This window comes from Staphylococcus sp. GDY8P120P (assembly GCF_017892065.1).
In the GTDB taxonomy this organism is placed as follows: Bacteria; Bacillota; Bacilli; order Staphylococcales; family Staphylococcaceae; genus Staphylococcus; species Staphylococcus nepalensis.
On record NZ_JAESKI010000003.1, the window covers coordinates 57,672 to 115,342 of the forward strand.

The following is a 57,671-nucleotide window of genomic DNA, read 5'->3' on the forward strand; positions in this document are numbered from 1 at the left end:
ACCAGCTTTTTCACACGCATCAAAAAACGCATCTTCCCCATAATAATTTATAATATTAATATATGTCATTAACACATACTTACTAGATAATTTTTCACGATGAGCGGTTAACGCATCCAAGATGTATTGTATATTTACACCTTCTTGAATCGCTTTATTGCCAGCTTCCATAATCACAGGCCCATCAGCGACAGGGTCAGAAAAAGGGACGCCTACTTCTATAATATCAGCACCTGCATCGCTTAACGTTTTCATGTTTTCAATAAAACGTTTGTTACCCATAATATATGGAATAAATAATTTACGCATCTTTGTCACCATCCTGTTTCATGTAATTTCTTATTGTTTCCATATCTTTGTCGCCACGTCCAGATACAGTTACCACGATTATTTGATCTTTATCCATAGTTGGCGCTATTTCTTCAACAAAACTTAATGCATGTGCACTTTCAATAGCAGGAATAATACCTTCTGCTTTCGTAAATCTCACCAATGCATCCATCGCCTGTTTATCACTAGCTGTAGCATATTTTACTCTTCCAATATGATGATAATATGAATGTTCTGGCCCGACGCCTGGATAATCTAGCCCTGCAGATATGGAATGTGCTAATTCAATCTGACCGTGATCGTCTTGAATTAAATACATTTTAGTGCCATGTAAGATACCTTCTTTTCCTTTATTAATAGCAAGTGCATGTTTATCGCTATCAATACCTTCACCGGCTGCTTCAACGCCATACAATGCAACATCATCTTGTATAAATGGATAGAAAGTGCCAATCGCATTCGATCCACCACCTACGCAGGCAATAATCGCATCTGGTAATCGTCCTTCTTTGTCACTAATTTGTTCTTTAATCTCAGTACCTATTATTTTTTGAAAATCTCTAACTATAGTTGGAAACGGGTCTGGTCCTAGCGCCGATCCCAATAAATAATGCGTTTCATCCACATGACTGACCCAATATTGTAAAGCTTTATTTACAGCATCGGATAAGGTCCCCTGACCTTCAGTCACGGGTTCAACCGTTGCACCAAGTAATTCCATTCTAAATACATTTAACGATTGGCGTTTAATATCTTCTTCACCCATAAATACTACTAGTTCCATATCAAACAATGCTGCAGCTGTTGCGCTTGCCACACCATGTTGTCCAGCACCAGTTTCTGCTACTAATTTATTTTTCCCCATTCTTTTAGCCAAAAGCGCTTGCCCAAGTGCGTTATTAATTTTATGTGCACCTGTATGGTTCAAGTCTTCTCTTTTTAAATAAATTTTTGCTCCACCAAGTGATTCTGTATAGGAAGCTGCGTAAGTGAGTGGTGTTTCTCTGCCTACATAATCTTTTAAATAACCATTAAGTTCATTTTGGAATGAAGGATCATTTTTAGCTTCTGTATAAGCTTGTTTCAGTTCTTGAATTGCTGGCATTAATGTTTCAGGAACATATTGACCGCCAAAATTACCAAAGAACCCAAATGCATCCACTTCAGTTTGTATATGCTTAACCATAATTAATTAACTCCTTTTACAAGTTCTATAATTTCGTTCATTTTTTTACTATCTTTGGTGCCGTCGGTTTCAATACCACTTGCGATATCATAACCGCTATGTTTTAAGTCGCGCTCTTGCACACTTTGTATATTTTTATAATTCATACCACCCGCTATTAAAAAATCTACATCTTTAATTGCATTGAGCATATCCCAGTTGTATGATTTACCAGTACCGCCGTAAGAAGTTGACGGGGTGTCTATAATAAATTGATCTACAAAGTCTTTATAAAACTGGATAGCTTTTATCAATATTTCTGAATTTTTTGCTGGCAACGCTTTGATGATTTTAATACTTTTCTTTTTTTGACGAATAAATGCTATTGTCTCAAGTGATTCATTTCCATGTAATTGAATCGTTGTCATATCTGTACCATCAATAAGTTTTGATAAAGTTGGGTTGTTTGGATTTACTACAATTACTACTTTTTCTTTATCATTTGGTACAATCTTGGTAAGTGTTTGAATTTTTTCAATATCTACAAAACGTTTACTTTGTGGAAAATGGATAAACCCTATAGCATCGATATTTAAATCTTTAGCTTTGTTTACATCTTCGAGTGTTTTAAATCCACAAAATTTTAATTTCATACTTTCACCTTTTCTAATTTAAGTCCTGGTAAAAATTGGCTTAAGTCACCACACTTCATTAAAGATTCACCGATGAGCAAACCATCTATACCAGCATTCACAATATTCTCAACATCTTGCTGATTGCGTATACCACTTTCAGAAATATAATAATATCCATCTTTTTTATTTTCTAAAATTTCATTTGTATGCAAAACATCAGTTACAAATCTTTTTAAATCTCTATTATTAACGCCTATTAATTTAGGATTTAATTTATAAGCACGTTCTAGTTCTTCTTTATCGTGGACTTCTACTAATACTTCTAAATTTTGTGATGTCGCGTAGTTGTATAGCGTACTTAACTGTTCATCATCCAATACATTTACAATTAATAAAATGATTGAGGCACCAGCTTTTTTAGCAACATCAATTTGGATAGGGTCCACTACAAAATCTTTACATAACACTGGTAAATTCGTTAATTTTGTCAGCATTTGTAGACGTTCATAACTGCCACCAAAATAATGTTCATCGGTTAAAATTGAAACTGCGTTAGCACCATGAGCTTCATAATTTTTGACTTGCTGTGCTAAGTCTCTACCAGGAAGTTCATTTAATGTCGGACTTTTAGACTTAATTTCTGCAATAATGGCTAATTGATTCGATTGTTTTAATTGTGTTTCAAATGTTTGTTTATGAGATACATCTACCTCATTAAGTTCTGCTAATTTTGCTTTATAATACCCTTCACTTAATAAATCCTTTTTATATGCTACAATTTCATCCAATATAGTCATACGTTTTGCCTCCCATTTTATTATATTGTTTTAAAGCTTCGCCGTTTTCAATTAATACTCGAGCTTTATCAACACCTTTTTGAATTGTTGTCGCTTTATTTGCAACATACAAAGCAATACCTGTGTTTAATAAAACGACATCTCTTTTAGCACTGCGATCTTTGCCATTTAATATTTGTTTCGTAATTTCCAAATTGTCTTGTGGTGTGCCACCATACAAATCGCTATTAGGCGCATAATCTAAACCTAAATCTGTTGCATTCAATGTGTAAGATTGAATTGTTTTATCTTCTGTTACTTCATATATTATATTGTCTCCAGATAACGTGGCCTCATCCATACCATTTGCACCATGTAATACGATAGCTTTTTTTCTTCCTAAATCTGCTAATGTTTGAGCAATCTTACTTAAATTACTTGGTTCATATACACCCATAACTTGATAATCTAATTTAAATGGATTAATCAATGGACCAGTAATATTAAAAATAGTTGGATTGCTAATCGCTTTTCTCAGAGGTTGTATATTTTTCATTATTGGGTACGTTTCGGTTGCATTTAAAAATACTAATCCAACGTCTTTTAATTGTCCTTCTGTTTCCCTAACGCTGCGTGTCGCAATATTCATCTCATTTAATAAATCTGTGCTTCCTGATGAAGATGTCACGCTTTTATTACCATGCTTTATCACTGGTACACCTGCACTTGCTAACACAAATGAAACTGTGGTTGAAATATTAAAACTGTTTGATTTATCTCCGCCTGTTCCACAAACACACATGCTATCAGGACAATAGGGTTGTTCTGGGTACATAGAGCTAATGAGACTATGTGAAATATAAGTCAATTCATCTTGAGTTAGCTCTCTTTCTGAAAATGCTTCTAATAATTCTAATTTAACTGCTTCTTCTAAATCGTTCGCAATCAATAGTTCTATAAATTCATTCATTTGAGTTTGATTAAGTGGTTTATACTGTTTTATATGACTTTGTAGACTCATTATAATTGACCTCCTTAATGATATTTAAAAAGTTTTTTATAATTTCTTCACCATATTCCGTTGCAAATGATTCAGGGTGGTACTGAATTCCATAATGCAAGCCATTTCTGTGTTCAAATGATTGAACGCAATCATTTGTTTTAGCAGTTATTTTTAATGGTTTAGGTAACGTCTCAGGGTCACTGATTAATGAATGGTACCTCATTATTTCTGAATATTCAGTAATATCTCTATATAATTTAGAGTCACTTACAATTTGCATCGTATCTTTTTTACCATGTTTTATTTTTTTATTTTGTATTACATCGCCACCGTAATAACATGTTAATGCCTGTGACCCTAAGCAAACACCTAATATTGGTTTCTCTTTATAATGCTCAATAATATCCATTAAAAGATTTGTATCAAGAGGGTGGCCTGGACCAGGAGATATAATTAACCCATCAATTTCTAAACCAAATATTTCAGGGTCATCTGGATATTTAATCACCATATCTTCTGTTTTGCCTATAATATTCACTAAGTTATACGTAAAAGAATCATAATTATCAACGACTAAGATCATGGTGACACCTCCAGTAAACTTTTCGCTTTAAGTTTCGTTTCTTCTAATTCTTTCTCAGGTATTGAATCATATACAACACCACAACCTGCTTCTACATTAATATATGTTTCATCGATCATCATTGTGCGTATGGCTAATGCAAAGTCTAAATCATGATTGCAATTGATGTATCCTATACCTCCGCTATACACACCGCGTTTTTGAGGTTGTGCTTCATAAATTCGTTGAATTGCCCTTAATTTCGGCGCACCTGATACTGTACCTGTTGGCAATAAACTTGCAATAACTGTCATTGGTGAATAGTTAGATTTTAGTTTTCCAGTTATTTCACTCACAATATGCATTACATGCTCATAACGTTCAATTGCCATTAACTTTTCAATTTTAGAACTAGCTATTTCACTTACTCTGTGAATATCGTTTCGGCCTAAATCAACAAGCATGCTATGTTCACTGATTTCTTTTTCATCGTTGATTAATTGTTGTTCATTTTTATAATCTTCTGCTTCAGTAGCACCTCTTTTTATCGTTCCAGCTATGGGATTAGTAACAACAGTTTGTCCTTTTACCTTCACAAAACTTTCTGGTGAACTACCTACGATAATCGGTTCGTCTAAATTTAAATAATACATATAAGGGCTGGGATTCTGGCGTTTTAGGTTTTGATAAAGTTGGTAAGATAACAATTGTATATTTACACCAAACTGATGCTTATATTTATAAATAATTGAAGGGACAACTTGGAACATATCACCTTGTTGTATTAATGACTTCATATCGCTCACTGTTTTTATAAATTGTTCTGGTGCAATATTCGATTCAATTTGTTTTTCATTTATCTCATTCTTTATAGGAGAAGGGTAAATATTGATATCCTTTAATGCTTCAACACGATGATTTACACGTTGTGCTAACTGTTGTTCACTATCATTAGAAAATAAGTCTGTTGCTATGACATAGAGATGTTCTTTGTAATGGTCAAATACATAGACGTCTTCGACCATATAAAATTTTGCATCGTGCTGTGGATGGTCATCTAATGCAATCTGTTTCAATATTGGAAATTCATGTCTAACTAAGTCAAAACTACATGAGCCTACAAACCCTGAAACAAATGGTAATAAAGCTAAATCTTCATCTTCTACAACAGCTTTATATTGGTCTATAAATGCTTTTAATTTATCATAGGGTTGCTCAGTTTCTATTAGCGTCTCTTTATCACTGTAATGTATCATCATATTTTCATTATCCAATGTAAGTGATCCATATACGTCAAATATCACAATTGAATAACGTCCTTTAAGTTTAGATTGGTCTGTGCTTTCTAAAATAATTTTGTGTTGCTTCAATCTTGCTAGTGCTTCTGGAGTTACTTCAGCATTTATTTTTTGATATTGCACCTTCATTTTATATTCCTCCCCATAAAAAAATCAGCGTCCTTAAATATTAATTAAGGACGCTGACGCGCGGTACCACCTAAATTAGTAGACATATGTCATAAACTATCTACCCACTCATTTGAATCTTCACTTGTAATCCAACAAAACCCAATTTCAGTATATGTAGGTGTTAGTTTTCATCAGCCACTAACTTTCTGTACGCTACCTTTCATAACTTACTTCATTTTGTTTTCTTTTTTAAATATAAAAAACACCACACTAACGCATGCTGTAAGGACGCGTTACCGTGGTGCCACCTTAGTTAACAAATTTATTGTTCACTTTAAATATATTAATCTGTATCAACATTTAAAAGCCCAATTCACAATATATGTTGTGCTAATTTTCATCGACCATTAGCTTTCTAATTGCTACAAATCACATACGCTACTCTATCTTTCAAATGACAACTTGTGTTTGTTGTAAAATGAATTAATTTAAATAATACAAGTATCATTTTCATTTGTCAACTTATAATTTAAAAACGCTCTTATTTTTAAAATAATATGCTGAGTTAACATTGTAACTAAACTGGTGTAATTAAATTTGTAAGTTTAACTTTAAATGGCAACTTAATCCAAATTATATTATAAAAATCATTCTAAATAAGCAATACTTGGATGTCACTCATAGTTGCTTATACTACGATGATTTAAACCGTTATTGAATAATCATTAACATAAATTCTCATAAATTTTTACTTATTTTAATAAAAAGTATTGAAAATAGCACATATTATTTTAAAATGAGAGTGAACGTTCTCTTTTAAAGGTGGGATATAATGACAAAATTAACTAAAAAACAGGAGCAATTAATCTACAGTGCCAATCAACTTTTTGATAAGCAAGGTTTTAGCGCAACAGGCATTGATCAGATTATCCAAGCATCAAATGTTGCAACGATGACTCTATATAGAAATTATAAATCTAAAGATGATTTAATCGTCGCGGTTTTAAAATATAGAGAAGATGTGTATATGAACTTCTTAGAAAATAACAATGATAAAAGCTTAAACCATATGATCGAACAGCATTTAGAATGGTTAAAGCGCAAAAATACAAACGGGTGTTTATTTTTAAAAGCTATGGAAGAATTTAGACATTCCAATCAAGATATTGTAGATATAGTCAGTCACCATAAAATAAAGGTGGCAAAATTAATAGAAGAAAAGTTAGAAAACGAAAATTATCGTAACATAAAAGATTTAGCTAAAAAGTTACTATTCATATTGGAAGGCAGTACATCAATGATAGAACATATGGATTTTGCAGATGTTAAATCTATTACGATGAGTCTTTCAAAAGGAGTGCTAAACAATGAATAATAAAATAATTATTTCTGGGACTTTAATGATTGCCGTTACTTACGGTTTAGCAAGGTTCGCTTTCGGACTATTATTACCCAATATTTCAAATGACCTCAAATTAGGTAGTGGTACTATGGGTATGATAAGTTCCGCAACTTATATTGCTTATTGTCTCGCTATTGCGATTTCTACTTACTATTCAAACCAAAAAGACCCAAAGATGTTTGTTAGTTTAGCTGGTTTAACTTCTATTTTAGGTATTTTTATCATATCCGTATCTCATGAAGCAGTTCTATTGTTCTTAGGTGTTTTTATTGCTGGTATGAGTACAGGATTTGGTTCACCTGCTTACGGTGAGGTGGTTCAAAATAATTTGGATAAAAACACGCAAAACAAAGCTAATACGTGGATAAACGCCGGTACTGGTTTTGGTATCGTAATCTCTGGACCTATCGCTTATATATTGTCTGATAATTGGAGAGTTGTTTATTTAATATTTGGAATTATAGCAATTATCGTTTTATTAATAAATTATCTTTATATACCTAAACATATTTCTTCTATAAAAAAATTCAAAACTCAAACACAGCCTTACAGTTTGAAACCATTACTACAAAAAAGCATGTCTATCAACATCGCTTCTTTGATTTTAGGTTGTGCGTCTGCTATTTATTGGACTTTCTCTAAAGATTATATTGCAACCGTACCTTCTAATTCAGATTTCATTACATCTTCTTTTTGGATATTGGTTGGAGTATCAGGCATCATCGGAGGATTTTCAGGTGGTTTAATTTCTAAATTTTCAATTAAAACTTTATATATTATCGTAGTATTAATGATGGCAACCTCTATTTTATCTTTAAATATTGATAACACTAACTTATTTATTATATTCTTATCCGCGCTATTTTTCGGCAGTTCTTATGTGTTTCTAACAGGCATTTTAATGATATGGGGTATTAAAATTTTTGAAAAGGCGCCCTCTTTAGGTATAGGTGTCCCATTTTTCACACTAGCTTTTGGCCAAATCATAGGTGCCATGGTTTCAGGGAATGTAATTCAATTTTCTTCTTATACCTTGGCTTTTTCTATATTTGGTGCCTTCTCTTTAGTCTCAATTGTATTTAGACCTAAAATTTAATTATTTTCTTTTTTGTAAAGTTTGCAATTTAAAATAAATTGATATCTAAATTATTTAAAAAATATGGCTAGCTTTCTTTTTACAAGTTTTATTGATCATGGAAAGTAGTAGTTTTGCTGACATAGTCTGAAATTCATGTATGCTAGGCTTACACTTAATATAGTTATTATATCATTATACAGAATGGTAGTACAAAATCATATAAATGGTTTACTCCTGCTTTTGTTGCATAATTTCATTACTATAAATATCACAGCTTATTGTTATAAATTGACTGCATTCGAGATGATTAACTATGTGATTATAATAACTATTATATATGTTTCAATACCATAGATAATTAAACAGATAGTTTTGTTATCTATTTCATGTTTTAAAATCAAACACGTATTGCGAATTAGCTTTTCCTACTATACAATGTTACTATTCTGAAAATTTTGATAGAGGTGGTCAGCAAAATGCAACAAATACTTTTCGTAGGTTTAGGTTTAATCGGCGGTAGTCTTGCGAGTAATTTAAGATATTACCATAATGATATTGAAATCACTGCTTATGATGCAGATGCCTCCCAACTAGAAAAAGCGTTATCTATTGGGATTATTGATTATCAATCTACCGATTATAAAACTTGTGTGGAAAATGCAGATATTATTATTTATGCCACACCCGTACAACAAACAATTAAATATTTACAAGCACTACCAAACTATCAAACTAAAAGCAATGTGATTGTTACTGATACTGGCAGTACTAAATCAACTATATTACAATATGAGCAGTACCTTTTAAACCATGATATTCACTTGATTGGCGGTCATCCTATGGCTGGAAGTCATAAATCAGGCGTGCTTAACGCAAAAAAACATTTATTTGAAAATGCTTTTTACGTGTTAGTACATGATGAACCAGGCAATAACCAAGCATTTGACGAAATTAGATCATTACTGGATAAAACAAAAGCAAAATTTATTGCAACAAATGCAAAAGAACATGACTTTGTTACAGGCATCGTCAGTCATGTCCCCCATATTATTGCTTCGAGCCTTGTGCATTTAAACGCAAACCATGTCAATCATTCTTCATTGGTGAAAACTCTGGCTGCTGGAGGGTTTAGAGACATCACAAGAATTGCTAGTGGCAGTCCAATTATGTGGCGCGACATCACCATCGAAAATAAAAATACTATTGTTGATATCCTGAAAGAATGGAAAACACAAATGGAACATGTCATAAGCCTTGTGGAAGAAAATGACCCTGAAGACTTATATCATTTTTATAATGATGCGAAATTATACAGAGATGAACTTCCACTAAAATCACAAGGAGCGCTATCTATAGAGTATGATTTATATGTTGATATTCCGGATAAATCAGGTATGATTAGCCAAGTTACACATATCTTGAGTTTACATAATATTTCTATAAGCAACTTAAGGATTTTAGAAGTGCGCGAAGATATATATGGAGCTTTACGCGTTAGCTTTAAAAACCCTGAAGACCGTAAAAAAGGTGCTGAAGCGCTAAGTGATTTTGATACTTATATTGAATAGTTAATCAAAAATTTTCTGATTTTAATTTAAGACATAAACGTTATTCAACGATTGACCAAATCATGTCATTTGGCCAATCGTTTTTATATACCTCAGCCTATTTAATCTTATACAGCTTTATTCATTACGTGATAGTAAAATACCAAGGACGCTTCTATCTATATCATAATATTGCGCCATATCACATCATATTTTTTCCCTATGAAATGCTTAGTTATACCAATAGTCACTTGGTTATGGTACATTCTTATATTGCGCTCACTTTGGTACATCCGTATAGAATATGTTTTGCATAGTTTCAATCATTCACATTTTATGCCCTGCCATAAGACCTAATCGACCATGTTTGGTGCCCGCGTCTGTATAAGATATTGCCTTAGATACACTACCTTTACCAAATTTCTGATGTAAAGCGTCGATTGTTTTAGCTAATTTTTCAGTTCTTTTACTTTCATACTCATCTATAAATAAATTTAACTGTTTATCTTTTTCATCTATAAATTGAGTAAGTGAAATACTTACTGTTCTATACAATACTGTGGGATCACATAGTTTATCTGCTAAGCGTTCTACCGCTTCAAAAATAATACGCTCTAAATTTGTGGGTTCTTGTAATGTATATTGTTTCTCCACGCCGCCTTGGTTACTATAACCAAAAGAAAAGTGAATCGTCTTAACTAGTTTATTTCTTGCTCTAACACGGCTTGACACATCTTCAATTAATTCTTGCATCACAACTTTAACTTCATGATAATGGTAATCGCGCATTAATATTTGGCTTTTACAAATTGAAGGGTTCGTTACGTTATATTTATCTCTAATTTTACTTCGGTCAATTCCGTTTGCATGTAAATGTAAATCAACGCCAATAATACCAAAATCTCTTTTTAAATATTGATATGGATAATGTGCTAGATCTCCTATAGTAAAGATGCCTCGCTTATTCATTTTTGCTTCAGTCTTCTTACTAATTCCCCAAAAATCACTTAAAGGTGAAATAGGCCAAAGTTTATGAGGTATATCTTGATATCGCCACTCAGCAATTAAATGATCTGTATATTTGGCTTCTATGTCCATTGCTACTTTGCTCAGTAGCATATTCGACCCAATACCTATTGAACAATGTATACCCGTTTCTTCTAGAATTTCATATTGTAATTTTTGACAAAAAGAATGAACTGTACTGCTAAATCTACGATAACTTTCTGTGACATCCATAAAGAATTCATCAACACTATATTGATGCAAATCTTCTGGAGCGATATAACGTAATGCAATTTTAGATATTGCCACTGAAACTTCCAAATATTTTCTCATACTTGGATTAATAATATAAATATCGTTTCTATGCGGTATCTCGAATAACCTTGAACCTGTTTTAATACCTAACGCTTTTAATGGCCCTGTAGCAGCTAACACAACTGAACCTTGTTTCTTAGTATCTGCAACAACTGCCAACTTTTCTTTCATAGGGTCTAGCCCTTTTTGGATACAAGAAACGCTTGCAAAAAAACTTTTTTGATCAATACATAATATGACCCTTTCCTCTAACAGATTGTAATCATACATATGACACTCCCCCTTAGTCCTTTTTATTATATAAGAACACGTGTTCTATTTCAATATTTTTAAGAACAATTGTTCCTTTAACTATTTTTATAGTTTTGAGGATTTTCATGATATAATATAAAAAATAGACATATTAGGAGGAACTTAAATGCCGATTGTAAATGTAAAACTATTAGAAGGACGTTCAGATGAACAACTTAAAAATTTAGTATCAGAAGTGACTAAAGCTGTAGAAAAAACAACAGACGCCAATAAAGAAGCTATACATGTAGTCATTGAAGAAATGAAAGCTTCTCACTACGGCGTTGCTGGTGTTAGAAAATCAGATCAATAATTTCTTATAGTATAGAAAAACAGGACAAAAATCACATTTTCATCCCATTCCTTACTTCCCGCATACTAGAAGAGACCGAGACATGATTAATGTCTCGGTCTCTTCTTTTTTAAATTTTAAATATATTATTATTCATTTAAAAACTTTTGTACTTCTTCCTTATTTTTCGCTTTATCTATTTCTAAAGCACTTCCATCCATCGGTGTTTGAATATCTTGGTATGTGTTTTGTAATGGCAACGTAATAGAATCAACATTTTTATCTCCACGTATACCAAAATTCAAACCAGTTTGAATCAGCGCAGAATCTGGCATATTAGTATTTAAGTAACCTCTTAGTATACCTGCAACACGAGGTAATTTAGGCAATGTATCTAGACTCGCTAATTCTTGTTTAAGTGATTGCATGACTTGTTGCTGACGTCTTACACGACCAAAGTCACCTTCTTCATCGTGTCTAAACCGAGCATAACCTAATAATTCTTTACCATTTAATCTATGGTGGCCTTTTTTAAGGGAAACACCAATATTTTTGGACATATCTTTTTCAACGTCAATTGGTACACCATTAGGTTCCAATTCATCAATCATTTTTTCAAATCCAGTAAAATCAAGAATGGCATAATATTCTGGGTCAACACCTAAATTTTTCTTTAATGTCTGTCGTAATAACTCAGGACCTCCAATAGAATATGCTGAATTAATTTTATGTTGCCCATTACCTGGTATATCCGCATAAATATCACGCATCACAGACATCATCTTCATTTTTTTATGAATATAATCATACTGTGCAATCATGATAGAATCAGTTCTAGAAATACCACCTTGTTCTTTATCAGCACCTAAAACCATAATTGTAATCTTACCATCATTTTTTTTGGCACCGTTAAATTTGTGTTTTTTAAGTGTCTTACCGTGGTCTTCTGCATATTCAATCCCTGATTTATAACCATGAATAGAATATCCGACAATAATCGCTAAAATAATAATGATTATTAAAATAATAAATGGAAATTTTTTTAGCCGCTTCTTTTTGCTTCTACGCATTGTAGATTGTTTTTCTGTGTTTTCACTTTCTTTACTTCTTTGTTTATCCTCATTCATATGTAATCAACCTTATATCTTCAAAATTGCACTGCTATGTACTATAATTAACATATATTAAAGTTATATAAAAACTGCCTAAAAATCAAGTAATATCTTAATATTTGGTACTAAGGTCTAATATGGAAAGGATGTTAAGCATGAATATAAATAAAGCATACTTCGCTGGAGGTTGCTTTTGGTGTATGGTCAAACCTTTCGACACGTTTGAAGGCATTGAAAAGGTAACTTCTGGTTACATGGGAGGACATAAAGATAACCCCTCATATGAACAAGTTAAGACAGGTGACACCGGACATTATGAAACAGTCGAAATAGAATACGATGTTGCTCTGTTTTCATATAATAAATTATTAGAGATATTCTTTTCTGTAATAGATCCAACAGATGAAGGCGGTCAATTTCAAGATAGAGGTTCACAATACAAAACAGCTATCTTTTACACAAATGAAGACCAAAAAGCAGTAGCAGAAGATTATGTAGAAAAATTAAAACAAACAATAGATAAAGATAAAGCAATCGCTACAAAAATATTACCTGCTTCTACATTTTATGAAGCTGAAGCTAAGCATCAAGATTTTTACAAAAAAAATCCTGAGCGCTATGCGCAAGAGCAACAAGAACGCCAAAAATACAAATAAACAAATATTAAAAACCGGGTACATCTTAAATTTCAAAATGGCCCGGCTTTTATATATTTAAGATATAATTTACTGTTGACGTTTCATTTCTAAAGGGATTTTATGTTTTTTCTCTACCTTATTACCATTATATAAATCCATAATCGTCTTGATACTTTCTTCACCCATTAAATTAGGTTGTTGCGCAACTGTAGCAAATAATTTACCGCTTTCCACAGATTTAATAGCATCTTCATTACCATCAAAACCAATGACTTTGATATCTTTGTTTCCTATGGCTTCTACTGCACCTAAAGCCATTTCATCATTTTGTGCAAAAACGGCTTCCATATCAGGATGAGCTTGAATCATATTTTGTGTTACGTTTAACCCTTCAGTCCTGTTGAATTTAGCACTTTGTTTAGACACTACATTGAGTGATTTGTCAGCAATATTATGGAAACCTTTACCACGTTCTCGCGTAGCACTGGCGCCTGGAACACCTTCAAGTTCAGCTACTTTTGCGCCTTCGCCTAACTCATCCACAATCAACTCACCACCCATTTCACCCCCCTTGATGTTATCTGAAGCAATAAATGAAGCTACTTCGCCTTTTGCTACATCTCTATCTAATGTGATCACTGGTATGCTTTCATCATTCGCAATTTGAATACTACCAGATATTGCGTCTGAATCAGTTGGATTTACGATTAAATAATCAACTTTTTGTTGAATCAAATCATCTATATCATTAGCTTGCTTCGCCGCATCATCTTGTGCGTCAGCAAATTTAACTTTAACACCTTGTTTCTTAGCTTCTTTTTCAATACCGTCTTTAACTTTTACAAAAAAGGATTATTTAGTGTAGAGATACTCACCCCAATAATGATATCCGATTTTTTCTTATCTGATTTACCGTTATCATTTTTTTCCAATGGTGATTCTAGTGAACAACCAGCTAAAAATAATACTAAAGCTAACGCGCTTATAAATAGTCTTTTCAATATCAGCACCCCCCCCAATTACTTATTTTTTCTATCAATTAATACAGCAATAATAATAACGATACCTTTAACAACTTGTTGATAAAAAGAAGATACCCCTAACAAATTTAAACCGTTATTCAATACACCAATGATTAATACCCCTATTAACGTTCCAACAATACGACCTTTACCGCCTGTTAAAGAAGTACCACCTAGCACAACAGCTGCAATAGCATCCAATTCATAGGACATCCCTGCGGTTGGCTGCGCTGAATTTAAACGAGAAGTTAAAATAGCTCCCGCCATAGCTGACATTAACCCTGCTAAGCTATAAATCATTATTTTAATTTTGTTGACTTTGATACCGGAAATAAATGCAGCTTTTTCATTTCCTCCCATAGCATACGTTTGTCTACCAAATACTGTTTTATGTAACAATATATATAAGATAATAAAGGTGATAAACATGGTAACTGCTGGTACTGGTATACCTAGGAAATAGCCTCTACCAAACAATTGAAAAGCATAGCTGCCATTTAAATTCGTAACAGGATTACCATCTGTAATAACAAGGGTTAAACCTCTAAAGACAGTCATCGTCGCTAATGTTGCAATGAACGGCGCCATCTTGCCAATCGTTATTAATAATCCATTAATAGCACCTAATATAGCACCAAAAAGGCACCCGATTAACAGTGCTAAAATTGAGTCTATGCCAGTAACCATTAAAATCGCAACAACAGCACTAGATAATGCTAATGTTGAACCTACTGATAAATCAATACCTCCCGTTAAAATGACAAAGGTCATCCCAAACGCAATTAAACCATTGATTGAAACTTGTCTTAATAAATTAAATAGATTAGAAGGCTCTAAAAAAGCACTATTTAGTATACTTATAATAATAACCAATAAAATCAAACCAATAAAAGGTATGATTTTTTCTAAATACGAATAAGAAAATGATAATTTAGACTGTTTCATTATTTTCCCCTCCTGTAGCTAAAGTCATAATATGTTCTTCAGAGATAGACGCGCCCTCTAATATACCTGTAATTTTTCCTTCGTGTATCACTGCTACTCTATCGCTCATACCTATAATTTCTGGTAATTCTGATGAAATCATAATTATAGACATGCCACGGTCTGTTAGTTCGTTCATCAATTGATATATTTCGCGTTTAGCTCCTACGTCAATGCCTCGTGTTGGCTCATCTAAAATCAAAACATGTGGTGCTGTTGCAATCCATTTAGCTAAAACGACTTTTTGTTGATTACCACCTGATAAATTAACGCAAGCGTCCTCTTTTTTACCTTTAATATTCATGCGTGCAATCATTTGATCAGAATATTGTGCCATCGTACTTTTAGTTAAAAAACCTGTTTTTGAAAAACTTTTTAAAGCAGGTAACGTAATGTTTTCTAGAATTGAATCTTGTAGCACTAATCCTTCTTCTTTTCTATTCTCAGTGATAAAAGCAAGTCCTTGTGAAATAGATTGATTGGGGTTCTGAATTTGAATTTGTTTATCATTAAGTTTGACAGTCTTATTTCCCTTATCTAAGCCGAATAAGACACGCATAATTTCTGAACGACCAGCGCCCATCAAACCACTAAATCCGAGTATCTCTCCTTTGTGTAAATCAAAATGGATAGGCTTTAATTGATGCTCTACTGAACTTAAATCTTCTACAGAAAGGACAATATCTTCTTGGTGATAATGCCTATCAGGATACTGATTGTCTAGATCTCTTCCTATCATGGATTTTACGACTTCAGCATGAGTGGTGTCTTTTGTCTTTGTTGTTAAAATAGATTGGCCATCTCTCATAACAGTAATACGATCTGAAATACTAAATATTTCTTCCATTCTATGAGAAATATATATAAAAGAAACGCCTTCATTTTTCAAACGATTAATCTGTTCAAACAGAGTAGCTATTTCATTATTCGTTAAAGCAGCAGTAGGCTCATCCATAATGATAATTTTTGGCTTTTCCATCAACGCCTTACTAATTTCTAACATCTGTTGCATACCGACTGATAAAGTACCTGCCATTCTATTTAAATCAATATCAATATTTAATTTTTTGAAAACTGACAAAGCACGTTGTTTCATCTTTTTATTATCTACAACACCTAAAAATTTGGTTTCCTCTTTTCCTAAAAATAAATTTTCAAGCACAGTCAAATTTGGCCAAATATTTAATTCTTGTTGGATAAAGGATATACCATTTTGTTCAGCATCCATCGTATTTTTAAAATGAATCGGTTTCCCATCTTCTAATACGCTGCCACTATCAGCCTTATACACGCCGGTAAGTATTTTCATAAGCGTACTTTTACCAGCTCCATTTTCACCCATTAGTGCATGAATTTCAGCATCATTTATTTCAAAATCAACGCCGCTTAATACATTATTTTGCCCAAATGATTTGTATATTTGATTCATGTTTATCATAACTGCCCCCCCCCTTAAAATAAAACACCGCTTGTTAAAATTACATTGGCATAAGGTTTAGCTTCGCCCGTTCGGATAACTGCCTTAACCTCGTTACTTAACGTTTTTAAAGATGCATGCGATTCAGTTGTGATATCAATGTTCCAAGATAATAGCTTTACATATAATGCGCTGTTTTGTTTTATCATTTCATTAGCAATGATTAATTGTTCGATTTCCATGTGTTCTTTAATTAAATCGAATACTTCTTCGAATGAAGGTTTTCCAAATGTTAATGCTAAATCTATCTTTTTCACGCCTTCTGGCACCGGAAGACCACAATCAGCAATCATTATTTTGTCAGTATGTCCCAAATCACTCAATACTTTAGATATTTCACTGTTTAGAATACCTGTTTTATACATTTAATCTCCCCATTCGTTATATAATATATTATGTAACGGGTTACATAATTGCAGTTAAAACCTTATGCTCCCCCTTCGTTTAGGTGATAATACAAGTTGCTTATCATAATCATTCGTTTTTAAATTCAATAATTTTGATACAGCTTTTTGGCCTAAGACATATGCAGATTGATCAATTGTTGAAATGTTTGGAAATGTCATTGTCGAAAATGGTATATTATCATAACCTACAATTTGAATATCTTCAGGTACTTTAAACTTAAATTGTTGAATAATCGCCATCGTTTCAATCGCTAAAATATCATTGCTACATATGATACTATCAATTTTCAAATTTTTAATTAACGAAATAAATGCCTGCTCATTTGTTAGCTTTTCAGATTCATAATAAAAATACTTCACATTATATTGCTTCAATATTGATTCAATACCGTTGATTCTTGACTTAAAGGTATTAATTTTTAAATCCAAATGGATAATCAATATATTTTGTGGTTTGCCTTCTAAAATAAGTTGCGCTTGTAATTCTCCTCCTTCGAAATGGTTTGCAGAAACGCCACTAATGACATCATTAACGCGATCTACAAATACACATGGCATATTTTGAGATTTTAATAATTTTTCAACTTGCTTATCAGCAAATGCTGTAGTAATCACTCCAACACAATTATAAGAATTAAAAGTAGAAAGATAATCTCTAGCTTTATTAGCATTATTATCACTATTACCAATTAATACTTGAAAGCCTTGTGATAATGCTATATCTTCAACGCCTCTCGCTATTAATGTAAAAAAAGGATTGCTAATATCTGGCAATAATAGACCAATCATTTTTGACTTACGTTTATACAACGTGCGTGCCGCTTCATTAGGTTGATAGTTAAGTTCACTGATGGCACATTCAATGCGCTTTTTCGTTTGTTCTTTTACATATCCATTATTATTTATGACTCTAGACACCGTTGCTACAGAACAACCTGCTAAATTTGCTACTTCTTTAATTGTCGTTATAAAAATCACCTCTATTTGTGTAACCGCTTTCATATTATCACAAATTTTTCTGTTTTGATAGTTTATTCTAGTGATTAATTATTATATTAATAAGAGATGATTTAAGTCATTGGTTATGAAATAAAATAAAAAGTTATGTCTAACATAGCATTATTTATACGCTATTTAATAGGATAAAGAAACTTGATTCACATTTTCTATAGCCTTAATTTGTCCGTTTGGATCAAAATATACTTTGACAGAGAATTGGTTAAACGGATTATCATCATATATCATCGTACCATTATTATAGTTTTTGTCTCTATTTCCATGCACTTGAGTAAACGCTTGAATATAAACATTGTTAGGAATAACAAAAAATCGTTGCACTTTATCGTTTTGATAATAAATTGCTATATTCCCATATTTTTGTGTTTTAAGGTTATTAATTTTTAAATGTTCTTCACTATTTCCATAATATCGTTCCACTTTACTTTTACTCATGCCTTTAGATATGTGCATATATTGATTTCTAACATCACGATTCATAAAATTTTCACTAAATGCTTGTGATAGCACATCAATTTGAGGAGAAGGATATTGTGAATTGTGTTTATTTTTAGTTTCATTATTTTGAGATGGCTGATTAACGCTTTGATAATTTATCTGCTTTGTCTCATATAATGATTTAATTGAAAGTACTAACGCTACTAAGAGAACTATTAATACCAAGCTAATTAAAATTTTTTTCATTTTTTCACCCCACTGCACCCTTTGCAAATAATTAATATTTATATATTACTATATAACTTTAAAACCTTAAATGTATTTTCATAATTTTATAAATCATGGCTACAATAGTATGTTTTTAAATGTAAAAATACTATTTAAATTCAAAAAGAAATAAAGTAGATAAAATGTCAATTATTATTCAAATAATATCGAATCACACTGTTGAAAGCGTTTTCTGTTGATGCTATTATATATATATACCTTAAACAGAGGGTAAAGAGAAATTCATATATAGTTAGGATCAAATGATATTTAGAAAGTAATATAGTTAGTTTATTAAAGTAGTTAATAACTTCTCCGGCGTTAACTACCAAAACCATTAAAAACTATAACTCCTAAAAACAACCAACCATCATTAACGGGATGCGTTGGTTGTTTTTATTTTATTCTTTTTTTCTAATTACACGCATAACTTTTATCATACTGAGCCATAGTGAATGTCTTTTACGATAGACTAAAAATCTCGGTTGCCAGCTAGGATTAAATTTCTCTTTATAACGTCTTAATCCTTGAAATCTATATAAACCATTAAAATGTTCAAAAATTCTGCCAGCCAGTCTTTCACCAAAGAATGAAAACGGAACTTTACCTACATTAGATAATGTGGCCATACCCATATTAAAATATTTATAATTATTGTTTTTAGACCACAACAACATATGAATATATAAACTATCCATCAAAGGCAATGTTACATCTGATTTCCAACGTATTAAATCAACAGAAAGCGTTGCGTTATAATTTGTAGGCATAAAAGTACAGAAGCCAAGTATAGCACCGTCCATATCTTTAATCATTGCTATAGGTGCCTGTGAAAGATAATGCTCATCAAAATTACCAACAGAAAATTGCATTTCTGTTGATCCAACTAACCAATCGTCACTTATTTGTTTTAATTCATCTAAAAACGCTTGCGAAAATGGAGGATCTAGTATTTCAAATGTACAACCTGAGTCCTCTAACTTATTTAATGTAGCTCGTAAGCCACGCTTTTTTTTGCCTGAAATAGTAAAAGCTGATAAGTCTATGAGCGCTTCTTCACCTAATTTGAAAAATTGATTCCCAAAATCATGATAAATAGACATATATCTATCAGTAACTTGATAGAAAATGATATCATAGCCTAAATAGTGCGCTTCACTATATAATTTTTCAAGCAACTTATGAAACGATGTAGCATTTCCAATTGGGTCTCCTAAAACAATATATGTGTTGCGCTTACGCTGATACATCACGAACGCATCTTTAGTATCATTAAAGAAAAACTTTTTATCGCCGCTATATATGAGGTGACTTAAGTAATTACCGCCATAATTATCAATAATGGCTTTACATTGTGCTAAACCATCATCATTGCTTGAAGATTTAAACTTCGCTTCAAACCACCATACAATCACACTCACAATAATGACTACTGTGATAATCGTAAACCAAAAGTAATACCTTAATATTGATGAGTCCATTTCTAAGTGATAAATATCCAAAGTATAAAATGTACTTCTTATAATATTGTGATTCACAAATAAAACGAATGCCCCTATTAATAAACTGACCAATAACTTAGTATATCTAAATTGGCGTTTAATAACACGTGACCTTTTATAAAATACGACTAACATAATGAACATAGTTGTTAACCAACCTAGTAATATTAAAGAAGGATACGTATAAACCGTTACACAGAATATAATAATGATTGAAATAATAGAAAACAAAATGGCTCTTTTGGATAAATAGTAAACGCCTATAACGTTTAATAATAATAATAAACAAGCACATGTATGGATAGAGACAGTGATATAGTAAATGGCATGATAATCACTATATAGTCCATCATAAATAATTGTAATATTATTGAAGAAAAACAATAGACTTGTAAACGTAAGTAATATCGCAATCGAAAATGCTGGTATTCTTGCTAAAATATCTTTTTGATATGACGCTAATAATGAAGACATATCTTTAATAGGAACCATCAATTTAGAATCATCCCAATAACGTTTAGCTGTATCTCGGAATTCAAAAGTTGCTAAAATTAATGCAATTAATACTGGAAACAGATAATACACTAATCTATAAAGTAATAACGCTAAGACAATTTTCTCTTCTGGAACGTTTAAACTTTTTAATCCTAATAATACGACCAAATCAAACGTACCAAACCCTCCAGGTATAAAACTGATTAGCCCTGACAGTGCGCTAATGACAAATATACCTATAAACACAGATAAGTTCACTTGAACACCAACAGTATATAATGACATATATAATACTAATGCCGCGATAATCCATTCAATGCTAGAGACAATTGTACAATATAAACCTATCAATTTATGCTTTTTGTTTACTGGTCTTATAATTGTAGAAATTATAAATATAGGTAAAAACAAGGCAGCAATATACATTACCCATTTAATCCAAGGGAACGGATTAAATATGTGCTTCACATCAAACACATGAAATACTACTAATATTGAGAGCATACTTAAACCGGTCAACATAGATATTAAAACAACAGAAATAGAATGCAATAACTCTTTTTTATCTTCAGCAGTATCTTTATACAAAATAAATCTTACACTAGCCCCGATAACACCACCAAACCCTAATACAGCATTTAAAGCATTGACAATATAGCCAATGCGAATAGCCTTAGGTAATGAAACCTTCAGATTTAATGATCTAGCTAAAATCACATCATACATAGATAATATAAGTATAGCCGTACCGCCACTCAAAAATAGCACGATCAACCAAACACTATTAAGATCTCTAATAGCGTATATCGTTTCTTTCAAATTGATATGAGCTAACTCTCTATATAAAGTAAATACAACAAAAATAAATAGTGAAATTGCAAAGATTACTTTCAAAATAGACAATACTTTATTTCTTGATTGCTTTGACATGTGTTCACATCACTTTTCTATATTCATATATTATTTAAAATATAGCACGATTCTTATTTTTAATAAATAATTTATATAGCAAATACATATTACAATATTGTTAGTTTTAACATATATACTTATAGCAACACATCTTTAATAAAAGTACTTTGATACTGTGATTTAAAAACGACAAAACTGCATTGGAAATTGAGATTTCCAATGCAGTTCTTTTTCAAATATTTTCTTAATTTTAACTTAACGTATTTCTTCATCCGAAGTGATTTCGTACTCGCCTGCATCATCACCATAATATTTGTTATAGCGACGTTTATACATTGTATATAAATGAGATACAAGTACTTTTAATATTGCATACGCAGGTATACCTAAAATAACACCAACTATACCTAATAAATTACCTGCACTTAATAAGATAAAAATAATCGTAAGTGGATGAATTTTTAATGTTTTGCCCATAATATTTGGGGAAATAAAGTGACCTTCAATAAATTGAACTGCTGTCCATACAATTACTAATTTTAATAACATGAATGGTGACGTAATTAAAGCAATAATAATAGCTGGAGATATCGCAATCGTTGGGCCGATGTACGGTACTACACTTGTTACAGCAGCAATTGAAGCTAAAATTAAACTGTAATCTAAACCGATGATGCTATATCCAATAAATAATAAAATACCAATACAAAATGACACGATAATTTGACCTTGGATATAAGAACCAACTTGGATACTCATTTTATCTAATAAGTCATGAAAATCTTTTCTAAACTTAGGCGGCGTTAAATTTGTTGAAAATTCTTTAAAGCGGTGACCGTCTTTTAACATAAAGAATAAAACAAAAGGTGTTGTTGCAATAACAACGCCAACATTAACTAAAGCCTCAGCAAAATTTTTAACTTTAGAACCAAAACCGTTAAAGTAATCAGAAACCATCGAAGGTAGCTTTTTAGCTAATGAATCTAACTGATCTTGTATTTGAACATAAAAATTAGAAATTAAAGAATACTTCGTTACACTATCAATAAATTTATTTACTTTATCAACATAATACGGAAAATTATTCCCAAAACTTTTAAACTGTGCTCCGATTACTGGTATTAATAAATTAATAGCTAGTGCAATGACACCAACAATAACTAAAAATAATATAATAACTCCCCAAAGCCTTGAAATATTATAGCGTTCCATTAAATTCACTAAGGGATTAAATAAGTAATATAAAATAATAGATACTATGATTGGTGCGATAATCGTATTAAAAACAATAATAAATGGTTTGAAAATATAAGAAACTTGGTCAAAAATAAAAATTGCACAACCGATAAATATTAATATAAGTAAGGCAAAGGCTAAATCTTTTCCACCTATAAATTTCATAAAACGCGATTCAGGAAAACTTAAATTCAATTTTCTTTTTTTTGAATGATTATCTTGCTTTAATTGCTCTTCATTCGACATAAAATCACCATACCTTAAATTTTTTCAAAATATACAAATCATTTAGAACATAATGATGAAACTATGTATCTTTATACCTCTATACATGTAGTTCCATATTTAAAATAACTAATTTTAATCATAACACAATGTACATTTTTCAAACATATATATTTTGTCACATTTGATTTACAACTAATCATATTCTTAATAAGCGTAAAAACTATAAAGTATTTTATAAACGCATTGCTTTATTTTAAATGATTGAGAAAAATAAGCAAATATTTAAGTATTCAAAAAAGCAGTAATACGAAATCATAAAGTACTACGGATTTCATATTACTGCTCATATATGGATAAAATTTCACAAACATACAATAAATGCATTAAGAAAATAGTTTTACGCACATTCAAATATGATACATGAATTATTTCTTTTTCATGCCCCAACTCTCGATGCCGAATAAATTAATTTCCAACTCTTCAGGTTTAAACACAGGTTTTTTGCCTGCTTTACGTTGACGTTGATAGTCGTTCATTACTGCGAAAGCTATATTAGACAAACCAATAATAGCAACTAAGTTGACAATTGCCATTAGACCCATAAACACATCTGCTGTACCCCATACAGTTTCAGTTTTAACCACTGATCCTACAAATACAAGTACTACCACTAAACATCTAAAAATGAATAACACCGATTTATTTTTCCATAAGAATTCCATATTAGATTGGCCATAATAATAGTTACCAATAACAGAAGAAAAAGCAAATAAAGTAATTGCAATTGTTAAGAAAATACCCCCTGCATTACCTAAATGTTCATTTAGTGCTGATTGTGTTACTGCCACACCTTGTGCTGCATTTTCACCAAATTCTAATCCTGTATATAGTAAAATCATAATTGCCGTAGCGGTACACACTAGCATAGTATCAAAGAATACACCTAATGATTGAATTAACCCTTGTTTAACTGGGTGAGGCGCAGCAGCTGTGGCAGCGGCGTTAGGTGCCGAACCCATACCAGCTTCGTTTGAGAACAAACCACGTTTAATACCTTGAAGAATTGCTGCACCAACAGCGCCTCCAGTTACTTGTTCAAATCCAAATGCACTTTTAATGATTGTTCCAATCATCGGGATAATTTGATCATAGTTAAGTATTAAAATGACAGCAACTAAACCAATATAAACAATTGCCATAACTGGCACAATGATTGATGATAATGTCGCGATACTTCTAACACCGCCAAATATAATAATCGCTGTAACAATAGCTAATATAATACCCGTCACTATAGGACTTATATTATATTGCGTTTTTAATGACTCAGCAATGGTATTAGATTGCACTGTATTAAACACAAATGCAAACGTTACAGTAATTAATACTGCAAAGACGATACCTAACCATTTTTGGTTGAGTCCTTTAGTTATGTAATATGCAGGCCCACCACGAAACCCGCCATCTTCATCAGGTACTTTATATACTTGTGCTAAGGTTGCTTCGATAAAGGCACTCGCTGCCCCAATAAATGCAATGACCCACATCCAAAACACAGCACCAGGTCCACCTAACACAATCGCAGTGGCAACACCTGCAATATTACCAGTACCAACACGAGAACCAGCACTTATTGCAAACGCTTGAAATGGCGCAATACCTTTTTTTCCATTATCTAATGTTTCAGGTTTTTCTCCAATCGCTCGAAACATTTCTGGTATCCATCTTAATTGTACGAATTTAGAACCAATAGTAAAAAATATACCAGCTGTAATTAAAAGTCCAATTAAATATTGTGACCAGATTAAATCATTTCCGACTTGAACAAACGTTTTGAACCAATCCGGAATCAAACTATCAAAATTGCTCAATTTAATCCCTCTCATCTATCAAATAAATTTTTATAATAAAATCAAGAGATTTATAGCATATGTTCTGTGCACAGAAAACGATAAATTATTTATGTACACAGGAAAATGAATGAATAAGTTAAGTACAAATCGTAAAGCTTTGTGCAACACTATTTCACGTTACTATAAATCTCTTGTTTTATTTTTATGGCAACTTAATGGTATTTTATCATTATATTGTTGTATTTACTAACAGAAATTTTAAAATTACCTTATTTGATGATTAAGTTTTCCACTTCACCAAATTCTTTTACATCGACGATAAAACTACCATTTGTATATTGTTCTGATAAATGAATGTCTTTGATATTGCCACTTTCTTCGTGTCGTTTAGAAGTTATGGTATAAGTCGTATCATCAGGATGAATTATATGAGCTGCGACGATACGATGTGGTAATTTTTTAAGTTCTTTTAAAAGTGTAATACCACGTTGTGCACGTTTCGCTTGTTGTAATACTTTAAATCCTATACGTTTTAATGATCCACGTTGCGTCGCCATTAATATAGAACTACGTTCATTAATAACTTGCGTTAACACGACATAATCTTCATCTTTAAGGTTGATAGATTTCACCCCAGCTGCTCTAAGACCAGTGTCTGATAACTCATCGCTATTATAAGTTAATGACATACCTTTATATGTTATAGCAGTAAGTATTTGGGCGTCTTCTATTCTCATTACGTCTATGATTTCATCATCACCTTTTAATTTCATGGACACTAACGGCTTATTATAACGTGATGTTTTGAACATAGAAACATTACTTTTCTTAATCATGCCATTGCGTGTAGCTAAAATATAAAATGCTTCGGGCTTGAAATCACTTTCGCAGAAAGCATCAATGACATGTTCATCTTCGTCTATTGGGACGATTTGTGAAACGTGTTGCCCTAAATCTTTCCACTTAATTTCTGAAAGTTTATGCACTGGTATATAAAGGTATCTACCTTTATTAGTGAACACTAACGCGGTATCTAACGTGTTAGCTTCTTGATATTTAAGCATCATATCGCCATCTTTAACCCCAAGTTCTTCTACACCGCTTGCGTTAAAACTACGTAAAGAAGTTCGTTTAATATAACCATGTTTTGTAATGCTCACCATCACATTCTCACTTGGTACCATAACTTCTTTATCAATTTTAATTTCACTGATTTCTGCTTCAATTGAAGATAAGCGTTTTTGTTTATATTTATTCTTAATTTCATTTAATTCGTCTTTGATAACATTTAATAAAGCATCGTGATTATCTAATATATTTTTTAAATACGCTATTTTAGCCTTTAATTCATCATGTTCTTCTTGTAATTGCACGATATCCGTATTCGTCAAACGATATAATTGCAATGTTACAATTGCTTCAGCTTGTGCTTCTGTGAAATCAAATTCAGCTACTAAATTGTCTTTAGCGTCTTTTTTGTTTTTAGAATTTCTAATAAGTTTAATCACTTGGTCTAAAATAGATAGTGCTTTCATTAGACCTTCTACAATATGCATTCTACTTTCTGCATTATCTAACTCAAAACGCGTACGCTTCGTCACCACATCAATTTGATGATTAAGATAACTATCTATAAACTGACGTACACCCATAAGTACTGGTCTACCTTCACTAATTGCAACCATATTAAAGTTATATGAAACTTGTAAATCTGTATTTTTGTACAAATAATTCGCAACCGCTTCGCTGTTAACATCTTTCTTTAATTCAATAGCAATACGTAAACCAGTACGATCAGTTTCGTCACGGACTTCTACAATACCATCAACTTTTTTATCTGCACGTAACTCATCCATTTTTTTAACGAGCGCACTTTTATTAACTTCGTATGGTAACTCTGTGACAATTAATTCTTTTCTACCGTTTCGCAATTCTTCAACGTTTACTTTTGAACGAACTACAATTTTACCTTTTCCAGACTCATACGCTTTCTTGATACCATCTATCCCTTGAATAATACCACCTGTTGGAAAATCAGGGCCTTTAATATATTTCATTAATTGACTTACTGTGATATTAGGATTGTCAATAAATTTTAAAGTGGCTTGTATCACTTCAGCTAGGTTATGTGGCGGTATATCAGTAGCGTACCCTGAAGAAATACCTGTACTTCCATTGATTAACAAATGCGGCAAGCGTGCTGGTAAAACCATTGGTTCCATAGTTGTATCATCATAGTTCGGCATAAATGGCACTGTGTCTTTGTTGATATCCCTTAATAATTCTTCAGAAATCCTGCTTAATTTCGCTTCAGTATAACGCATCGCTGCTGCTGGATCGTTATCTATACTACCATTATTACCTTGCATTTCTATCAATACATGGCGTAATTTCCAATCTTGACTCAGACGGACCATTGCATCGTAAACTGACTTGTCACCATGAGGGTGATATTGTCCGATAACGTCACCAACCGTTTTCGCACTTTTACGGAAGTTTTTATCAAATGTATTACCGCTGGAATACATTGCGTATAAAATACGTCTTTGAACAGGTTTGAGACCATCACGAACGTCTGGCAGTGCACGCTCTTGAATGATATATTTACTATATCTACCAAATCGATCGCCAATAACATCTTCTAGCGACAAATCTTGAATTATTTCACTCAATTTATTTCCTCCTCATCGGAATAATCCTGTTCTAGTATTTGAATTTCATTATTATCTAAAATACTTTGATCTTCTTGAAGTCCAAATTCAACATGTTTTTCAATCCATTCACGTCTAGGAGCTACTTTATCTCCCATTAATGTTGTTACACGTTTAGATGAACGCAATTCATCATCAACTTGAACTCGAATAAGCGTTCTTGTCTCTGGGTTCATTGTCGTTTCCCATAATTGATCCGCGTTCATTTCTCCTAAACCTTTATAACGCTGTAAACTAAATCCTTTACCTAATTTCTTTTGAAGTTTTTCTAATTCTTCATCTGTCCAAGCATACTCTATTTTTTTAGAAGCCCCTTTACCTTTTTCTAGTTTATATAACGGTGGTAAAGCTATAAACACTTTCCCAGCTTCTACTAAAGGTTTCATATATTTAAAGAAAAAAGTTAATAGTAATACTTGGATATGAGCGCCATCTGTATCGGCATCTGTCATAATAATAACTCTATTATAATTGCTATCTTCTATTTTAAATTCATTACCGACACCAGCGCCAATAGTATGAATAATTGTATTGATTTCTTCATTTTTAAATATATCTTCTAAACGTGCTTTCTCAGTATTAATCACTTTACCTCTAAGTGGTAAAATTGCTTGATATTTACGGTCACGACCTAATTTAGCAGAGCCACCAGCTGAATCCCCCTCTACCAAATAAAGTTCTTTTTTCTCTGTATTTTTACTTTGTGCTGGCGTTAACTTTCCTGATAACAATGTATCTTTACGCTTATTTTTTTTACCCGAACGTGCATCTTCCCTTGCTTTACGAGCTGCTTCTCTTGCTTGTTGGGCTTTCAATGCTTTTTTAACGAGGGTTTTAGATAATTGCCCCTTTTCTTCAAGGTAATATGGCAATTTTTCAGATACAACAGAATCTACAGCACTTCTTGCTTCTGGTGTACCCAATTTAGATTTAGTTTGACCTTCGAATTGTAACAACTCTTCTGGAATACGAATTGAAATAATAGCTGTCAAACCTTCTCTAATATCATTTCCATCTAAGTTTTTATCTTTTTCTTTTAATTCATTTATACGTCTTGCGTAGTCATTAAAGACACGTGTCATTGCTGTTTTGAAACCAACTTCATGTGTACCACCATCTTTAGTACGTACATTGTTAACAAAACTTAAAAGACTTTCTGAATATTGGTCATTATATTGAAATGCTACTTCTACTTCTATGTCATTCGCATTTCCCGCAAAATTGGCCACATCATGTAATACTTCTTTACCTTCATTGACATAGCTTACAAACTCTTTAATCCCATCTTCATAATGGAATACATCTTCTCTTTCTTTGCCCGCTCTTAAATCTTTAAGCGTTATTCTTAAATTTTTAAGTAAAAATGCAGATTCTTGTAAACGTTCACTAAGGACATCGTAGTTAAAAGATGTGGCTGACTTGAAAATCTCAGCGTCTGGTTTAAAAGTTACTTTAGTACCAGTTTTTTTAGTTTTTCCTAGTTTTTCCAGGCCTGTAGCTGGTAAGCCACCATGGCTAAATTTCTGCTTATAGATAGCGCCATCTCTATAAATTTCTACTTCCAGCCATTCACTTAATGCGTTTACTACTGATGCACCCACACCATGTAGACCACCAGACGTTTTATATCCACCTTGTCCAAATTTTCCGCCTGCGTGAAGTATTGTAAATATAACTTGGACTGTAGGTTTCCCTGACGTATGAATACCTGTTGGCATACCACGTCCATCATCTTCTATAGTGATACTCTCATCTTTGTTTATCGTAACTAAAATTTCACTACCAAAGCCGTTTAATACTTCATCGACGGAATTATCGACAACTTCATATACTAAATGATGTAAACCACGTTTATCAGTAGACCCAATATACATACCGGGTCTCTTTCTTACGGCTTCTAACCCTTCAAGAACCTGAATGGAATCATCCGAATAATTATTTTGTTTATTCATTGCCAATCGTTTCGCCCTCCTACAAACGTACGTTCGTTTTTAAAACTATACATTAGTTATTCTTATATAAATCTTGATAAATTGCAAGTATCAAATTTATAATCGAACCGTGTTTTACTACTCTTATAAATTTTATTCGTCTAACTATGGTCTTATGTGGTAAAATAATTCTAATGTCATTAAAGGATGTGGATTATGTATGGTGATGATAATTATCATGTTAATACTAAGTTATCTCATTGGTGCTTTCCCAAGTGGCTATGTAATAGGTAAGTTATTTTTCAAAAAGGATATTAGACAATTCGGTAGTGGGAACACTGGAGCGACGAATAGCTTTAGAGTATTAGGTAAACCAGCAGGGTTCCTAGTTACTTTTTTAGATATATTTAAAGGGTTTATCGTTGTATTCTTCCCACTATGGCTTCCAGTTCATGCAGACGGTGCTATTAGTACATTTTTTACAAATGGACTCATCGTAGGGGCATTTGCGATTCTAGGTCATGTTTACCCGATTTATCTTGGGTTTAAAGGGGGAAAAGCAGTTGCAACCAGTGCCGGCGTTATACTTGGAATCAACCCTATCTTATTAATCATATTAGCAGCAATTTTCTTTGGTATATTATATTTAACGAAATATGTATCACTATCAAGTATTATCGCGTCAATCTGTTGCGTAATTGGTGCGTTACTTATTCGAGATTATATTCTCCTTGTGGTGAGTATGGCTGTGGGTGTGTTATTAATATTCAGACATCGCACAAATATTGTTAGAATTTTTAAAGGTGAAGAGCCTAAAATTAAATGGATGTAACTATTACACGTGTCACGAGCAATCAATAAGTAAATAGTAACAAAATATTACTTAGGCTGGGACATCAACCAATGTCTCAGTCTAAAAATATAATATTAATTAGAAACAACTCATTTGAAAATATGCTAATATCGCACTTTTTAAATTGAGAAGCCAATATCTGAGCGGAACAAGGAAGTCTTATGATGAGATTGGATTTTTGTTCCGCTCTTTTTTAAATCATCATTATAGCTGTAAATGCGTAATAATAAATCAATTTGTTTTAAAGAAAATTAAGATTAAATATGTTATACTACTTTTATTATTACTCAAAATTGGGTAATACAAATAATACTAATTTTTTAAATTAGTAACCAATTGTCACAAGCTATAACTTGTGAAATGAGAGGGGACTTTTATTATGGATATAAAACTTTCAGATAACGCTGTATCTTGGTTTAAAGATGAACTTGATTTACCTGAAGATAACAAAGTCTTACAATTTTTCGTTCGCTATGGTGGAGAATTCCAATTAAAACAAGGATTTAGCCCTGCATTCAGTGTTGATCAAAAAGACGATGTAGAAATTGGTTACGAAAATCATTTTGATGGTTTAGATGTAGTAATTGCAGAAAAGGATTTATGGTATTTTGAAGACCATGATTTATTCATAGACATCAGTGATAGCGTGGATGAAATTTCTTACAGTGCTAAATAATTTTAATAGCTAAAATAAACTCAACACAGTTTATTAATCATATATATGAATTATATACTTAAAAAAGAAGCGGAACAGAAATCATATTTGGGATTTCTGTTCCGCTTTTATATTTCAGCTCTAGTCGTCTACTGTCTATATAGTATGCGAGGTCAAGACGTTATCTATGTCCGGCCTCCTTTTTGTTGATTTGTATAAATTTTTTAGTGTTATAAGTATTAGTGTACATCCCCAAAATACACTCCCGTAAAATTTATGTATATTCATGCACAATTCATATACTTATTTTAACTATGATAAACCATTCACAACCTCTAAATCTTCTCCTGCTTTATTTCGCTTTTCTACTTCTGAATATACTGCATGCCATTCAGGAAAATACTTATCTAATCGAATAGGCTTAAAGTTATCTTTTCGTATACAAGTTAACACTGTAGAGCCAGTAGTAGCTAGTTCTCCATCATTATTATATACTTCATAATAATATATAGATCTTAAGCGTGTATATTTTTCGACCCACGTTTTAATCTTCACTGTTTCTGGATACTGAATTGTTTTAATGTACTTAATATTTAAATCTGTAACTGGTGAAATGATGCCTGAATCTTCCATATCTTTGTAACTAAAACCTAATTTTGAAATATAATCTGTTCGTGCTACTTCAAACCAAGTAGGATAATTACCGTGATATATCACACCCATTTGATCAGTTTCAGCATAGCGTGAAGGAATTTCTGTCATACTATAAATCATTATAAACGTCCTCTTTTCAATTGTTCATATCATACTATATAAATAATAACATAAAAAAGGGGTGGAACAGAAATCACATTTTCTAAAATGATTTCATTGCCCACCCGGTAAGAATGATTGGAAAAGAATATAAGCGCTTAGTCCTAGCATAAGAGCTACGCATCCTTATAAACGACCAAATATTAATTTAATTGTTTCTCATCCCAACCATTTACTATTCAGTCATCCGTGAAGCTAAACTATTTTATATACTAGCCTCACTTATTTATTTGAATCAATAGCAAATCATTTATTCGTTTGCTAATTTATTTCTTAATACCAGTTGTAAAATACCGCCGTGACGATAATAATCAATTTCTACATGTGAATCGAAACGCGCAATTGCTTCAAAATCAATGACTTCACCGTTTTCTTTTTTAGCAGTTACTTTTACTAAATCATGCGGTTTTACATTTTCATCGATATCTACAGAAATAATTTCTGTACCATCTAATCCTAAGCTCTCTGATGAATCACCATCTTTAAATTGTAATGGTAAGACACCCATCATAACTAAGTTCGAGCGGTGAATACGTTCATAGCTTTGAGCGATAACCGTTTTAACACCTAATAAATTTGTACCTTTAGCAGCCCAATCACGTGAAGAACCCATACCATAATCGTTACCAGCTAGCACTACTAATCCAGTACCATCTTCTTTATATTTCATAGCTGCATCATATATAGGCATTTGTTCACCAGTTGGCCAGTAAGTTGTAAAACCACCTTCAGTACCTGGTGCTAATTCGTTTTTAATACGAATATTCGCAAATGTACCACGTACCATTACTTCGTGGTTACCACGACGAGAACCGTATGAGTTAAATTGACGAATCGGTACGCCATGATCTAATAAATATTTACCTGCTGGCGTATCCTTACCGATAGCACCTGCTGGAGAAATGTGATCAGTCGTAACTGAGTCGCCAAATTTGCCCATAACACGTAAATTATTTAATGATTTAATCGCTTCTGGTTCTTTTGATAAATTTTGGAAGAATGACGGGTTCTGGATATATGTTGATTCTGGATCAAAGTCATATAACGGTTGATCTGTCACGTCAATTTCGTTCCACATTTCATTATTGTTGTAAACAGTTTCATACTCTTCTTTGAATAATTTAGGCGTAACGACACTATCTACAGTGTCAGCTACTTCTTTAATTGATGGCCAGATATCTTTTAAGTAGATATCTTCTCCGTCTTCACCTTTACCTAAAGGTTCATTTTGCAAATCAATATCAACCGTACCTGCAAGTGCGTAAGCAACTACTAATTGAGGAGAAGCAAGATAGTTCGCCTTAACTAGTGGATGAATACGTCCTTCAAAGTTACGGTTACCTGATAAAACAGAAGTTACAAGTAAGTCTTCTTCAGCAATCGCTTTTTCGATTTCTTCTAATAGCGGACCCGAGTTACCAATACACGTTGTACAACCATAACCTACTAAGTTAAACCCAAGTTCATCTAAATATGCTTGTAATCCAGAATCTCTTAAATACCCTGTAACAACTTTTGAACCAGGCGCTAATGAAGTCTTAACGTATTCAGGTACTTTCAAGCCTTTTTCAATTGCATTTTTCGCTACTAACCCAGCACCTAACATAACATATGGGTTTGATGTGTTCGTACAAGATGTAATCGCAGCAATTGCTAAATCACCAGTCGTCATTTGCGTTGTAGATCCATCTTTAAATTCAATGGTTGCTGTCTTATCAAATTCACTTTCGTCAAAACCATGCCCTTGGTTACCCGCTGGCGCAGTAACAGATTTTTCAAATTCTTCTTTCATATCACTTAAGAAGATTAAGTCTTGTGGACGTTTTGGACCTGATAGTGAAGCTTCAACTGTAGATAAATCTAATTCGACTACGTCAGAGTATTCTGGTTCATCTTTATCCGCAGTAAAGAACATGCTATTTTCTTCTAAATATTTTTTAACTAATTCAATTTGTTCTTCTGAACGACCAGTTAAGCGTAAATATTTTAAAGATTCTTCATCTACTGGGAAGAAACCGCAAGTTGCACCATACTCAGGGGCCATGTTTGCAATTGTTGCTCTATCAGCTAATGGTAAATGTTCTACACCTGGACCAAAGAATTCTACAAACTTGCCGACAACACCTTTTTTACGTAATTCTTGAGTAACACGTAATGCTAAATCAGTTGCAGTTGCCCCTTGTGGTAACGCATTAGATAATCTAACACCAATTACTTCAGGAATTGGGAAATAAGATGGTTGACCAAGCATTCCGGCTTCTGCTTCAATACCACCAACACCCCAACCTAATACGCCTAAGCCGTTAATCATAGTTGTGTGAGAGTCAGTTCCAACTAATGTATCAGGGAAAGCCACTATTTCACCGTCAACTTCACGTGCATGGACCACATTAGCAAGATACTCTAAGTTAACTTGGTGGACGATACCAGTTGCTGGTGGTACCGCACTGTAATTATCAAATGCTTTTGTAGCCCAATTTAAAAATTGATAACGTTCATAGTTTCTTTCAAATTCTAATTGCATGTTTCTTTCTAGTGCATCTGGATTTGCATAGCTATCGACTTGAACTGAATGGTCAATAACTAAATCTACTGGCACTTCTGGGTTAATCTTGTTTAAGTCTCCCCCAACATCATTCATAGCTTTACGTAATGACGCTAGGTCAACTACTGCAGGAACACCAGTGAAGTCTTGTAAAATAACACGTGATGGCTTAAAAGGTACTTCACCCTCTGTACCTTTATTGAATTCAGACAACGCTTTGATGTGTTCTTCAGAAATAACAAATCCATCTTCTTGTCTTAATTCAGATTCTAATAATACTCTAATCGAATATGGCAATTTTGATACTTTAGTTAACCCTTGTTCTTCTAAAGTATTTAAATCATAATATGTGTATGATTTTCCATTTAGCTCGAACGACTTTTTCGCTTGCTGTTTTAAATTAGAAGCCATATAAATCCCCCTTGAAATTTTTAGTAATTATATGCCGTTAATTAAATTGTATAATTATATGTAACTTAAAACAACTACCTACTATTATAAACATCTATAATTTAGATTTGAATTTACAATCAGTATGTATAAGTAAAACTTATCGTAAGTGTTTCGTGTAATAAGTTAATATTATTAAATGAGAATGATTATCATTGTTTTTAATAAGGACATTGTCTTGGTTTATAAACATATTTATAAAAGCAAAAAGTGGGACAGCAATCACATTTAAAAAAATGTTTTCTGTCCCACTTTCTTTAGATATAACTTTATTTCTTGGATTTTTCCGTATCTCTTAGAGGCGCTCTTCTATTAATCATTTCATCTTCAAAATCCTCTTGTTGATATTGTACATAGTCTTGAAGTCTATGCTTATTAGGCGTCAATGTTAAACCTAAGAATTTACGTTCTTTATTGGCATCTTTGTAGAATGAAGTCATCATCATTATTACTACAAAAGAGAATGGTAACGCACTAATAATGGCCGCACTTTGAATTGCATTTAATGCGTCAGCGCCATTGCCGCCACCTGCAAATAGTAATACAAATGCAATTAGTGATTGCGCAATACCCCAAGTTACTTTAACAACATTTGATGGTTCTAATGAACCAAACGAGGTTTGCATACCTAACACAAACGTTGCAGAGTCTGCAGAAGTAATAAAAAATGAAGCGATTAAAACAAGCGCAATTAATGATAAAACAATGCCAAATGGTATCTCATTAAATACACCAAATAGTTGTGTTTCAGCTGTCATATTGAATAATTCAGGATTCTTTTTACCTGTTTCAATACCTAGAACACCAAATACACTAAACCATACAAAACTTACTAAAGCAGGTACTAAAAGTACACCTGCGATAAATTCACGCACTGAACGTCCTTTAGAAACACGTGCGATAAATATACCAACGAACGGACTCCAGCTTAACCACCAACCCCAATAGTAAAGCGTCCAACTAGACATCCACTCACGTTTTTGAGGGTTTTGGGCAGCCGTGTCAAATGTATTAAATAAGAATGAATTTAATAAGCTACCTGTTGAGCTTGTCATCATATTTAAAATCAAAATCGTTGGTCCAATGATTAAAGCTGCAATCATTAATATTGCACCTAAACTAATATTTAAGTTACTTAAATACTGAATACCTCGACTTAATCCAGACCATGCACTCATAATAAACAGTATTGTAACTACTACAATAATAATTGCTTGTACCCAAATAGTATTTGGAATACCGAATAAGTAATTTAAGCCACCGTTAATTTGTAGTGCGCCCATACCTAAGGACACAGCAACACCGACAACTGTAGCAAATACTGCTAACACATCGATTACTGTCCCAATTGGGCCTTCTACTTTATTACCTAAAATAGGGCGTAATGTTCTAGATATCAGTCCTGGTTCACCTTTCCTAAACTGTGCATATGCAAGCGCTAGGGCAACTACACCATAGATTGACCACGCATGAAAGCCCCAGTGGAAAAATGTTGAACGTAACGCTTCAGTATACGCGGCAGTAGTTTTAGGATCTGCATTTGGAGGCGCAGCAAAATCTGCCATAGGCTCAGCAGCACCATAGAATACAAGACCAATTCCCATACCGGCACTAAACAGCATCGCAAACCAAGACACTGTATTAAATTCCGGTTTATCATTTGGTTTACCTAGCTTTAACTTACCGATAGGACTAAATATTAGGAAAACACAGAAGAAAACAATAAATGTCGTAAGAATTAAATAATACCAACCTAATTTGTCAGTGATCCATAGTTTTATTGTATTTGTAACAGTGTCAAATTGTTCCGGAACTATTGCACCAATTAAAACAACTATACCAGTAATAATTGCGCTATAGATAAAAACAGGCGATATCTTCTTACCATTCGGTTGATTTTCAGAAGAATTCACAATAAATTACTCCCTTTCATATTATATTAAGTTTTTAAATCAAAAAAGAAAATTGGAAAAATTAATTACTTTTCTATATTTTAGTTTAATCATTCATAAGAATAACAAACATCTATGTTAATATCAAATTCACTTTCAAAAAGTATTTTCTTAATTTATTAAATATTGTATAATAACTTTTATATTAAATTAAGAGAGGTAATTAATATGCTACAAGAATTCAAAGAATTTGCGTTAAAAGGTAATGTTCTAGATTTAGCAGTAGCTGTAGTTATGGGGGCAGCTTTCAACAAAATTGTAACCGCTTTAGTTTCATACATTATTATGCCTTTAATTGGTTTAATATTTGGTACAGTTGACTTCGCCAAGAGTTGGTCTTTTATGGGGATTAAATATGGTATGTTCGTGCAATCAATTATAGACTTTATTATTATTGCCTTTGCATTATTTATTTTTGTTAAAATTGCGAACACTTTAATTAAACAAGAAGAAGAGGAAATCGAAGAAAACACAGTGTTACTAACAGAAATTCGCGATTTATTACGCGAAAAAAATTAATTTTACACAGCGATATTATTTAAATTTTAGAGTCAAAACATTTCAAATCCCTTATCTATTTTAGCAACAACACTATCATGGATAAGGGATTTTAATTAATTTAATGACATAAAACACGCTGACGAGCCAGAGATTATCAGCTATTTTTTTAAACATTTTATTGCTTTTTAAAGCGGGTTGTACTTTGATACTGGTCTGTTTTCACTTCTAAAATAAGCGGAATACGCTGTTTTAATTCACTCACATGAGATATAATACCCACCATTCTCCCAGAAGATTTCAGACTTAACAGCGTATCTAAAGCTGTTTCAAGTGTTTCTTGATCTAATGTACCGAATCCTTCATCAATAAACATAGAATCTAAAGCAATCCCCCCTGATTCTTGTTGTACTACTTCGCTAAGCCCTAAAGCTAATGCAAGAGAAGCTTGGAACGTTTCCCCTCCTGATAAAGAAGTGATATGTCTTTTTTTATTAGAATGCGAGTCAAAAACATCTATTTCTAAACCACTGTATCCTTTAGAGGTTTGTTCTCTTCGTACCAATTGATATCTTTGTCCAGTCATTAATGATAATCTTTGGTTGGCGTGCGCTAATATACGCTCCAAATAATATATTAAAACAAAGTTTTCTAAAGTTAATTTTTGTTCATTTTTGCCTGATAAAATTTCTGCTAATTGGAAAATCTCTTGTTGTTCTTGGAGTTCTTTGTCCAGATTATCAATAATTTTATTGATTTGTTCTATTTTCTTTTGATTGAACTCTAATTTGTAATGATGTTGACTCAATATTGAACTTGCGTAGTCTAATTTATGCTTTGCTTGTTTATGTGAGGATTTCAACTCTGAAATATCTTGCAATGCTTTGTTGTCAATTTCTGATTTTAGCTGTGCAATAACAATTTCAAGATGTTGTTTTTCTTGATTGTATTTATTTATTTCTAATTCGATTTTGGATTTGTTTGGAACTTCATTTATAGTATGCTCTACTTGCTTAAGTGATGAAAAGCCAATTCTGTTCATTTCTTCATCAATTTTGTTATTGGAATCTTCAATGTCCCTATTTAAACTCTCTAATGTCGTTTTAAGATGATCTTGATCATTTAGCTCTAACGATAATTTATTACTGTCTTTTTGAATCTGTTGTTCTAAGCATTCATATGTTTTTTGGTAATCATTTATTTTCCCTAATTCCTTTTCATAAGCCTTGATAAATGTGTCAACGTTTGTATATGCTGTGGCGCTTTCAAAATCATTGATAGCGGTTGTAAATTCATCTAATTCAAATTGCTTCGTTTTGAGATTTAGTTCAAATTCATGAATTTTTTGGTTTAATGTCATTACTTTGTCTTTAAGCTTTGTAATTGTTTCGTTTTCGGTTTCTAATTGTATTTTAGTTTTTGAAACTTCCCTCATACATTGTTCAAGTGCTTTATAATTGGTTTTTTCTAACTCGTCCAGATTAAATTTATTTAACTGCTCAAGTATATAATGGATTTCACTATCCAATTTAATTTTTTGTTCTTTTAAATCTGTATGTTTTTGTTCCAGTTCGGCTATTTTCTCATGTCTTGTTGTGAGTTCATCAAAATCTATATGTGCTTCTAATGTATGAACTTCATTTCCACAAACAGGACACGTGTCTCCTTGAGCAATTGCTGCTTGTATTTTCGAGATAATTTCTTGTTTATTATTTAAATCAATATTTGTTTTATCAATCTTTTGATATTCCTCTTCCGCTGTGCTTAAGTTAACATCAATTTGTTTTTTTCTAGCTGTTTTGTCAGCTTTTTTTTCTTGTAATTTAAGATATTCATTTTTGTGTTGTTCATTTTGCTTATATGTTTTAATATCGTTATCCAATTTGTTTATTTTTTCATTGAGTTGTTCAATTTTTTTATAATCGGGTTCCCTCCCGTTTAATTGCGCTATATAAGTATTAAGCTGCTTCTTTTCTTTTTTATAATCGTCTTCAAGTTTTGTATATTCATTTTTTAAACTTCCAATTTTTAAGTATGCAGTTTTATATTTATCATATTTGTTATAAAATAATTTGCAGTTTTCTATAAATATCTTAGATTTTTCTATAGATTGAGTTAAAGATTGGTGATTTTTGAATTGTTTTTTATTTTTCTCTAATTGTTCGTTTAAATTTGCTATGTAAGCCGCTTTTTTTGAAATATTTACTTTTATTTCGTCATGCTTTTTTAGTAATTTTTCTTTAGTATCAAATAAATTTGCTAAAGGTCTTACTTCATTAATCTCTTTTAACAGTTTCATTTGATTTTGGATATTATTTTCTTCTGATAACAATTTATTGTACTCTGTTTGTTTTTGTTCAAGGTTTGTCATCGCTTCTTGAAGTTTTAGATTGGTATTTAATTGGCGCTCAATCTTTTCAAATGTTTCTTTACATTTATCTCTTTTAGCAATTAAATCATTTTGAATAGTCTCACCTATTATTTTAAATTCTGGTAATACAGATTTAATTTTATTAGTCTGTCTTGCATTTATTGCTTTATATTCATTTAAAGTGTCCATATTAAACGTTTCTAAATCTTCCCAATCTGTCTCAAGCGCGTGATATCGCTTTTCAATTTGTATTCTTACTTTTTTTACGTCATCATTTAGCATTGCTTGTATTTCTTCGAATCTTTGACTATTAAAAAGCGTTCTTAATATTTCTTGCTTCTCTATACTTTTAGATAATAAAAATCGTTTAAACTCACCTTGAGGTAAGATAAACAGTTGTCTAAACTGTTCAGTATTGACTCCCAATAATGCTTTAATAAATTGGTTACCAGCATTTACTTTGCTTTCTCGTAATTCAAATACATCTTCCAATTGGTATATAGCAAGTTGACCGAGCGTTTTATTTTTATTTCCTTCTTTTATAAATGAACCTTGGCGATTAATTTTAAAAATTGTGTTTCTTAATTTAAATTCGAATTCTACAGACATTGGTGTTTTACCGTCTGCAAAATGACTTCGTAAATCACTCTCACTTCTATCTTTAGTGGATGCTTCTCCGAACAATGCAAATACAATAGCATCAAATATCATTGTTTTCCCAGAACCCGTCTTCCCACTAATTAAAAACAACTGGTCGTCATTAACTTGTTGAAAATCAATAGTTTCATCCAAGAAAGGACCAAAGTTTTTTAGCTTTAATGTTAAAGGTCTCAATGAGTTTGGCCTCCTTCAAGTAATTCGTTTAATACTTTACCGATTTTTTTATTTTGAACACTAGTTAAAGTTTCATTCGTAATATTTTCATAAAATTTATTAATAATTGTTTCATCATCTAATTTTTGAATTTCAATGTTTTCGTGATGAATGGGTGTATTAAACTCAAAAGTTTTGTTTGTAAGCGCTAATGTATTAGGATAAATTTGTTTTAAATGCATCATTGGATCACTGACATGTGACATATGCTTCAGCTTGAAATGTAAGTAATTATATTTGTCTTTTATCTCTAGTTTTTCTTGGATTGCATCATCATAATTTCCTTCAACTACCTCCAATTGCCTTAAAGGGGTTAAAGGTCTAAATTTACTTTTAATTTCATTATCAATTATTTCAATTACTCTGTAACCTTTTGGTTGTGTAGATTCTGAAAAAGAATATTGTAATAATGAGCCACTGTAATGTACAAAATTAGAATTGATACTAAAAGGATGATGTAGATGACCTAACAATACTTGATCGAAACGTTGAAATGAACTTTCTTCAACTGATTCAACTGTACCAATTGTTAATGGTCTCTCAGATTCAGTTCTAATTCCGCCTTGGACAGTAAGGTGACCTACTAACATATTCGTCTTATCTCGATCCAAATGCTGCGTCATATATTCAATGGATTTCGATAAAGCTTGCTGATGCGTTTCAATCATTTTATCACCAAAGAAATAACTTGTTTCATTAACTGTAGAAAATGGTAAAGTATAAAAATCAATATTCCCTATTGAAACAGGACTTGCCATATCTTCAAGCGAAGTCCGAATATAAAGTTGAGATTTCTCAAACCATTTTGAACCATAATTGAGTCTTTCTTTACTGTCATGGTTGCCATTAATCATAATTAATGGCATATTCATTTCTAAATTTAATGTATTTATTGTACTTTCTAATAATTGAATTGCTTCTTTGTTAGGGTAACTTGTATCATATAAATCACCTGCAATTACAATCACATCAGGTTGTTCATCTACCATTGCTTTTATAAATGATTCTAATATATAAGATTGGTCCTCAAGCAATGATTTTCCATTCAAAATTTTGCCTAAGTGCCAATCTGCTGTATGTATCACTTTCATATTACCACTCCTGTAAGAACCTTTGTTCGCTTTTATATTACAATATGCCTCATTATCACACAAGTATAGTTTCATGATAAAAAAATAGGCTACTTAACCCCTACGAAACAAGGAAATTTAGCAGCCTCTTAATACCAAATATATTCAATTTCTGGGATGTAGTTATTTCAAACTCAATCTATTAAAGTTCTTTTAATTTTTTTATATTTATATAACATGGCTAATCTCCATGGTACAATCATGCAAAATGCAAGTAAGAAGAACATACCAGCAATTTCCCCTGGATCAATTTGATTACTAACAAATATTTTGATTATAGTTCTAATTAGTAATAGCGAAATTAAAATGATAGGAAAAGCTTTGGAACGCTTCATATATATTTCACTACCCTGTGTTTCAAATTTAGATGTCCATATCAATACTGTTGAAAAAAGAACACCTAATATAATACATTCTATGATTTCAATACCTGTTAATCTAAAGTAAGGTACCACATACATAAGTGCACCTGTTGCCATGAAGAAAGGAGGTAGAACGATTTTCTTTTCATTTACTGGGTATTCTTGTGCTTTCATTCTTACAAAAATAACGCCAATACCCATTAAAAAAGCTACTACTATAGAAAATACTAAATATAACATGCTTACACCTTCTTTAAGTTACTAGCTTAACTCTCACCTTGAATAGTATATCACTTAACCATTTAATATTCAGTATTTTTAAATTAAAACATCGCATGTTATATTTTATTGCATTCTTCAACATGTATGGATTGGCTCAAAACAATAAACAGAGCTGTTTATACATTAGTTATCTTAAAATAACATGCTCAATCACGGGAAGTATATTGGAAGATGAATCCAAAATAAAATAAGCCTTGTTAAAGACTTATCTTATCTTTCATTATTTAAATAGCGCGTGTACTATCGCATGCTGATAACGCATTTTCTAAAGTGTATCTAAGGTAGTTCATATCATGCATTTGCATTGCATTATGATATCGTTTGAATTCTTCATCGGTAGAAAAGTTAATATGCATATTTGCTAGTCGATCTAAAACTTCTTTATCTTCCATGTCATAAGCACTCTTCACTTATTTATACCTCCCTTATATATACAAATTATAACAAATTTGATTTTACAATCAAATATTTACTGAATATTTAAAAAATAAATATCATACTTTCACTATTTAAAGTAATTCATATTCATTTAAAAAAAGTCTAAAAAGAGAGACCTAATATTAAAAAATAGACAAAGATTTAAAATAATATAAAATACTAACATGTGGTTATTAGACCCTTTTTATATACAAGCATATGGCATTTTTATAATCAGCCAAAATTTAACAAGGTTCAAAAATTGTGAAACAAAAGTCTATTTTCGTGGACTTACACATGAACAGCAAAAAAGTGAGCGAAATATAAAATAACGCATTTGAAACTACAAATGTGAATAAATGCTTTATGCTACCAAATTAAAAATAAGGGCTGATGACTACTTGTCTAAAGTAGTATTCAGCCCTTTTATGACGCGCTATTTTTTCTTCTTGAATGCGTCGTCTTGATTTTTGTTCATCATTGTCATCATTTGATTTATTTTCTTTTGAGATGGTTTTTGACCCATTTGCATCATCATCATTCGTAGCATTTCTTCATTAATTGGTGGGTTCTTTTTCAGATAATCCATCATATATTTTCTTGCAAGGAAAAATCCACCGACTAGTCCTAGAATTAGTGCTAACACGATTAATAAAATCGCTAACCAAGTTGCCATTGTTTCACCCACTTTCCTATCCTAATGAATTTTACTAAAATAAGTGCTCCTTTTCAAGAGCTACTCAATTAAGTTATACTTCCAACCTTATGTATTATATCAATTATAAATTCAGTTTGTAAATATAATCCAAATTTTATTTATAATAAAAAATTGGTATGAGAGCTATCGCTCTCATACCAAACTTTTTTATATTTGTTTAAGCTTTAACTACTTAAAATGTTTGAATTTGGTTTAATACATTTTCTTTAGTGAAACCATATTTTTCGACTACTAAATCACCAGGAGCGCTTGCGCCAAATCCGTCGATACCGATTACTTTACCTTCAGTACCAACATATTTATGCCAACCAAGTGGCGAAGCCATTTCAATAGCAACACGTTTAGTAATAGATGGCGGTAAAACAGATGCTTTATATTCATCTGTTTGTTGATCAAATGCGTTCCAGTTTGGCATAGAAACAACACGTACACCTTTACCTTGTGCTTCTAAGTCTTTAGCAGCTTCAATAGCTAAATTAACTTCTGAACCTGTTGCTAATAACAAGAATTCTGGCGCTTTATCTGATTCAAACACTACATAAGCACCTTTACGTACACCTTCTTCTACAGTTTCTTTAGGCAAGTCCATTGTAGTTAAGTTTTGGCGTGTAAGTACTAATGATGTCGGTGTTGATCCTGCTTCTAGTGCTATTTCCCAAGCTACACGAGTTTCGTTACCATCTGCTGGACGGATAACATTCATATTAGGGATGGCACGTAAACCAGCTAATTGTTCAATTGGTTCATGTGTCGGTCCATCTTCACCCACTGCAATGGAATCATGCGTAAAAATAAATGTTGAATTTAAGCCCATGATTGCAGATAAACGAAGCGCTGGTTTTAAATAGTCACTGAATACGAAGAATGTTGCACCATATGGATGTAAACCACCGTGTGCAGCCATACCATTTACTGCGGCAGCCATAGCGAATTCACGAACACCAAACCAGATATTTTTACCTTCAGGTGTATCTTTATCAAAATCAACAGCATCTTTTACATTTGATTTGTTTGAGCCAGCTAAGTCAGCTGAACCACCAAAGAATGAAGGTACTGTTTTACTTAACGCTTGAATAACTTCTCCAGAATCTGCACGTGACGCACCACTGTGGCCAGCTTCAAATTCTGGTAATGCATCAGCGTAATTAGCTGGTAATTTACCACTGATTGCCAATTTGAATTCTTCTGCTAATTCTGGATATTTTTCACTGTATGTTTCAACAAGTTTGTTCCAGCTTTCTTCTTTTTCGTTTGCACGTTTTAGCATTGATTGTTGGAAGATTTCATAAACTTCATCTGGAACGTTGAATCGTTTTTCAGGATCTAAACCATAATTTTCTAAAGCTAATTTTCTTTCATCTTCACCTAATGGCGCACCGTGCACACCATGAGAATCTTGTTTGTTTGGTGCACCGTAACCAATAATTGTTTTAACTTCAATCATTGTTGGTACATCCGAAGCTTTTGCTTCTTCAATTGCTTTATCAATTGCTTCGATATCGTTACCATCTTCAATTAAAATGTGTTTCCAACCATATGATTCAAAGCGAGTCTTAACATCTTCAGAAAAAGCTTTGTTTAAATCTCCATCTAAAGAAATATCATTTGAATCATATAATACAATAAGTTTATCTAATTTCGTATGACCAGCTAATGAAGCCGCCTCATGTGAAATACCTTCCATTAAATCTCCATCAGAAGCTAGTACATAAGTGTAATGGTCTACTACATTAGCATCTTCTTTGTTAAACTTACCAGCAAGATGTTTTTCAGCCATAGCCATACCTACAGACATAGCAAAACCTTGACCTAATGGACCTGTAGTTACTTCCACACCATCAGTATGTCTGAATTCAGGATGTCCTGGTGTTTTTGAGCCCCATTGTCTAAATTGTTTTAATTCATCTAATTCTAAACTACCTGAAACATGTAATAAACTATAAAGTAATGCAGAACCATGACCAGCAGACAATACAAAACGATCTCTATCGAAGAAATCTTTTGATTGGGGGTTGAAATTTAAATGGCGTGTCCATAAAGTATATGCCATTGGAGCAGCACCCATTGGTAATCCAGGGTGTCCTGAGTTTGCTTGCTCAACAGCATCGATACTTAAAGCTCTAATCGTATCTATTGCTAATTGATCTTTTTCTTTATTCATCTAAATGACTTCCTTTCTTATAGCAAGATTCATTACCATTATACATTATTTGAGGTTTGTTTAACAAAAAATTGATTTAGTTGTTATCTTTTTTGTCTTTTGAATCTAATATTTTTTTAACTTTTTCAGGTGTTACATCGTTACCTTCAGGATCAATTACTCTAGTATTTTCAATTTGTTTTTTAAAATTATCTCTGAAAGAGTCTAAATACGCTTTTCTTAATTTAGATTGTTCTTTAGCCTCAGATTCAGTTAATCCTTCTTCTTTTTTCTTTTTTGCTAATTCATTTATACGCTTGATATCTACGGCATCGTTTTTAGCCATACTAAACCTCCGTAATTCATAATATAAAAAATATAACAAAAAAGTGAACGAAACGAAATAGTTCCGCTCACTTTCATATGTACCAGACAATTAATTTACTCCCAAATAAATTAATGTTTGATATTTCTATTTTGCTCTTGCCAAAAATGGCTTATTGCTCTGTTCGCTTTTTTCCACTGAATCCATTTGATATTGTTCGTTTTGAATTGAGTTGTTTTGGATTTGATGATCTGTCATTTCGTACGTTTGTTCCGACTCAGCATTATTATGTGCACTTAAAATAAATATAGAACTTAAAATCATAGTAACTAATAGGACTACGAAGTAAGGCTTTATTTGATGTATATATAATTTGAACATTATAAGTCACTCCTAGAACGTTTGTTTGTGTCTAAACTCTAACAGAACATCTGTTCCTAGTCAACCTTGAAACGAACAAACGTTTGTAAAAAAGAATCATGCATGCTATAATAAAAACAAATTAACGTAGGGAGTGCCTATTATGAGAGAATTAACAAAACGCCAAAATGAAATTTTTGAATATATCAAACAGACCGTTCATTCAAAAGGATATCCACCAAGTGTTCGAGAAATTGGTGAAGCTGTGGGTTTAGCTTCAAGCTCTACCGTACATGGACATTTATCAAGACTAGAAGAAAAAGGCTATATAAAAAGAGATCCAACCAAGCCCCGTGCAATAGAAATTGTAACTGAACAACTAGGCGAATCTGCAAATATGGAATCAACGATACATGTACCAGTAATTGGAAAAGTAACGGCAGGTATTCCTATTACTGCCGTCGAAAATGTTGAAGAATACTTTCCATTACCAGAACATTTTACTTCTACGCATAACAGTGACATTTTCATCTTAAATGTTGTTGGTGATAGTATGATCGAAGCTGGTATATTAGATGGAGATAAAGTTATAGTCAGAAGCCAAACAATTGCTGAAAACGGTGATATTATTGTTGCAATGACTGAAGAAAATGAAGCTACAGTCAAACGTTTTTATAAAGAAAAAACACGTTATCGTTTGCAACCGGAAAATAGTACAATGTCTCCTATTTATTTAGACCAAGTCACTGTTTTAGGCAAAGTCGTTGGGCTTTTCAGAGAAATTTAATTATTTTATTTGTAAGTAAAGACACTCTCAACAAAAATAAGAGGTTGCGCGTTGAGCGCAACCTCTTATTTTTCGTCATTCTTTTCTAAAACGTCTTTAACTTTTTCTAGTATATCTTCTGTTTGATCTTTTTTATTTGTTGTCATAATATCTCATCCTCACAGGTTACAGATACCCTCATTCAACAAATCGTAAACACTATCCAGTGTAATTTTCAGTCCAATAAGGTTGTCTTTGTTCATTAAAATCAACGCCGACACCTAATGTTCGAAATTCTTTTTTAAGAATGTTCTTTCTATGTCCTAAAGAATTCATTAAACCTTGATGGGCATAAATACTACTTTGTTGACCATAAGCTAAGTTTTCTCCGGCTGCATTAAAATCGTGTCCATCACTTTCTAAACGATCAAACGGAGAATCTCCACTCAAATTATCATGATTAAAATAGTTATTTTCTGCCATATCAGTACTGTGCTTACGTGTTGTATCAGAAATAGTTGTTGAATAATCTAAAGTATTTAAACCATGTTGCACTCTTTCAGCGTTTACTAAGTCAAAATTTTGCAATTCAAAGCTCTTAGCTAAATTATCCGACGGTGCCCCATATTGTTGTTGAAGTCTATTTTCCATTTCTTCACTAATTAATAATAATGCTGTTAAGTGGTTTTGGTTATGTTTGTCATAAAATGCTGTAGTATAAATATTGTCTTTTTTAAAATTGTCAAATTCACTATCTTGCACGTCTATATTTATATGACCTTTTTGTTTTGTTGATATAGGGTCACCTAATCGATCTCTAACTGTATCTTTCGGAGAATTATATTTTATTTTAGATTTAGAAGAAATAACATTTTGATTACTATACAAACCATTTACTTTTTCTTTAATATAACTCACCATAACAAAACTTCTATAATCGTCAGAATAATACGTATGCCAATTCGTACCATATTCGTTTGAAGTAACACGCTTTGCTTTACCTAATTTTTCTTCTACTTCTTCCTTAGACATATTCATTTGAATATTATTCAAAGCAAAATCTTGTTCATCAGGTACTTTTAAGGTATTTTCAGTTAAAGGCTTATCAGATGACCAACTGTCTACTTTTGATTTAAATTGTTGCTGCAACGATTCTAGCGGTGCAAATTCTTTAATTGGAGTAATTAACACAATTAACAGAAGTACAATTACATATAATAAAAATCGTTTAATTTTTTACACCTACTATATTATTAGTCTCTATCTCCATTGAAAATAGAATTTCTAACTATGACATAATCCACTTTAGTTAATGAATTTAAATCGTTACCCCCTGCATATGAGATTGAACTCTGTAAATCTTGTTGCATTTCAACTAATGTATCCATTAATGAACCTTTATGTTCAACAAACATTTTTTTACCTTCAACGTTTTTATGTTCACCTTTTTGGAATTCAGATGCACTACCGAAATACTCTTTATATAATTTACCATCTAATTCAACCGTTTCGCCAGGAGATTCTTCATGAGCAGCAAATAATGAACCTATCATTACCATAGATGCACCAAATCGAATTGATTTAGCAATATCACCATGCGTTCTAATACCTCCATCAGCTATGATTGGTTTACGTGCTGCTTTACTACAATGATTTAAAGCAGCTAATTGCCAACCGCCTGTACCAAATCCTGTTTTGATTTTAGTAATACAAACACGGCCAGGCCCAATACCTACTTTCGTTGCATCTGCACCCGCATTTTCTAATTCTCGAACTCCTTCAGGCGTCCCAACATTACCTGCAATAACAAAGGAATCAGGAATATGTTTTTTAATATGTTGAATCATATGGATTACAGCATCTGAATGACCGTGTGCAATATCAATTGTAATATATTCAGGAATTACACCATCGTTTGCCATTTTTTCAACAAATTCAAATTCACGTGCTTTAATGCCAACTGAAATAGAAGCAAACAAGCCTTTGCTATGCATTTTTTTCACAAAAGGTATACGTGCTGCTTCGTCAAATCTATGCATAATATAGAAATATTCGTTTTCAGCAAACCATTCTGCCAAAGTTTCATTCATCACTGTTTGCATATTTGCAGGCACAACAGGTAATTTAAATTCTTTTGGTCCGAATTTCACTGCAGTATCACATTCTGAGCGACTATTCACAATACATTTATTTGGTATAAGCTGGATATCTTCATAATCAAATATTTTCATAATTATATAAACCCCTAACATTTAATAGTGAAACAGTATTTAAAGGTAAGATTTTTAAATGAATTCAACAATTATCTAAGGAAATAATCCTATATATTAGGATTATTTCCGAACAATAGCATTTTATTTATCTTTACCAATAGATAATATACATGGTTTCACTCTAAATGTAAATGAACTAAAGTCTGATTTTACCAACTTGATTTTTTAACACCAGGAATTTGGCCTTTATGTGCATAATCTCTAAATGCAATTCGTGACATTTCAAACTTTCTTAATACACCTCTTGGACGCCCACTCACCTTACATCTGCGTGTTAGTCTTGTAGGTGAAGCATCTCTAGGCAATTTTCTTAATGCTTCGTAATCGCCTTTTGCTTTTAACTCTTTTCTTAATTCATAATATTGAGCAACTAAGCGTTCTCTTTTTTCTTCTTTAGCAATTTTTGATTTTTTTGCCATATCTTTCTCTCCTTTAAATAGTAATCGTTACGTTTTAAATATTAACATATGCTTTTCATAAATCAAACTAAAACGATTTGGTCATTGAAAATTATTTTTTAAAAGGGGTATAATAGTTAGGTATATTAGGATATCTTCAAGTTAAGTAAAGCATTTTTCATTGAATATATTGATTAATTATGGTATCATTTTAAAACGTAATGATTCCTGTTAAGAAAGAGGTGTTAATTTTGCGCGTAAATATTACATTAGCTTGTACAGAATGTGGCGATCGTAACTACATCAGTACTAAAAACAAGCGTAACAATCCAGAACGTATTGAACTTAAAAAATTCTGCCCACGATTAAATAAATACACTTTACATCGTGAAACTAAATAATTCTGTGCTTTCATTATCTTTTTAATACGACACTTAAAAAGAAGAGCTAATCCGTAATGGGTTAGCTCTTTTTTTTATTTAAAATCTTACAGTTTTGGTCGTGCATGCTTGCCTGAGGTATGAGGTATGGTTCAAGCCTATAGTCTCTCACTCATATACTTCCCTGGCGTCAACACGTTACAAAATCGTTATAAAATATGGAATTTAGTACAAAAAGGCTTTTTCGTATAATTTAATAAACACCGCTAAACTAAATTAACATGACAACTTATATATATAAATTATGATAAGGGGCAACTTACACTACCGATGGGCAGTTTTAATTTCTATTAATGATACACCGCGCTATGTAACTGGGTTGAAACAATACATTAAATCACACAACAAAGCGTTAATTAACAATAATATACTTAAATATCACTATTAAATGCATTTAAGGTCTTCTAATAAATCATAACTACCCTTATAATGAAATAAGTATATAAAATATATTGGAGGGAATTTTTATATGGAAAATCGTCACATTACGGATGAACAAAAAAAACACATTATTGATTCAATAACTGAAAAAACAAAAGATAAAAGTGTGTGTAACTGCGAGCGTCCTGATATTGAAATTTTAGATGGTCATTATTTCCTACCATTGTTAACTGCTTCCTTAGGTAATGATCCAACGCCGTTAATAACATTATTATGTAACAATTGTGGAAAAATGCATTTCTATTCGCAAAATTTCTTAGGTATAAAGACAAGATAATTCAAATTAAAATAAATGACTTACACGCTTAAATCTAATGTGCCCTGTTCAGCATTACATTTAAGCAGTTACGATTAATTAAATGATGTTTACAGTTAAAGACAAACCAAATGACTTATGACATTTGGTTTGTCTTTTTATATTTATTAACCTATCTAATAACGTAAATTAAACATGCCCTTAGATAAACATATGCATTGAATATCCCAAAAATTCAAACATAAAATGCACCTTCCATTTTGAAATGAAGGTGCATCTTTATTTTAAATAGGCATGTTTTGTTTATATCTTAAACGCGCGCTTTAAAACTTTTATTGTAAATTGTTAATCATAAGCGTGCAATGATTAATCTGCAATTTCTAAATCTACATCATTTATGTCGATACCTAATGCTTTCGCCACACCTTTACCATATTCACTATCCGCTTTATAACAATGGCGAATATGACGATGTTGAACTTCTAATGTAGTACCTTGCATTTCATTAGCTGTATTTTCAAAAATTCGCGCTTGCTGTTCTTTAGATTGTATTCTGAACAAACGTCCTGGCTGTTCGAAGTAATTATCGTCATCTTCTCTGAAGTCATATTCATATGCTTCACCTTCAATTTTTAGTCCAGGTTTTTTAAATTCAGGTTGATCTTCGAATGAACCATCACTGTTTGGATAATAATGTGTGCCGCCGCCTTGATTATTATCTATAATTCTCATTTGACCGTCACGGCTAAATGGACAAATATTTTCAATGCCAACACCCTTAGGTTGGTTAACTGGTATTTGCCAATGATTGACGCCTAATCTGTAGCGTTGTGCATCGCCATATGAGAATAATCTACCTTGTAACATTCTGTCTGGAGAGAAATCAATCCCAGGTACAATATTAGTTGGGGCGAAAGCAGCCTGCTCAACATCTTGGAAATAGTTGTCTGGGTTGCGATTTAATTCAAATTCTCCAACTTCTATTAAAGGATAGTCTCCTTTATACCAAACTTTTGTTAAATCAAATGGATTATCTTTATGGTTGCGCGCTTGTTCTTCTGTCATGACTTGAATATACATTTTCCATTTTGGATAATCTTTGTTTTCAATTGCTTCGAATAAATCACGTTGTGATGATTCTCTGTCTTCCCCAACAATTTTTGCCGCTTCGTCAGGTTGTAAGTTTTCAATACCTTGTTGCGTTCTATGATGGAATTTCACCCAAACACGTTCACCTTTATCATTGTACATAGAATAAGTATGAGATCCAAAACCATGCATATTTCTAAAACCTTTAGGTATACCACGGTCTGACATTAAAATTGTTACTTGATGTAATGCTTCAGGTAAAGAAGTCCAGAAATCCCAATTGTTTTGTGCACTTCTCATATTTGTTCTTGGGTCACGTTTAACAGCGTGGTTTAAACTAGCAAATAGTTTCGGGTCTCTAAAGAAGAATACTGGTGTATTATTTCCTACTAAATCCCAATTACCTTCATCTGTATAGAACTTCAACGCGAACCCACGAATATCTCGTTCTGCATCAGCTGCGCCTCTTTCACCTGCTACAGTTGAAAAACGCGCAAACATTTCAGTTTGTTTGCCTACTTCAGAGAAAATGCTAGCTGAAGTATATTGTGTAATATCGTTTGTAACCGTAAAAGTACCAAAAGCACCTGACCCTTTTGCATGCATACGTCTTTCCGGTATAACTTCTCTATCAAAATGAGCCATTTGCTCTAAAAAGTACCAATCTTGCATTAATAATGGTCCTCTAGGGCCGGCTGTCATACTATTTTCTCTATCTGAGACTGGTGCGCCAAAGAGGCTCGTTAATTTTTTCCTGTTACTCATCAAAATTCCCCCGCCTTTACTAATCAATAATAATTATTACCTAGTACTTATTTTAATCTATAATTTTTCTAAAAGCAACTAACAATATACATATAAATACTAATTTTCAAAATATTTGAAAATTTATAGCAAGACAGTCATAAAAAGCATTGCTTGTACAGCTCAAAAGCATTAGAATGGATAATATATATTTAAAATTTAATAGAACATAGGAGACTGTATTATGGCACAAAACAATATGAACCGTGGTCTTAATTCTCGGCACATTTCGATGATTGCAATTGGTGGTGCAATTGGTACAGGCCTATTTGTTGCTACTGGTAGCGTGATTTCGCAAGCAGGACCTGGTGGCGCAATACTTGCCTATTTAATCATTGGTGTGATGTTATATTTCTTAATGGCTTCGATTGGTGAACTAGCTACATTTTATCCTGTTTCAGGTTCTTTCAGTTCCTATTCAACACGTTTTGTAGATAGCTCCCTCGGTTTCACTATGGGGTGGCTATATTGGGCAATTTGGCTGTTAGTTACAAGTGTCGATGTTATTATTTCTTCTAGTGTAATTTATTATTGGGATTTCTTCCAATTTTTTAGTCCTGTCACTTGGAGCATCATCTTCCTTGTCATTCTTTTCTTACTTAATATATTCTCAGTAAAGGCCTTTGGTGAAACAGAGTTTTGGTTATCACTCATTAAAGTTGCAACCATTATTATTTTCATCGTTATTGGCGTATTAACAATTATAGGCATTTTAGGCGGTCAGACATATGGCTTGAGTAATTATGTAACAGGAGAAGCACCTTTTGTTGGTGGCATCTCTGGTTTCTTAGGGGTTTTACTTGTAGCTGGATTCTCAGTTGGAGGCACAGAAGTCGTTGCTGTAACAGCTGGCGAATCTTCAAACCCAAGTCAGTCTATGCCCAAAGCAATTAGACAAGTCTTTTGGAGAATTTTATTATTCTATGTTTTATCAATTGCGGTCATTTCAGCGATAATTCCTTATACTGATCCATTATTATTGAATGAAAGTGAATCTGTATCACAAAGCCCATTTACAATAGTGTTTGATCGTGTAGGTATCGCATTTGCAGCATCAGTAATTAACGCAGTAATTTTAACTTCATTATTATCTGCTGCAAACTCTGGAATTTATACAACAAGTAGAATGTTATTCTCAATGGCAGAAGATAAACAAGCACCTAAATTTTTAAGTAAACTTAATAAGACTACAAAATTACCTATAGTATCAATATTTGTGACGTTTATCATTGTCTTGTTTGTAATTATCTTAGCTCAATTTAAATCAGACATTGTATTTTCATTGCTAAATATCATTGGGTCTTTAGTCATTGTTGTTTGGGCATCTAGTATAATAGCCCAAATCAGACTGCGTTCTGCAATTAAAAAACAAAATAAAAATCCTGATGATGTATTACCTTATAAGGCACCGTTCTATCCTTTCGGACCAATTATAGTAATCATTGCTTTGTTATTCCTATTTGTAGGAAATTCACTTGGTGCAATTTTGGCTGGTGATATCGGCGCGTTAATCCGAAACTTATTACCAATGGTTATATTAGCTTTAATTTACTTTATCCATAAGTACATTAGAAAAACTAAAATTGTTAAACTCGAAGAAATTGATTTAAAAAACCACGATTATAATTAGATACTTAACCACTAATACAAGTATCATACTATTCACCCCAAAAGTTAGACTAGAAATCTAATTTTTGGGGTGAATTTTTTGCTAATAACATAGTAATTGTATTCCCTACTTTTATATAAATTAACCTTGGTTACAAAAGAAATTGCTTTTTCAGAAGTTGGTGTTATTTTCAGTATATAGAAAGTATAGTATAATAAGATTAATAATTTAATTACTTAGAGGTGGAAATTATGATTGGACAAACAAATCTATTTGACGATATTTTAGAAACTGATGAGCGTTTTGTTATTGTTGTACAATCACTTGAAGAAAGACATGACCAACTAATCAAAAGAACATTACGAGAATACCCAAGTTTAGACCGCTCACAAATGGAAAGTCTTTTTAGCCATCTTAAAGAATTGTTTTCAGAAGAAGCATTTGAGGATAACCAATCTGCATTCTCGATTACGGTTTACACTAATTTAGACTACGCTGCAGACAATGTTTATGCACACGTAAAAAGACATCGCGGCAAAAATGAATGGACCCATACCGCTAAATAGTCAAATCATCGTATGTATGACATCAAAATATGCAAAAACACAAAAACGAGGTAACGGAATCACATTTTCCATGTAGATTTCGCTACCTCGTTTTTTATTACTAGCAAAGAAATGAATATAAATACTACCAAATTAATGATGTTTATTGCAATATAAGTCAATATTAAATGGCAATCATGCCACTTTTAGTTCCCCGTTTAATTAATGAGATTGGCCTTTTATATTGCCATTAAAACATTATAGTTTGCGTGCTTATTTAATCGCGCAAGAAATGCATTTAAATAATCATTATTTGGGAAACGGCACTCTAAAAGATAACATGGGTCGCCTATTACTTTATAGTTATTCATAACAAAAATGCTCTCTTCCTGAATAAAATCAAGATATGAATTATGAGAAATTTTATGAGTATAAATATTAATAAATACATGGAATTTACAGTCTAATGCTTCTTGGTTTAAAGCAATCGTGTATCCAGTAATAACGTTGTCATCCTCTAATTTTTTCACTCTATTTGTTGCTGCTTGACCAGTTAGATTTACTTTTGCTCCTAAATGCTTCATTGAAATTTTACTGTTATTTTTTAATTCGCTAATTATTTTTTTGTCTAATTCGTCCATTTTTATCACTCACTTTCAATTTTCAAGTATTTAGTTAAAAACTCTTTGAAATTTATATTTAAACACATAGACCATCCAATTAAGATAAATATATACAAAAATTTGGAGGAATTATTTATGAACATAACACATATAAGAAATGCTACAAGCATCATTGAGTATGCAGATAAAAAGTTTTTAGTTGACCCGATGTTAGGCGAAAAAGGGTCTTTTGCAAGTTTTCCTGATGCTCCTGGAGAAGAGTTAGAGAATCCACTTGTCGACTTACCTCTCTCTCTAGAAGACATCATTAAAGATATTGACGCGATTATTTTAACACATTTGCATATTGATCATTTTGACGAAAAAGCTCAAAAATATTTACCAAAAGATATCAAGGTGTTCGTTCAAGATGAAAATGATGCAGAAGAAATTAAAAGTGTTGGGTTTAAAGATATAGAAATATTAAATGAATATACAACATTTGATGGTATTAAACTAATAAAAACACCTGGTGAACACGGAAGAGGGGAAATCTTAGAAACAATCGGTTCTGTTTGTGGGGTTATTTTTGATCACCCTAATGAACAAAAACTATATATTGCAGGAGATACCGTATGGTATAGCAAAATAAAAAATATAATAAACCAATACAAACCAGAAGTAATTATTGTTAATGGTGGTGACAATCAAACGTATGAAAGTAGCTCATTAATTATGAATGAATTTGATATATATCAAGTAGCGAAAGAAGCACCTAATTCAAAAATCATTGTAGTGCATATGGAAGCAGTAACTCATTGGAATTTGTCTAGAAACAGATTAAAACAATTTTTACACGAAAAAGAACTAGAAAACCAAGTATTAATCCCTGACGATGGAGACAGCTATCATATGTAGGAAGGACCAGTTATGAACAACAAAATATGGTCAAAAGATTTTGTGGTATATTCTATCATAAACTTTTTATTGATACTCGTGTACTTTTTATTAAACTCTACTATCACTAATTACGCACAAACTGAATATAATTCGTCTATTATAATGATGGGCTTTATAGCAAGTGTCTTCATAGTAGGGGCGTTAATTGGTAGAGTGCTCACTGGATTTATGAAAATAACAAAAAAATATTCATTTTAAATATGATGATTTATTTCGTATCAATTATTTTATATTTTGTGAACTTAGACGAATATTTTTTAGTGTCTGTTCGATTATTACATGGGCTTTCTACGGGAATCACTACAACGATAGTAGGTACTATTGTTGCCTTAGTAATTCCTCAATCACGTAAAGGCGAAGGGATTAGCTATTTTGCGTTAAGTACTGCACTAGCTACAGGATTCGGTCCATTTATTGGAATATCTTTAACACAAGATTCCAATTTCATGAATATTTTTTATATTAGTTTAATCTTTGCGATATTAGGTTTGTTTATGTCATTTTTAATCAAAGTGCCTTATAACGAAAATAAAAAAGAAATATCCATAAAAAACTTAATGAATAAATCAACAATACCAATTGGATTTATTATATTTTTGAGCGCATTTTCCTTTTCAGGTATAGTATCGTACATTAATTTGTACGCAATCCAAATTGATTTAGTAAAAGCAGCAAGTTTCTTTTTCATAATATATACAGCTTCA

General features: G+C 32.1%; 51 protein-coding genes and 1 pseudogene (2 of these 52 cut by a window edge). 16 read left to right on the top strand and 36 right to left on the bottom strand.

What is annotated here, in order from left to right; all coding sequences use genetic code 11:
- The 7 genes in view from trpA to KA900_RS02480 are tightly spaced (at most 2 nt apart) and all read right to left on the bottom strand, a layout consistent with a single transcriptional unit that may run on beyond the window.
- Positions 1-309, bottom strand: the beginning of a protein-coding gene (gene trpA, locus KA900_RS02450) for a tryptophan synthase subunit alpha (RefSeq protein ID WP_096809833.1). The gene continues 420 nt to the left of window position 1, outside the view; the window shows 309 of its 729 coding nt (coding positions 1-309); it begins with the start codon at positions 307-309; the stop codon falls past the left edge of the window.
- Complete coding sequence (trpB, locus tag KA900_RS02455; RefSeq protein ID WP_103373029.1) at positions 302-1,516, bottom strand: tryptophan synthase subunit beta; 1,215 nt, start codon at positions 1,514-1,516, stop codon at positions 302-304. The genes trpA and trpB overlap by 8 nt, the downstream gene beginning before the upstream one ends.
- A gap of 2 nt (positions 1,517-1,518) precedes the next feature.
- On the bottom strand, positions 1,519-2,148 hold the full coding sequence (locus tag KA900_RS02460) for a phosphoribosylanthranilate isomerase (protein WP_096809837.1): 630 nt from the start codon (positions 2,146-2,148) through the stop codon (positions 1,519-1,521).
- On the bottom strand, positions 2,145-2,927 hold the full coding sequence (gene trpC / locus KA900_RS02465; protein WP_115342180.1) for an indole-3-glycerol phosphate synthase TrpC: 783 nt from the start codon (positions 2,925-2,927) through the stop codon (positions 2,145-2,147). The genes KA900_RS02460 and trpC overlap by 4 nt, the downstream gene beginning before the upstream one ends.
- Positions 2,911-3,927: an anthranilate phosphoribosyltransferase gene (gene trpD, locus KA900_RS02470; protein ID WP_103373028.1), complete on the bottom strand. Its 1,017-nt coding sequence runs from the start codon at positions 3,925-3,927 to the stop codon at positions 2,911-2,913. The genes trpC and trpD overlap by 17 nt, the downstream gene beginning before the upstream one ends.
- A complete protein-coding gene (locus KA900_RS02475) occupies positions 3,896-4,492 on the bottom strand; it encodes an anthranilate synthase component II (protein WP_115342181.1) in 597 nt (198 codons plus the stop codon). The genes trpD and KA900_RS02475 overlap by 32 nt, the downstream gene beginning before the upstream one ends.
- Positions 4,489-5,898, bottom strand: a complete 1,410-nt coding sequence (locus KA900_RS02480) for an anthranilate synthase component I (RefSeq protein ID WP_115342182.1) — start codon at positions 5,896-5,898, stop codon at positions 4,489-4,491. The genes KA900_RS02475 and KA900_RS02480 overlap by 4 nt, the downstream gene beginning before the upstream one ends.
- An 814-nt stretch (positions 5,899-6,712) precedes the next feature.
- On the opposite strand from KA900_RS02480, the gene KA900_RS02485 reads away from it, so the two are divergent.
- The 3 genes from KA900_RS02485 to KA900_RS02495 all read left to right on the top strand — a co-directional run bounded on the left by KA900_RS02485 (position 6,713) and on the right by KA900_RS02495 (position 9,928).
- On the top strand, positions 6,713-7,255 hold the full coding sequence (locus KA900_RS02485; RefSeq protein ID WP_096809849.1) for a TetR/AcrR family transcriptional regulator: 543 nt from the start codon (positions 6,713-6,715) through the stop codon (positions 7,253-7,255).
- Positions 7,248-8,378, top strand: coding sequence for an MFS transporter (locus KA900_RS02490; protein ID WP_115342183.1), 1,131 nt, complete (start codon positions 7,248-7,250; stop codon positions 8,376-8,378). Before KA900_RS02485 ends, KA900_RS02490 begins: the two co-directional genes overlap by 8 nt.
- A gap of 458 nt (positions 8,379-8,836) precedes the next feature.
- Positions 8,837-9,928, top strand: a complete 1,092-nt coding sequence (locus KA900_RS02495) for a prephenate dehydrogenase (protein ID WP_210139279.1) — start codon at positions 8,837-8,839, stop codon at positions 9,926-9,928.
- Positions 9,929-10,234: 306 nt separating this feature from the next.
- Here KA900_RS02495 and KA900_RS02500 read toward each other — a convergent pair whose 3' ends face one another.
- Complete coding sequence (locus KA900_RS02500; RefSeq protein WP_103373099.1) at positions 10,235-11,497, bottom strand: Y-family DNA polymerase; 1,263 nt, start codon at positions 11,495-11,497, stop codon at positions 10,235-10,237.
- A 148-nt stretch (positions 11,498-11,645) separates the two neighbouring features.
- Here KA900_RS02500 and KA900_RS02505 point away from each other — a divergent pair, with 148 nt between their 5' ends.
- The gene (locus KA900_RS02505; protein WP_096809857.1) at positions 11,646-11,831 is read left to right on the top strand and encodes a 2-hydroxymuconate tautomerase; all 186 of its coding nucleotides are present in this window, start codon (positions 11,646-11,648) and stop codon (positions 11,829-11,831) included.
- 128 nt (positions 11,832-11,959) lie between these two features.
- Here the strand turns inward: KA900_RS02505 and KA900_RS02510 are convergent, their stop codons facing one another.
- Positions 11,960-12,937, bottom strand: a complete 978-nt coding sequence (locus KA900_RS02510; protein WP_096809860.1) for an LCP family protein — start codon at positions 12,935-12,937, stop codon at positions 11,960-11,962.
- A 140-nt stretch (positions 12,938-13,077) separates the two neighbouring features.
- Here KA900_RS02510 and msrA point away from each other — a divergent pair, with 140 nt between their 5' ends.
- On the top strand, positions 13,078-13,578 hold the full coding sequence (msrA, locus tag KA900_RS02515) for a peptide-methionine (S)-S-oxide reductase MsrA (protein ID WP_115342184.1): 501 nt from the start codon (positions 13,078-13,080) through the stop codon (positions 13,576-13,578).
- 69 nt (positions 13,579-13,647) lie between these two features.
- On the opposite strand, the pseudogene KA900_RS02520 reads toward msrA, so the two are convergent.
- The 11 genes and pseudogenes from KA900_RS02520 to parE all read right to left on the bottom strand — a co-directional run bounded on the left by KA900_RS02520 (position 13,648) and on the right by parE (position 30,061).
- A pseudogene (locus tag KA900_RS02520) lies at positions 13,648-14,561 on the bottom strand (D-ribose ABC transporter substrate-binding protein).
- 18 nt (positions 14,562-14,579) lie between these two features.
- A complete protein-coding gene (locus KA900_RS02525; protein WP_096823809.1) occupies positions 14,580-15,527 on the bottom strand; it encodes an ABC transporter permease in 948 nt (315 codons plus the stop codon).
- Entirely contained in the window at positions 15,514-17,004 is a 1,491-nt protein-coding gene (locus KA900_RS02530; protein ID WP_103373102.1) for a sugar ABC transporter ATP-binding protein, read from the bottom strand. The genes KA900_RS02525 and KA900_RS02530 overlap by 14 nt, the downstream gene beginning before the upstream one ends.
- Positions 17,005-17,018: 14 nt before the next feature.
- On the bottom strand, positions 17,019-17,408 hold the full coding sequence (gene rbsD / locus KA900_RS02535) for a D-ribose pyranase (protein ID WP_096809870.1): 390 nt from the start codon (positions 17,406-17,408) through the stop codon (positions 17,019-17,021).
- A 54-nt stretch (positions 17,409-17,462) separates the two neighbouring features.
- Positions 17,463-18,452 carry a LacI family DNA-binding transcriptional regulator gene (locus KA900_RS02540; RefSeq protein ID WP_119488199.1) on the bottom strand — a complete coding sequence of 330 codons (990 nt, stop codon included), beginning with the start codon at positions 18,450-18,452 and terminating at the stop codon, positions 17,463-17,465.
- 132 nt (positions 18,453-18,584) lie between these two features.
- On the bottom strand, positions 18,585-19,151 hold the full coding sequence (locus KA900_RS02545) for a hypothetical protein (RefSeq protein ID WP_210139280.1): 567 nt from the start codon (positions 19,149-19,151) through the stop codon (positions 18,585-18,587).
- 422 nt (positions 19,152-19,573) lie between these two features.
- Positions 19,574-22,099 carry a bifunctional lysylphosphatidylglycerol flippase/synthetase MprF gene (gene mprF / locus KA900_RS02550; RefSeq protein WP_096809876.1) on the bottom strand — a complete coding sequence of 842 codons (2,526 nt, stop codon included), beginning with the start codon at positions 22,097-22,099 and terminating at the stop codon, positions 19,574-19,576.
- Positions 22,100-22,336: 237 nt separating this feature from the next.
- The gene (locus KA900_RS02555) at positions 22,337-23,563 is read right to left on the bottom strand and encodes an AI-2E family transporter (protein WP_210139281.1); all 1,227 of its coding nucleotides are present in this window, start codon (positions 23,561-23,563) and stop codon (positions 22,337-22,339) included.
- A 407-nt stretch (positions 23,564-23,970) separates the two neighbouring features.
- The gene (alsT, locus tag KA900_RS02560; RefSeq protein ID WP_096809881.1) at positions 23,971-25,416 is read right to left on the bottom strand and encodes a glutamine transporter AlsT; all 1,446 of its coding nucleotides are present in this window, start codon (positions 25,414-25,416) and stop codon (positions 23,971-23,973) included.
- A 251-nt stretch (positions 25,417-25,667) separates the two neighbouring features.
- Complete coding sequence (gene parC, locus KA900_RS02565; protein ID WP_210139282.1) at positions 25,668-28,070, bottom strand: DNA topoisomerase IV subunit A; 2,403 nt, start codon at positions 28,068-28,070, stop codon at positions 25,668-25,670.
- Positions 28,067-30,061: a DNA topoisomerase IV subunit B gene (parE, locus tag KA900_RS02570; RefSeq protein ID WP_170006944.1), complete on the bottom strand. Its 1,995-nt coding sequence runs from the start codon at positions 30,059-30,061 to the stop codon at positions 28,067-28,069. The genes parC and parE overlap by 4 nt, the downstream gene beginning before the upstream one ends.
- A gap of 202 nt (positions 30,062-30,263) precedes the next feature.
- On the opposite strand from parE, the gene plsY reads away from it, so the two are divergent.
- Both plsY and KA900_RS02580 read left to right on the top strand, forming a co-directional pair.
- Positions 30,264-30,872, top strand: a complete 609-nt coding sequence (plsY, locus tag KA900_RS02575; protein WP_096811216.1) for a glycerol-3-phosphate 1-O-acyltransferase PlsY — start codon at positions 30,264-30,266, stop codon at positions 30,870-30,872.
- A 400-nt stretch (positions 30,873-31,272) separates the two neighbouring features.
- The gene (locus tag KA900_RS02580; protein ID WP_096809887.1) at positions 31,273-31,569 is read left to right on the top strand and encodes a HesB/YadR/YfhF family protein; all 297 of its coding nucleotides are present in this window, start codon (positions 31,273-31,275) and stop codon (positions 31,567-31,569) included.
- A gap of 291 nt (positions 31,570-31,860) precedes the next feature.
- Here the strand turns inward: KA900_RS02580 and menI are convergent, their stop codons facing one another.
- The 3 genes from menI to KA900_RS02595 all read right to left on the bottom strand — a co-directional run bounded on the left by menI (position 31,861) and on the right by KA900_RS02595 (position 37,269).
- Entirely contained in the window at positions 31,861-32,322 is a 462-nt protein-coding gene (menI, locus tag KA900_RS02585) for a 1,4-dihydroxy-2-naphthoyl-CoA hydrolase MenI (protein ID WP_096809889.1), read from the bottom strand.
- Positions 32,323-32,611: 289 nt separating this feature from the next.
- Entirely contained in the window at positions 32,612-35,317 is a 2,706-nt protein-coding gene (gene acnA, locus KA900_RS02590) for an aconitate hydratase AcnA (protein WP_096809892.1), read from the bottom strand.
- A gap of 308 nt (positions 35,318-35,625) precedes the next feature.
- Positions 35,626-37,269 carry a BCCT family transporter gene (locus KA900_RS02595; protein ID WP_318270804.1) on the bottom strand — a complete coding sequence of 548 codons (1,644 nt, stop codon included), beginning with the start codon at positions 37,267-37,269 and terminating at the stop codon, positions 35,626-35,628.
- A gap of 207 nt (positions 37,270-37,476) precedes the next feature.
- Between KA900_RS02595 and mscL the strand changes: the two genes are divergently transcribed.
- On the top strand, positions 37,477-37,827 hold the full coding sequence (gene mscL / locus KA900_RS02600) for a large conductance mechanosensitive channel protein MscL (RefSeq protein ID WP_096809895.1): 351 nt from the start codon (positions 37,477-37,479) through the stop codon (positions 37,825-37,827).
- A gap of 157 nt (positions 37,828-37,984) precedes the next feature.
- Here the strand turns inward: mscL and sbcC are convergent, their stop codons facing one another.
- The 8 genes from sbcC to sosA form a co-directional block, all read right to left on the bottom strand.
- Positions 37,985-41,011, bottom strand: coding sequence for an exonuclease subunit SbcC (gene sbcC, locus KA900_RS02605; RefSeq protein ID WP_210139283.1), 3,027 nt, complete (start codon positions 41,009-41,011; stop codon positions 37,985-37,987).
- Positions 41,008-42,141 carry an exonuclease subunit SbcD gene (gene sbcD / locus KA900_RS02610; RefSeq protein WP_103373543.1) on the bottom strand — a complete coding sequence of 378 codons (1,134 nt, stop codon included), beginning with the start codon at positions 42,139-42,141 and terminating at the stop codon, positions 41,008-41,010. Before sbcD ends, sbcC begins: the two co-directional genes overlap by 4 nt.
- Positions 42,142-42,314: 173 nt before the next feature.
- Positions 42,315-42,782: a CcdC family protein gene (locus tag KA900_RS02615; RefSeq protein ID WP_096809901.1), complete on the bottom strand. Its 468-nt coding sequence runs from the start codon at positions 42,780-42,782 to the stop codon at positions 42,315-42,317.
- A 266-nt stretch (positions 42,783-43,048) separates the two neighbouring features.
- On the bottom strand, positions 43,049-43,234 hold the full coding sequence (locus tag KA900_RS02620; protein ID WP_096809903.1) for a hypothetical protein: 186 nt from the start codon (positions 43,232-43,234) through the stop codon (positions 43,049-43,051).
- 443 nt (positions 43,235-43,677) lie between these two features.
- Positions 43,678-43,917: a YneF family protein gene (locus KA900_RS02625; RefSeq protein WP_019467986.1), complete on the bottom strand. Its 240-nt coding sequence runs from the start codon at positions 43,915-43,917 to the stop codon at positions 43,678-43,680.
- A gap of 214 nt (positions 43,918-44,131) precedes the next feature.
- Positions 44,132-46,120 carry a transketolase gene (gene tkt, locus KA900_RS02630; protein WP_096809929.1) on the bottom strand — a complete coding sequence of 663 codons (1,989 nt, stop codon included), beginning with the start codon at positions 46,118-46,120 and terminating at the stop codon, positions 44,132-44,134.
- Positions 46,121-46,196: 76 nt separating this feature from the next.
- On the bottom strand, positions 46,197-46,445 hold the full coding sequence (locus KA900_RS02635) for a DUF896 domain-containing protein (protein ID WP_103373586.1): 249 nt from the start codon (positions 46,443-46,445) through the stop codon (positions 46,197-46,199).
- A 126-nt stretch (positions 46,446-46,571) separates the two neighbouring features.
- Positions 46,572-46,805, bottom strand: coding sequence for a DNA damage-induced cell division inhibitor SosA (gene sosA, locus KA900_RS02640; protein WP_096809933.1), 234 nt, complete (start codon positions 46,803-46,805; stop codon positions 46,572-46,574).
- A gap of 142 nt (positions 46,806-46,947) precedes the next feature.
- Here sosA and lexA point away from each other — a divergent pair, with 142 nt between their 5' ends.
- A complete protein-coding gene (gene lexA, locus KA900_RS02645) occupies positions 46,948-47,571 on the top strand; it encodes a transcriptional repressor LexA (RefSeq protein WP_096809936.1) in 624 nt (207 codons plus the stop codon).
- A 198-nt stretch (positions 47,572-47,769) separates the two neighbouring features.
- On the opposite strand, the gene KA900_RS02650 is transcribed toward lexA, so the two are convergent.
- The 3 genes from KA900_RS02650 to rpsN all read right to left on the bottom strand — a co-directional run bounded on the left by KA900_RS02650 (position 47,770) and on the right by rpsN (position 50,242).
- On the bottom strand, positions 47,770-48,783 hold the full coding sequence (locus KA900_RS02650; RefSeq protein ID WP_210139331.1) for a CAP domain-containing protein: 1,014 nt from the start codon (positions 48,781-48,783) through the stop codon (positions 47,770-47,772).
- Positions 48,784-48,803: 20 nt separating this feature from the next.
- A complete protein-coding gene (gene guaC, locus KA900_RS02655) occupies positions 48,804-49,781 on the bottom strand; it encodes a GMP reductase (protein WP_103373584.1) in 978 nt (325 codons plus the stop codon).
- A 191-nt stretch (positions 49,782-49,972) separates the two neighbouring features.
- On the bottom strand, positions 49,973-50,242 hold the full coding sequence (rpsN, locus tag KA900_RS02660; RefSeq protein WP_096809942.1) for a 30S ribosomal protein S14: 270 nt from the start codon (positions 50,240-50,242) through the stop codon (positions 49,973-49,975).
- A 230-nt stretch (positions 50,243-50,472) separates the two neighbouring features.
- Between rpsN and rpmG the strand changes: the two genes are divergently transcribed.
- Positions 50,473-50,622 (top strand): 50S ribosomal protein L33, encoded by a 150-nt coding sequence (gene rpmG, locus KA900_RS02665; RefSeq protein WP_017724369.1) that lies wholly within the window; start codon positions 50,473-50,475, stop codon positions 50,620-50,622.
- A 508-nt stretch (positions 50,623-51,130) separates the two neighbouring features.
- The gene (locus tag KA900_RS02670) at positions 51,131-51,379 is read left to right on the top strand and encodes a hypothetical protein (RefSeq protein WP_096809944.1); all 249 of its coding nucleotides are present in this window, start codon (positions 51,131-51,133) and stop codon (positions 51,377-51,379) included.
- A 345-nt stretch (positions 51,380-51,724) separates the two neighbouring features.
- On the opposite strand, the gene KA900_RS02675 is transcribed toward KA900_RS02670, so the two are convergent.
- The gene (locus KA900_RS02675; RefSeq protein ID WP_096809946.1) at positions 51,725-53,212 is read right to left on the bottom strand and encodes a catalase; all 1,488 of its coding nucleotides are present in this window, start codon (positions 53,210-53,212) and stop codon (positions 51,725-51,727) included.
- A 223-nt stretch (positions 53,213-53,435) separates the two neighbouring features.
- On the opposite strand from KA900_RS02675, the gene KA900_RS02680 reads away from it, so the two are divergent.
- Together KA900_RS02680 and KA900_RS02685 are read left to right on the top strand one after the other, a co-directional pair.
- A complete protein-coding gene (locus KA900_RS02680) occupies positions 53,436-54,881 on the top strand; it encodes an amino acid permease (RefSeq protein ID WP_096809948.1) in 1,446 nt (481 codons plus the stop codon).
- Positions 54,882-55,111: 230 nt separating this feature from the next.
- Complete coding sequence (locus tag KA900_RS02685) at positions 55,112-55,426, top strand: hypothetical protein (protein ID WP_096809949.1); 315 nt, start codon at positions 55,112-55,114, stop codon at positions 55,424-55,426.
- A gap of 218 nt (positions 55,427-55,644) precedes the next feature.
- Here KA900_RS02685 and KA900_RS02690 read toward each other — a convergent pair whose 3' ends face one another.
- Positions 55,645-56,046 (bottom strand): Lrp/AsnC family transcriptional regulator, encoded by a 402-nt coding sequence (locus KA900_RS02690; RefSeq protein WP_210139284.1) that lies wholly within the window; start codon positions 56,044-56,046, stop codon positions 55,645-55,647.
- A gap of 117 nt (positions 56,047-56,163) precedes the next feature.
- Here KA900_RS02690 and KA900_RS02695 point away from each other — a divergent pair, with 117 nt between their 5' ends.
- The 3 genes in view from KA900_RS02695 to KA900_RS02705 are tightly spaced (at most 12 nt apart) and all read left to right on the top strand, a layout consistent with a single transcriptional unit that may run on beyond the window.
- Positions 56,164-56,925: an MBL fold metallo-hydrolase gene (locus KA900_RS02695; RefSeq protein ID WP_119488113.1), complete on the top strand. Its 762-nt coding sequence runs from the start codon at positions 56,164-56,166 to the stop codon at positions 56,923-56,925.
- Positions 56,926-56,937: 12 nt separating this feature from the next.
- Positions 56,938-57,165 carry a hypothetical protein gene (locus KA900_RS02700; RefSeq protein WP_210139285.1) on the top strand — a complete coding sequence of 76 codons (228 nt, stop codon included), beginning with the start codon at positions 56,938-56,940 and terminating at the stop codon, positions 57,163-57,165.
- Between the two features lie 5 nt (positions 57,166-57,170).
- Positions 57,171-57,671 carry the 5' portion of an MFS transporter gene (locus KA900_RS02705; protein ID WP_245339147.1) on the top strand. 402 nt of this gene lie beyond the right edge of the window, so only the first 501 of its 903 coding nucleotides appear in the window; its start codon is at positions 57,171-57,173; its stop codon lies beyond the right edge, outside the window.

Bases quoted from the DNA above. Each gene is read 5' to 3' on its own strand.
- trpB (WP_103373029.1), bottom strand. From the start codon at position 1,516: ATGGTTAAGCATATACAAACTGAAGTGGATGCATTTGGGTTCTTTGGT.
- KA900_RS02460 (WP_096809837.1), bottom strand. From the start codon at position 2,148: ATGAAATTAAAATTTTGTGGATTTAAAACACTCGAAGATGTAAACAAA.
- trpC (WP_115342180.1), bottom strand. From the start codon at position 2,927: ATGACTATATTGGATGAAATTGTAGCATATAAAAAGGATTTATTAAGT.
- trpD (WP_103373028.1), bottom strand. From the start codon at position 3,927: ATGAGTCTACAAAGTCATATAAAACAGTATAAACCACTTAATCAAACT.
- KA900_RS02475 (WP_115342181.1), bottom strand. From the start codon at position 4,492: ATGATCTTAGTCGTTGATAATTATGATTCTTTTACGTATAACTTAGTG.
- KA900_RS02480 (WP_115342182.1), bottom strand. From the start codon at position 5,898: ATGAAGGTGCAATATCAAAAAATAAATGCTGAAGTAACTCCAGAAGCA.
- KA900_RS02485 (WP_096809849.1), top strand. From the start codon at position 6,713: ATGACAAAATTAACTAAAAAACAGGAGCAATTAATCTACAGTGCCAAT.
- KA900_RS02490 (WP_115342183.1), top strand. From the start codon at position 7,248: ATGAATAATAAAATAATTATTTCTGGGACTTTAATGATTGCCGTTACT.
- KA900_RS02495 (WP_210139279.1), top strand. From the start codon at position 8,837: ATGCAACAAATACTTTTCGTAGGTTTAGGTTTAATCGGCGGTAGTCTT.
- KA900_RS02500 (WP_103373099.1), bottom strand. From the start codon at position 11,497: ATGTATGATTACAATCTGTTAGAGGAAAGGGTCATATTATGTATTGAT.
- KA900_RS02505 (WP_096809857.1), top strand. From the start codon at position 11,646: ATGCCGATTGTAAATGTAAAACTATTAGAAGGACGTTCAGATGAACAA.
- KA900_RS02510 (WP_096809860.1), bottom strand. From the start codon at position 12,937: ATGAATGAGGATAAACAAAGAAGTAAAGAAAGTGAAAACACAGAAAAA.
- msrA (WP_115342184.1), top strand. From the start codon at position 13,078: ATGAATATAAATAAAGCATACTTCGCTGGAGGTTGCTTTTGGTGTATG.
- KA900_RS02525 (WP_096823809.1), bottom strand. From the start codon at position 15,527: ATGAAACAGTCTAAATTATCATTTTCTTATTCGTATTTAGAAAAAATC.
- KA900_RS02530 (WP_103373102.1), bottom strand. From the start codon at position 17,004: ATGATAAACATGAATCAAATATACAAATCATTTGGGCAAAATAATGTA.
- rbsD (WP_096809870.1), bottom strand. From the start codon at position 17,408: ATGTATAAAACAGGTATTCTAAACAGTGAAATATCTAAAGTATTGAGT.
- KA900_RS02540 (WP_119488199.1), bottom strand. From the start codon at position 18,452: ATGAAAGCGGTTACACAAATAGAGGTGATTTTTATAACGACAATTAAA.
- KA900_RS02545 (WP_210139280.1), bottom strand. From the start codon at position 19,151: ATGAAAAAAATTTTAATTAGCTTGGTATTAATAGTTCTCTTAGTAGCG.
- mprF (WP_096809876.1), bottom strand. From the start codon at position 22,099: ATGTCAAAGCAATCAAGAAATAAAGTATTGTCTATTTTGAAAGTAATC.
- KA900_RS02555 (WP_210139281.1), bottom strand. From the start codon at position 23,563: ATGTCGAATGAAGAGCAATTAAAGCAAGATAATCATTCAAAAAAAAGA.
- parE (WP_170006944.1), bottom strand. From the start codon at position 30,061: ATGAATAAACAAAATAATTATTCGGATGATTCCATTCAGGTTCTTGAA.
- KA900_RS02580 (WP_096809887.1), top strand. From the start codon at position 31,273: ATGGATATAAAACTTTCAGATAACGCTGTATCTTGGTTTAAAGATGAA.
- menI (WP_096809889.1), bottom strand. From the start codon at position 32,322: ATGATTTATAGTATGACAGAAATTCCTTCACGCTATGCTGAAACTGAT.
- acnA (WP_096809892.1), bottom strand. From the start codon at position 35,317: ATGGCTTCTAATTTAAAACAGCAAGCGAAAAAGTCGTTCGAGCTAAAT.
- mscL (WP_096809895.1), top strand. From the start codon at position 37,477: ATGCTACAAGAATTCAAAGAATTTGCGTTAAAAGGTAATGTTCTAGAT.
- sbcD (WP_103373543.1), bottom strand. From the start codon at position 42,141: ATGAAAGTGATACATACAGCAGATTGGCACTTAGGCAAAATTTTGAAT.
- KA900_RS02615 (WP_096809901.1), bottom strand. From the start codon at position 42,782: ATGTTATATTTAGTATTTTCTATAGTAGTAGCTTTTTTAATGGGTATT.
- KA900_RS02625 (WP_019467986.1), bottom strand. From the start codon at position 43,917: ATGGCAACTTGGTTAGCGATTTTATTAATCGTGTTAGCACTAATTCTA.
- tkt (WP_096809929.1), bottom strand. From the start codon at position 46,120: ATGAATAAAGAAAAAGATCAATTAGCAATAGATACGATTAGAGCTTTA.
- KA900_RS02635 (WP_103373586.1), bottom strand. From the start codon at position 46,445: ATGGCTAAAAACGATGCCGTAGATATCAAGCGTATAAATGAATTAGCA.
- sosA (WP_096809933.1), bottom strand. From the start codon at position 46,805: ATGTTCAAATTATATATACATCAAATAAAGCCTTACTTCGTAGTCCTA.
- lexA (WP_096809936.1), top strand. From the start codon at position 46,948: ATGAGAGAATTAACAAAACGCCAAAATGAAATTTTTGAATATATCAAA.
- guaC (WP_103373584.1), bottom strand. From the start codon at position 49,781: ATGAAAATATTTGATTATGAAGATATCCAGCTTATACCAAATAAATGT.
- rpsN (WP_096809942.1), bottom strand. From the start codon at position 50,242: ATGGCAAAAAAATCAAAAATTGCTAAAGAAGAAAAAAGAGAACGCTTA.
- KA900_RS02670 (WP_096809944.1), top strand. From the start codon at position 51,131: ATGGAAAATCGTCACATTACGGATGAACAAAAAAAACACATTATTGAT.
- KA900_RS02675 (WP_096809946.1), bottom strand. From the start codon at position 53,212: ATGAGTAACAGGAAAAAATTAACGAGCCTCTTTGGCGCACCAGTCTCA.
- KA900_RS02680 (WP_096809948.1), top strand. From the start codon at position 53,436: ATGGCACAAAACAATATGAACCGTGGTCTTAATTCTCGGCACATTTCG.
- KA900_RS02685 (WP_096809949.1), top strand. From the start codon at position 55,112: ATGATTGGACAAACAAATCTATTTGACGATATTTTAGAAACTGATGAG.
- KA900_RS02690 (WP_210139284.1), bottom strand. From the start codon at position 56,046: ATGGACGAATTAGACAAAAAAATAATTAGCGAATTAAAAAATAACAGT.
- KA900_RS02695 (WP_119488113.1), top strand. From the start codon at position 56,164: ATGAACATAACACATATAAGAAATGCTACAAGCATCATTGAGTATGCA.
- KA900_RS02700 (WP_210139285.1), top strand. From the start codon at position 56,938: ATGAACAACAAAATATGGTCAAAAGATTTTGTGGTATATTCTATCATA.